A 50334-nucleotide genomic window follows, 5' to 3' on the forward strand; every position below is an offset into this window, starting at 1 on the left:
ATTCAATTGTTAAAGAGCGGTGGGTTGATTCTTTCGTCTCAACCGAGGCGCGCATTCTACGCTAGCCTCACATCCTGTCAAGCGTTTATTTTGAAGTTTTTCCGGGGAAACCTGAACAACTTCAACCACTTGACTCGCTTCGATCGCTCGTTAGCGGGAGGCGAATTCTACAGCGTTTCAAACCGCTGTCAACCACCTTTTTCACCGCTATCGATCCAGAAGACCGAAACACCACCTCGCTGCTTACTTCGGTTAACTCGTTGATAATCAAGGAGTTTTCCGTTTCGTCTGCGCCGGAAGTGGGGCGAATTATAGAGAGATTGGCGAGGGCGTCAACTGCTAATTTCAACAAACTGTCACATTGGTCAAAACAAAGGGGCAAGCCTGACGGCTTGCCCCTTTCCTGATGCTCAAAGGCTGGGGAATGCGAACTGCGATGCTTCGTGACTGGCACGTTGAGGCCAGCGCTGGGTGATCGCCTTGCGCCGGGTATAGAAACGGACCCCATCCGGACCATACGCATGCAGGTCACCGAACAACGAGCGTTTCCAGCCACCGAAGCTGTGGTAGGCAACAGGTACCGGCAAGGGCACGTTCACGCCGACCATGCCTACTTCGATCTCGTCGCAGAACAGGCGTGCCGCTTCACCATCACGAGTGAAGATGCAGGTGCCGTTGCCATACTCATGGTCGTTGATCAGCTGCATGGCTTGCTCGAGGCTGTCGACCCGCACGATGCACAGCACTGGGCCGAAGATCTCTTCTTTATAGATACGCATCTCAGGCGTCACGTGATCGAACAGGCAACCGCCGAGGAAGAAGCCATCCTCGTTGCCCGAAACACTCAGGCCACGACCATCGACCACCAGCTTGGCGCCCGCCTGCTCGCCGTCATCGACATAGCCGGAAACCTTGTCCCGTGCCTGGGCGGTGACCAGAGGGCCCATGTCCAGGCCGCACGTGGTACCTGCGCCGATCTTCAGCGCCTTGATTTGGGGAGTCAGCTTGGCCACCAGGGCGTCGGCCACCTGATCACCGACGCATACTGCTACCGAAATGGCCATGCATCGCTCGCCGCACGAACCGTACGCAGCCCCCATCAGGGCACTGACCGCGTTATCCAGATCGGCATCGGGCATGAGCACTGCGTGGTTCTTCGCGCCGCCCAGCGCCTGGACACGTTTGCCCCGGCGAGTGCCTTCGCTATAGATGTACTCGGCAATAGGGGTCGAGCCCACGAAGCTCAACGCCTTCACTTCCGGCGCCTCGATCAGGGCATCCACCGCAACCTTGTCGCCATGCACCACGCTGATAACACCCGCGGGCAAGCCGGCTTCGAGCAGCAGCTGCGCTATATAGAGTGTGGAGCTGGGATCACGCTCGGAAGGTTTGAGAATGAAGCAGTTGCCGCAGACGATCGCCAGCGGATACATCCACAGCGGCACCATCGCCGGGAAGTTGAACGGTGTGATACCGGCAACGATACCCAACGGCTGGAAATCGGACCATGCATCGATATTGGGCCCGACGTTGCGGCTGTACTCGCCCTTTAGGACTTCAGGCGCAGCGCAGGCGAACTCGACGTTCTCGATGCCGCGCTTCAATTCGCCAGCGGCGTCTTCTAGGGTCTTGCCGTGTTCTTCGCTGATCATCTGGGCGATCTTGGCTTCGTTCTGCTCCAGCAATTGCTTGAAGCGGAACATGACCTGAGCACGCTTGGCAGCGGGGGTCTTGCGCCAGGCAGGAAAGGCGGCCTTGGCAGCATCGATGGCTTGCTGCACGGTTTCGCGAGTGGCCAGTTGCAGCTTGTGGATCGCTTGACCTGTCGACGGGTTGAAGACGTCCGCCGTGCGATCGCCGCCGGAAACCAGATCGCCGTTGATCAAGTGTTGGATAGTGCTCATGCAGGGGGCTCCTTGAAAAAGGGTCAGTCGATCTGATTGAGGGCGTCGCCAACGGCGTCGAACAGGCGGTCCAGGTCTTGCGGCTGGGCATTGAAGGTAGGCCCGAACTGCAGGGTGTCGCCGCCGAAACGCACATAGAAGCCGGCCTTCCACAACTTCATGGAGACTTCGTACGGACGCACGATGGCGTCTCCGTCGCGAGGTGCCAGTTGAATCGCGCCAGCCAGACCGTAGTTGCGGATGTCGACGATATTCTTCGCGCCTTTCACGCCATGCAGCACGTTCTCGAAATGCGGCGCCAGCTCGGCCACGTTCTGCACCAGGTTCTCGCGCTGCAACAGGTCCAACGCTGCCAGGCCGGCGGCGCAGGCTACGGGGTGAGCCGAGTAGGTGTAGCCGTGGGGGAATTCGACCGCGTACTCAGGCGTCGCCTGGTTCATGAAGGTCTGGTAGATCTCGCTGCTGGCCACCACCGCGCCCATCGGGATGGCTCCGTTGGTCACCTGCTTGGCGATGCACATCAGGTCCGGGGTGACGCCGAAAGTGTCGGCACCGAACATGGCGCCGGTACGGCCGAAACCGGTGATCACCTCATCGAAGATCAACAGGATGTTGTGCTGGTCGCAGATTTCGCGCAGGCGCTTGAGATAACCCACGGGCGGCGGCAATACGCCGGCCGAACCGGCCATAGGCTCGACGATCAGTGCAGCGATGTTGGAGGCGTCGTGCAGCTCGATGACCTTGAGCATTTCATCGGCCAGGGCGATACCGCCCTCTTGCGGCGAGCCTTTGGAATAGGCGTTGCCCGGTAACAGCGTGTGCGGGATGTGATCCACATCCATCAGTTGGCCGAACATCTTGCGATTGCCGTTGACCCCGCCCAGGCTGGTGCCCGCCACGTTGACGCCGTGGTAACCACGGGCACGGCCGATGAGTTTGGTCTTGGTCGCCTGGCCCTTGAGGCGCCAGTAGGCGCGTACCATTTTCACGGCCGTGTCGCAGCATTCGGAGCCGGAGTTGGTATAGAAGACGTGATTGAGGTTGCCGGGGGTGAGATCGGTGATTTTCTCTGCCAACTGGAACGACAAGGGGTGGGCGTACTGAAAAGCCGGTGAGTAGTCGAGTACACCGAGCTGACGGGAAACCGCTTCCTGAATTTCCTTGCGCGAATGGCCAGCCCCGCAGGTCCACAGGCCTGACAGGCTGTCGTAGATCTTGCGTCCCTTGTCATCGGTCAGCCAGCTACCTTCGGCGGCGACGATGATTCGCGGGTCGCGTTGGAAGCTACGGTTAGCCGTGTAGGGCATCCAGTGGGCATCGAGCTTGAGTTGGCTGGCGACGCCGACGGGGGCGTTTTCGGGCATGTTCATGTGCAGGAACCTCTCAGAGCGATTAGAGACGCGATGACAAGCGTGTTGCCCCTAAGTTGTCACGGCGATAAAGTCTGGAAAACACAACTTTTGCGATCTTCAGTTAGGCAGTCACTAAACTATGAGCCGACGCCCCGACCCACTTGCGCAAGTCAGCGACTTCGACATCCGCCTGCTGCGTATCTATCGCAGCGTAGTGGAATGCGGCGGTTTTTCCGCAGCCGAGAACGTATTGGGTATAGGCCGTTCGGCGATCAGTCAGCAAATGAGCGATCTTGAGCAACGCCTGGGTCTGCGTCTGTGTCAGCGTGGGCGTGCCGGGTTCTCGTTGACGGAGGAAGGTCGCGAGGTCTATCAGTCCGCCTTGCAATTGCTCGGCGCCCTGGAAAGCTTTCGCACCGAGGTCAATGGGCTGCATCAACATCTGCGCGGTGAGCTGAATATCGGTTTGACCGATAACCTGGTGACCTTGCCGCACATGCGCATCACTCACGCCTTGGCACAACTGAAGGATCGGGGCCCGGATGTACGCATCCAGATCCGCATGATCGCCCCCAGCCAAGTCGAGCAAGGGGTGCTCGATGGCAGCCTGCATGTGGGGGTGGTGCCACAATCGAGCCCGCTTTCAGGGCTCGAGTACCAACCCTTGTACAGCGAGCGGTCACTGCTGTACTGCGCTGTCGGCCATCCACTGTTCTACGCCAGCGATGCCGAACTGGACAACGGCCGCCTCAACGCCCAGGAAGCCATTGCCCCGACCTTCCGTCTGCCAGCCGATATCCAGGCGCAGTACCAGGCACTCAACTGCACCGCCAGTGCTTCGGACCGGGAAGGCATGGCCTTTCTGATCCTGACCGGCCGCTATATCGGCTACCTGCCCGACCACTACGCAACGTTCTGGGTCCAGCAGGGACGACTGCGCGCGCTGAAACCCAGCGAGCGATTCTATGACCTGAGTCTATCCTGGGTCACCCGCAAGGGCAGGCGCCCCCATTTGGTGCTGGAAAGCTTTCTGGAGAGCCTGATTGAAACCCGCTAGAAATTATTATCTTGTTGTTTCAAAAGGATTTTAATAGCTGGCAGGAAATCAATCCTGAGCAGTTGGACAGCTTTTTGCACAGTGCCTGGCAACGAATGCCCATCGACTGCGCCGAGAGCTCGACCTCATGCCTCCAGATACCTCCTCCTCGAACGAACTGATCTACGGCCTGGATGACCGGCCAGCCCCCGCAGCCTCGGTGCTGGCTGCTTTGCAGCATGTGCTGGCGGCGTTCGTCGGCATCATCACCCCGCCCTTGATCATTGGCTCGGCGTTGGGCCTGACCGCTCACCTGCCCTACCTGATCAGCATGGCGCTGATGGTATCCGGGGTCGGTACGTTCATTCAGGCGCGGCGCCCGTTCGGCATCGGCGCCGGCATGATTTGCCTGCAGGGCACCAGTTTCGCCTTTCTCGGGGCCGTGCTGTCCGCAGGCTTCATCGTCAAGCAACGGGGCGGGAGCCCCGAGGACATTCTGGCGATGATTTTCGGCGTGTGCTTCTTTGGCGCGCTGGTGCAGATCGTGTTGAGCCGATTCATCGGTCAACTGCGCCGGGTCATCACACCCCTGGTGACAGGCATCGTCATTACCCTGATCGGCGTCAGCCTGATCAAGGTCGGCATCACCGACCTGGGAGGCGGCTTCAATGCGCCGGATTTCGGCGCGCCCGGCAACCTGGCCCTGGGCGCCTTCGTGCTGGTAGTCATCATCCTGTTGAACCGCAGCAATACGCCCTGGGTGCGCCTCTCGGCGATTATCATCGGCCTGCTGGTGGGCAGTATCGCCGCGTGGTTCAGCGGCAAGCTGGTGCCACAACCATTGCCCGACCTGCCACTGCTCAGCGTGCCGATTCCGTTCCGCTTCGGTTTCAGTTTCGACTGGACGGCGTTCCTGCCGGTAGCGCTGATCTACCTGATCAGCACCATTGAGACGGTGGGCGACCTGACGGCCAACTGCATGCTGTCGCGCCAGCCGATCAGCGGCCCCAGCTACATCAAACGGCTCAAGGGCGGGGTACTGGGCGACGGGGTGAGTTGCATGCTGGCCGCGACCTTCAGCGCCTTTCCCAACACCACGTTTGCCCAGAACAATGGGGTGATCCAGCTGACGGGGGTGGCCAGCCGCTACGTCGGCCTGTATATCGGGGCCATCCTGTTTCTGCTTGGCTTGGTGCCCCTCATTGGCGCAGTCCTGCAACAGATACCCAAACCGGTGCTGGGCGGTGCGACCCTCGTGATGTTCGGCAGCGTGGCAGCTGCCGGGGTCCGGATCTTGGCCCAGTCGCCTCTGGACCGTCGCAACATGCTGATCATCGCGACCTCCTTCGGGGTTGGCCTGGGGGTGGCGGCGCAGCCGAACCTGTTGCACCTGATGCCCAAGCTGGTACAGAACCTGTTCGATTCGGCCATCACCAGCGGCGGCATTACCGCTCTGGTGATGTGCCTGCTGCTACCCGAGCCCAAGGATGTGGTCGCCGTAGAGCAAGGCCTCGAAAACGAGGCGGTGTGAACCGCTGTTCGAGAAATTTTCGCAACAGCGCTTGTCTGATCGAGGTGGGTGCGTTATCAACGCATCTGCCGCACCCACACGATCCGTTCGGAATTGCCCATGACCCTTGAAGTTCCCGCGCACAGCACCCCCGCCAACGGTAAACCCGCCAGCCGCATCCGGCAGAAGAACGAAGAAGCGATCCTCAAGGCTGCGGAAGACGAATTCGCGCGCCATGGCTTCAAAGGCACCAGCATGAACACCATTGCGGTCAATGCCGGGCTGCCCAAAGCGAACCTGCACTATTACTTCACCAACAAGCTGGGGCTGTACATTGCAGTACTGAGCAACATCATCGAACTGTGGGACAGCACCTTCAACAACCTCAACGCCGATGACGATCCCGGTGAGGCGCTGACGCACTATATTCGCGCCAAGATGGAGTTTTCCCGACGCCAACCCCAGGCCTCGCGGATTTTCGCCATGGAGATCATCAGTGGCGGTGAATGCCTGAGCGAGTATTTCAGCCAGGACTACCGCGTGTGGTTCAAAGGCCGTGCCGCTGTGTTCCAGGCCTGGATCGATGCCGGTAAGATGGATCCCATCGACCCCGTACACCTGATCTTCCTGCTATGGGGCAGCACTCAGCATTACGCTGATTTCGCCACGCAGATCTGCCGCGTCACCGGCCGGGCACGGCTGACCAAGCAGGATTTCGAGGAAGCGAGTGACAACCTGATCCGTATCATTCTCAAGGGGTGCGGGTTGAACCCGGCGGTGTGAACACCGCGACAGCCAAGAGATAACGATGCCTTCCACCCTGCTGGGCCCCTGCGAGTTTCGTGAAGAGATACGCAAGAGCCGCTTCATCACCCTGGCCGCGCCAATCACCAGCGTGGCCGATGCCCAGGCCTTCATCGAACAGTCCAGTGACCTGGCGGCAACCCATAACTGCTGGGCCTGGAAGCTGGGCGAGCAGTATCGCAGCAATGACGATGGCGAGCCGGGCGGTACCGCCGGCCGGCCGATCCTGGCGGCCATCGAGGCGCAGGATTGCGATCAGGTGGTGGTGCTGGTGATTCGCTGGTACGGCGGCATCCAGCTGGGCACCGGGGGGCTGGCTCGCGCCTATGGCGGCGGCGCGAACAAATGTCTGCAGCAGGCCGAGAAACGGCTGTTGATAAGTCGTGTCAGCGTGAGCTGCTCCTGCACCTTCAGTGAGCTGGCGCTGGTCAAGCTGCGCGTCGCGGAAGCGCAAGGGCTGGTCACGGGCGAGGATTTCACCAGCAATGGCGTTGACCTGAGACTGGCAATCGCACGCGAATCCATCGCCGGCTTGCAACAGCAACTGGCCGACCTGTCCCGCGGACGGATTCTTCTGGCAGAGGCGGACTGAGCAGTACGTCGGTTGCTCACAGCTACTGTGCACCTGCTTGTGGATAAGCTCGGGGTAGAGCGCTGAAAGCCGCGCGCCAGAAGGCTTGCAGGGCTTTGTCCGTTTTTTGACCAATAACCGATTGAAGGCTATTTTTTCAGAGTTGAATCAGACGGTTAGCACTGTTTATCGCGTTTTTTCCGTGCGCTCTCAATCGTTATAGCCGGCCCTGGGGTTGCGCACAGAAACTGTGGAGCAAGCTGTGGATAAACCGTGCATGCCTGGCATGACCCCTGACGCCTTCGGCGGTTGCTGCAATCGCTCATTTTTTGACCAGCACAGGATCGGGCAGTCCCGCGCCGATTTGGGGCGCATGACATGGGTGCGGTGATCAACGGGCCTTGCCTGGCCGGTGAGTCCGCCCGCCGAATGCGCGGCCCGCCTACCCCACGGCATAAAGCTGACCTGTTGGCCAGGAAATTGCTTTATCCACAGCCGTTCTCTCACGGTTCGAGCGCATCATGCCCAATCTCACGTCTGCCCCACGTCTGCTGATGCGCGGCATCAGCAAGCAGTACCCTGGCTGCCTGGCCAACGATCGCATCGACTTGCAGATCGAGGCGGGCGAAATCCGTGCATTGCTGGGCGAAAACGGCGCGGGCAAAAGCACCTTGATGAAGATCATCTACGGCGTCACCCAGCCCGATGCCGGCCAGATCAGCTGGCAGGGTCAACCCATGACCATGCGCAATCCGGCCCAGGCACGAGGGCTGGGTATCGGCATGGTATTCCAGCACTTCTCGCTGTTCGAAACCCTGAGCGTGGCCCAGAACATCGCCCTGGCCATGGGTGCGGGGCAGACGCCCAAGCAGCTCGAGCCCCGCATCCGCGAAGTCTCGGCCCGTTATGGCATGAGCCTGGAGCCGCAACGGCTGGTGCACAGCTTGTCCATCGGCGAGCGCCAGCGCGTGGAGATCGTGCGCTGCCTGATGCAGGACATACGCTTGCTGATCCTCGACGAGCCCACCTCTGTATTGACGCCGCAGGAGGCCGACGAGTTGTTCGTGACCCTGCGTCGCCTGGCCAGTGAGGGCTGCAGCATCCTGTTCATCAGCCACAAACTGGGTGAAGTGCGCGCCCTGTGCCACAGTGCCACCGTACTGCGCAGCGGCCGTGTGTCAGGGCACTGCGTGCCCGCGCAATGTTCGGATCTGCAGCTGGCGCGGTTGATGGTGGGTGACGCCGACACACTGGCCAGCGCCTATCCCAAGGCCGTGGGCGGGCTGCCCTTTCTAGGTGTCACCGGGCTCTCCTGGCATAACCCCGACCCCTTTGGCTGCTCTCTGCAACAGATCGACCTGCAGGTGAACAGTGGCGAAATCGTCGGTATCGCCGGTGTGGCGGGCAGCTGCCAGGATGAACTGCTGGCGTTGCTCAGCGGCGAGCAACTCTGCGAGCCTGGGCAAATTACCTTTGCCGAAGAAGCGGTCGGCCACCTTCGCCCGGATCGCCGCCGCGCTCACGGCATGGCGTTCGTACCGGCCGAACGACTGGGGCACGGTGCGGTGCCAGAGCTGAGCCTGGCCGACAATGGGCTGCTGACGGCCTTTGGCCAAGGACTGATCAGCAAGGGCCTTGTTCAACGGGGCAAAGTGCTCAAGCTCGCGGAGGAAATCATCCGTCGCTTCGGAGTCAAGGCTTCGGGACCCCACGCGGCGGCCCGCAGCTTGTCGGGCGGCAACCTGCAGAAATTCATTCTCGGCCGCGAGATTCTTCAGCAACCCAAGCTGCTGATAGCGGCCCATCCGACCTGGGGCGTGGACGTCGGCGCCGCTGCCACCATCCATCGTGCCCTGATCGCACTGCGTGATGCCGGCGCGGCGATCCTGGTGATTTCCGAAGACCTGGACGAGCTGTTTCTGATCAGCGACCGACTCGGCGCGCTGAGTGGCGGGCGCCTCAGCGGATTGAAGGCCACCCAGAGCACGGACCCGGTAGAAGTGGGCAGCTGGATGGCCGGCCGCTTCGATGTCCCTTCCCCCACATGCGCCGTTGGAGCCTGCTGATGCTGCTTTCCCTTGAACCTCGTGGCCAGCAATCCAGGCTCATGCTGTGGTGCTCCCCTTTGCTGGCCGCCGTACTGACCCTGGCCTGCGGCGCACTGCTGTTCGTTGCGCTGGGCCATGGCCCCTTGATCACCCTGCATACGCTACTGATTGCACCGATCAGCGACCTTTATGGTGTATCGGAGCTTTTGGTCAAGGCCTTGCCGATCCTGCTCTGCGCCCTGGGCCTGGCCGTGGCCTATCAAGCGCGCATCTGGAACATCGGCGCCGAAGGCCAGTTGCTGATGGGGGCGCTGGCGGGTAGCGCGCTGGCGGTGCATATCATCGATATGCAGAGCCGCTGGGCGCTGGTGGCGATACTGGCCGTGGGTACCTTGGGTGGCGCGGCCTGGGCGGGACTGACGGCGTGGCTGCGCACACGCTTCAACGCCAATGAGATCCTCACCAGCATCATGCTCAACTACATCGCCTTGAACCTGTTGCTGTACTGCGTGCACGGGCCGTTGAAGGACCCGGCCGGGTTCAACTTTCCCGAGTCGGCCATGTTCGGTGATGCCAGCCGCCTGCCGCTGTTGATGGACGATGGCCGGGTACACGCCGGGGTGTACTTCGCCCTGCTGGCGCTGGTGGCGGTATGGGTGCTGCTGCAACGCAGTTTCCTCGGTTTTCAGATCAAGGTGCTGGGGCTGGACAAACGCGCGGCCGGCTTCGTCGGGTTTCGCGAGAAGCCCCTGGTGTGGCTGGCCCTGCTGGTCAGCGGTGCGTTGGCCGGGCTGGCTGGAGTCAGTGAGGTGACCGGGCCGATTGGCCAACTGGTGCCGCAGGTGTCGCCGGGCTATGGCTATGCCGCCATTACCGTGGCCTTTCTCGGCCGGCTGAACCCGATTGGGATCGTATTTTCCAGCCTGCTGATGGCCTTGCTTTACCTGGGCGGCGAGAGCGCGCAGATGAGCCTCAATCTGCCCCAGGCGATCACGCAGTTGTTCCAGGGCATGATGCTGTTCTTCCTGCTGGCCTGCGATGTGCTGATTCTCTACCGCCCGCGCCTGCACAAGCGCTGGGCTCGTCGCGCCGCCGGCGCAACTGTCGTGGGAGCGGCGTGATGGATATGGACCTGTTGGGCAATATTCTCTACGCCATGGTGCGCTGCGGTACGCCGTTGTTGCTGGTGGCCCTGGGTGAGTTGATCTGCGAGAAGAGCGGCGTGCTGAACCTAGGGCAGGAAGGCATGATGCTGTTCGGCGCGGTGATCGGCTTTATCGTTGCCCTGAGCACGGGCAACCTGTGGCTGGGCGTGCTGCTGGCGATGCTGGCCGGCATGCTGCTGGCATCGTTGTTCGCGGTGGTGGCGTTGTTCTTCAGCGCCAATCAGGTGGCTACGGGGTTGGCCCTGACCATCTTCGGTGTTGGCTTGTCGACCTTCGTCGGTGCGGCATGGGTGGGCAAGCCGCTGAGCGGTTTCGAGCCTGTTGCAATTCCCTACCTCAGCGATATCCCGTTGATCGGACGCATGCTGTTCGCGCAGGACCTGCTGGTCTACCTGTCCTTCGGGCTGTTCGCGGCGGTGGCCTGGGTCATCGTGAAAAGCCGTGCGGGGCTGATCGTTCAGGCCGTGGGCGAGAACCCGGATGCCGCCAGTGCCATGGGCCTGCCGGTATTGCGGGTACGCACGCTCGCGGTGTTGTTTGGCGGTGCCATGGCCGGGCTTGCCGGCGCCTATCTCTCGCTGGCCTACACACCGATGTGGGCGGAAAACATGACTGCCGGTCGCGGCTGGATCGCCCTGGCGCTGGTGGTATTCGCTAGTTGGCGGGTATGGCGGCTGTTGTTGGGAGCCTACCTGTTCGGCTTGGCGAGCATTCTGCATCTGGTGGCTCAGGGTGTGGGCCTGGCGATTCCGTCGAATCTGCTGGCGATGCTGCCGTATGTGGCCACGATCGTGGTGCTGGTCCTGCTGTCTCGCGATGCACTGCGCACCCGGCTGTATGCGCCGGTTTCACTGGGTAAGCCATGGCAGCCTGGGGATTGAAACTGGCGACTGGAACGATCTGGTCATCAGATTGGACTGGCGTTGGCGCAGGGAAGGTTTAGGCTGAGCTTCTTTGCGAGGAGAACTGCGATGACAACGGCAAAAACCGCGCTGGTGATCGGTGCATCCCGTGGCCTGGGCCTTGGACTGGTGGAACGGCTGACAGAAGACGGCTGGGAGGTCACCGCCACGGTGCGCGATCCGGCCAAGGTGCCGGTGGCGCTCAAGGCGACCGGGGCCCGAGTCGAGGCGCTGGAGATGACCAACCTGGAGTCGATGGACGCGCTGAAGATCACCTTGCAGCAACAGACCTTCGACCTGCTGTTCATCAATGCCGGCATTTCCGGTCCGTTGGGCTACGACACGGACGGGGCCAGCGCTGCCGATATCGGTGAGTTGTTCATCGTCAATGCGGTGGCACCGATTCGGCTGGCCCAGCGCCTGGCCGAGAATGTCCCCGACAGCGGCGTGATCGCCTTCATGAGTTCGGTGCTGGGCAGCGTGACCATGCCAGAGGGCTCGCCCATGGCGTTGTACAAGGCCAGCAAGGCGGCGCTCAACTCCATGACCAATACCTTCGTTGTCGAACTGGCTCGGCCACAGTTGACGGTGCTGTCGATGCACCCTGGCTGGGTCAAGACCGACATGGGCGGCGACGGTGCCAGCCTGGACGTGGCGACGAGTACCCGGGGCATGGTGGATGTGGTGACCGCACAGCTGGGCAAGGGTGGCCACCGGTTCCTGGACTACAAAGGCGAAACCATTAGCTGGTAAGATGCTTCCCGCGCCGGGCCACCGGCGCCCCTGGATCAGCAGACAGGGCATCACTGAGCTGGCAAACCTGAACCCATCATTCAGAGGAGCCGGCCCATGCCTGCGACCCGTATCTGGTTGAAAAACCCCCTCGCCGTATTCACCGGCAACGACCTGGACGCCCGTGGCGGCCTGGTTATCCACAATGGCCTGATCGAACAGGTGCTGGCGATCGGGCAAACCCCTGCCCTGCCCTGCGACAGTGTCTTGGATGCCCGCGAGCATGTGCTGCTGCCCGGCCTGATCAACACCCATCACCACTTCTATCAAACCCTGACTCGTGCCTGGGGCCCGGTGGTCAACGAGCCGTTGTTTCCGTGGCTCAAGACCTTGTACCCGGTATGGGCCCGGCTGACGCCCCAGAAGCTGGCGCTGGCCAGCAAGGTGGCGCTGGCCGAATTGCTGCTGTCGGGCTGTACCACCGCGGCCGACCATCATTATCTGTTTCCCGACGGGTTGGAAAATGCCATCGATGTGCAGGTCGAGGTGGTGCGTGAGCTAGGCATGCGTGCCCTGCTGACCCGCGGCTCCATGAGCCTGGGCGAGGCGGAGGGCGGCTTGCCGCCGCAACAGACCGTGCAACAGGGCGAGGTGATCCTGGCCGACAGCGAGCGGCTGGTGCAGCGCTATCACCAGCGCGGTGACGGAGCCCAGATTCAGATTGCTCTGGCGCCCTGCTCGCCCTTTTCCGTGACGCCTGAAATTATGCGCGCCAGTGCCGAGATGGCGGAGCGTCTGGATGTCCGGCTACACACGCATCTGGCCGAAACCCTGGATGAAGAGGATTTCTGCCTGCAGCGCTTCGGCCTGCGGACCGTGGATTATCTGGACAGCGTCGGTTGGCTGGGGCCGCGTACCTGGCTTGCCCATGGCATTCACTTCAATCCCGACGAGATTGCGCGGCTGGGCGCGGCGGGCACGGGGGTGTGTCATTGCCCCAGTTCGAACATGCGCCTGGCCTCGGGTATCTGTCCAACGCTTGACCTGCTGGCGGCCGGCGCGCCCATCGGACTGGGTGTGGATGGATCGGCATCCAATGACGCTTCGAACATGATGTTGGAAGCGCGTCAGGCGCTGTATATCCAGCGGTTGCGGTATGGCGCGGCGAAGATCACACCGGAGTTGGTGTTGGGTTGGGCGACCCGCGGCTCGGCACAGTTGCTGGGGCGTAGCGACATCGGTGAATTGGCCGTGGGCAAGCAGGCGGACCTGGCGATGTTCAAGCTCGACGAGTTGAGGTTCTCCGGCAGCCACGATCCGGTCAGTGCGTTGTTGCTGTGTGGTGCGGACCGGGCCGACCGAGTGATGGTGGGTGGCCGCTGGCGGGTGGTGGATGGGCAGGTCGAGGGGTTGGATGTGCAGGGGTTGATTGCCGATCACCGGCAGGCCGCGGGGGCGCTGATCAACGGCGGTTGAGAACGCCCCCGCGGGCGGTGATATCGGCGGCGTGCAGGCGATCGCTTTCGCGGCTGCACGCCGCTCCTACGGGGTTTGTGGTCGCTGGACGCGGCTACAACCCCAGCACCGACAGCATGATGAAGGTGGCGAACAGGACGAAATGGGTCATGCCCTCGATGGCATTGGTTTCGCCGTCGTTGAGGTTGATCGCGCACACCAGCAGGGTGATGAAGATCATCACGGTCTGCACCGGGGTCATTGCCATCTGGAACGGCTGGCCGCTGTAGAGCGCCAGCCCTTCCATCACCGGTACGGTGAGGATCACCGTGGACAACGACGCCCCCAGGGCGATGTTGACCACCGACTGCATCCGGTTGGCCAAAGCCGCGCGCAGTGCTGTGAGAATCTCGGGTGCCGCGGAAATGGCCGCTACCAGAATCGCGGTCATCACCGGGGGAGCACCCGTGCCTTCCAGACCCAGGTCGATGGTCTTGGACATCACTTCGGCCAGGGCGCCGATCACCACCACACCGAAGATCAGCGTGGCGATGGACAGGGTCAGGTTCACCGGTTTCTCCGGCTCGCTGGACGGCACCTTGCGCTTTTTCTTCTCCGGATAGCTGTAGCTGAAGAAATAGCTGTGAGGCCCGACCTGCATGCGCAGAAACAACGCGTAGAGCACGATCATCGCGCCAATGGTGAAGCCGGAATAGACTTTCCAGTCACCTTCGGGAATGAACTCGGGCACCACCATCGACACGCCCATGGCGGTGAGGATCATCACGCTATAGGTGCGCGCCGAGTCGTCGTTGTAGGACTGCTCGCCGTGCTTGAGGCCACCCATCAGCGCCGCCAGACCCAGGATACCGTTGATGTCGAGCATCACCGCCGAATAGATGGTGTCACGCACCAGGGTCGGCGACGGTTCGTTGTTCATCATGATGCCCAATACCACCACTTCCACCAGCACGGCGGACAAGGTGAGGATCATGGTGCCGTAGGGGTCGCCGAACTTTTCCGCCAGAAGCTCCGCATGCCCGGCGACCCGGATCGAAGCGAAGATGATGGCGATCACCAGTGCAATACCTGCTGCCAGTGCGACGCCGTTGCCGTGGCTGAGCAGATAGTGTTCTGCGGGGAATGCCACGCATGCGGCGAGTACCGCCAAGAGTAGAAATTTTTCCTGCCTGAGTAGCGCGCCCATGGTCTGCCTTTTGATTGCTGCGACCGCTAGCCGCTGGAAGTAACGAGATGTGTCGCGTTTGAGAGTGTGGTGGGGCGTAAAGGTTTCACCGGGCGAGGTGCGGGGATCGGCGGGGGGGCCGGACGCGGCTTACGCCGCTGCTACAGGAATACCGCGTTGTAGCAGCGGCGTAAGCCGCGTCAGCGAACGACACGGATCAACCGCAGCAGCGGCGTAAGCCGCGTCAGCCAACGACACGGATCAACCGTAGCAGCGGCGTGAGCCGCGTCAGCCGGCGACACGGATCAACCGTAGCAGCGGCGTGAGCCGCGTCAGCCGGCGACGCGGTCTGCCGCCTGGCTCACCAACCAATCGTGCACGGCACGGCGCGCCGGGGTGTTGAGGGCGCCTTCGCGATAGGCCAGCACATACTTCTTGCGCGCCTTGATCGGCCAGCCAAACGGCACGATCAGCGAGCCCTGCTCCAGTTCGTCGGTGATCAGCGCCCGGCGGGCGATGGCCACGCCCATGCCCATGCGCGCCGCTTCGATGGTGAGGTGATTGCGGTTGAAGGTATGGCCGCGCCGGACATCGATACCGTCCGCGCCGATGGCGGACAGATAGAATTCCCACTCGGCGTATTCATAACTGCCGCGCCAGGCGGTGATGTCGTGCAACAGCGGGAAGTGCACCAACTGGCCCGGGCTGTCGAGCGCCGGACGTCCCTGAAGTAGCGCGGGGGAACATACGGGAAAGAGTTCTTCTTCCAATAATGGCGTGGTCACCAGCCCCGGATAACTGCCGTCGTTCAAGTCGATGGCCAGGTCGAAATCATCATCACGCAGCGAGCCGCTGCTGTCTTCGGCGATCACCCGCAGTTGCAGCTCCGGGAACGCTCTTTCCAATGCAGGTAAACGCGGCATCAGCCACTTGCTGAGAAACGAAGGAATACTGCGCAACTTGAAAACACCGCCAATGGCGCCGGAATGCAACAGGCGCAATTCTTCATCGATGCGGCTGTGCACCTCATTGGCAACCACGGCCAGGCGTTGCCCCTGGGCGGTAAGTTCCAATCCACGACCGACGCGATGAAACAGCGCAAAACCCAGTCGATCTTCCAGCTGTTTCATTTGCTGGCTGATGGCCCCGGGGGTGACATGAAGTTCATCGGCGCAGCGCGTAAACGACAAATGCCGCGCCGCGCAGGCAAAGACCTGCAGCCAGGCATGCATTTGTGCGTTGAGGATCTTACTCATCAATGAGCCCCGCTAAACGATGACTTAGAAAGTATCGTTTGTCTGAAAAGTCCGCCAGTCCAAAGATAAGCCCATGTAAAGGGGCCTCGGCGTCAAGTCGTGGACTGGAAAGTGACGAGTTTATAGAGAATTGGGCAACGGCCATGGCTATCAGCGTATTCGACATGTTCAAGATCGGCATCGGCCCTTCCAGTTCCCATACCGTGGGGCCGATGCGGGCAGCGGCGTTGTTCGTCGACCAGTTGCATGCGCAAGGGCTGAGCGCGCTGGTCGAGCGTGTCGAAGCGCGCCTGTACGGCTCGCTGTCGGCCACCGGCATCGGCCACGGCAGTGACCGCGCCACGCTGATGGGCCTGATGGGCGAGTGGCCGGACAAGGTCGACCCTGCGGCTGTGGCCCCGCGGGTGGACGCTGTGATCGAGGCCGGGCGGTTGCGTCTGGGGGAACACGAGATCAATTTCGACTGGCAGCGTGACATGCGCCTGATCGATGAAAGCCTGCCCTACCACCCCAATGGCATGACCCTGCTGGCCTACCTGAAGAACGGCCAGGTGCACGAGCAGACCTACTATTCAGTGGGTGGCGGGTTCGTGGTGGATGCCGAGCAGGCCGCGAGTGGCGTGCTCGACAGCGACACCACGGTACTGCCTTACGATTTCTTTTCCGCGGCGCAGTTGCTGCAGCTGTGCAAGCAGACGGGCATGAGCGTGTCCGAGCTGATGATGGAGAACGAGAAAGTCTGGCGCAGCGAAGCCGAGATTCGCGAGCGCGTGGCGGTCATCTGGCAGGCCATGCAGCGTTGCGTGGACAAGGGCATGAGCGAACAGGGCATCCTGCCGGGCGGGCTGAAGGTGCGCCGCCGCGCCTATCGCCTGCATCAGAACCTGATGGAGGTGGGCAAGCCGAATGTCATCGGTTCTACCCTGAGCGCCATGGAGTGGGTGAATCTGTTCGCGTTGGCGGTGAACGAAGAAAACGCTGCGGGCGGGCGCATGGTCACGGCGCCCACCAACGGCGCAGCGGGGATCATCCCTGCGGTGCTGCATTACTACATGAAATTCAATCCGGATGCTTCGGCGGACGATGTGGTGAAGTTCTTTCTCGCCGCAGCTGCGGTCGGAATTCTGTGCAAGAAGAATGCATCGATTTCAGGCGCTGAAGTGGGTTGTCAGGGAGAGGTCGGTTCGGCGTGCGCCATGGCCGCGGCAGGTCTGGCCGAAGTGTTGGGGGCCAGCCCGGAGCAGGTAGAGAATGCTGCGGAGATCGGCCTGGAGCATAACCTGGGATTGACCTGCGACCCGGTCGGCGGGCTGGTGCAGGTGCCGTGCATCGAGCGCAATGCGATTGCCGCGGTGAAGGCCATCAACGCCGCGCAGATGGCGTTGCGGGGGGATGGGGAGCATTTCATTTCCTTGGACCACGCGATTCGGACCATGCGCGATACCGGGGCGGATATGCATGATAAGTACAAGGAGACCTCCCGTGGGGGGTTGGCCGTGAATCTGGTGGAGTGTTGAAGGTTTCGCGGTGCACCGGTTGGAGGCTTGGGTGAGGTGGGCTGCACTTTTGTGGGGTGGGTGAAGGGTTGGGGATTTGTGGTGGATGGTCCCCTCACCCCAGCCCTCTCCCTGAGGGAGAGGGGGCTAGAAGCAGATCGTGGGTAGCCGCGGCGCATCGTGCGGCCCTCTCTCCCTGAGGGAGAGGGGGCTAGAAGCAGATCGTGGGTAGCCGCCGCCGCATCGTGCGCGGCCACGCGGTGCTTATTTGTCTTGTTGGTCAGCTTTTTGCATTGATCTGCCAGCCGATCATCACGGCCCACACGATCACAAGGAGCTTACCTGCATGCTATCGAACACCCTCAAGCGTCGTCCGCTCAAAGCTGTTTTGTGTGCCGTGGCGGCGGCCATTGCGCTGGGTTCCAGCCTGGCTGCCAGCGCGGCCGACCCGCTGAAGGTCGGCTTCGTCTACATCGGCCCGATCGGCGACCACGGCTGGACGTATCAGCATGAGCAGGGCCGCCAGGCGCTGATCAAGGAAATGGGCGACAAGATCACCACCAACTACGTGGAGAACGTGGCCGAGGGTGCCGATGCCGAGCGGGTGATCCGTAACATGGCCAAGGACAAGTACGACCTAATCTTCACCACCTCCTTCGGTTACATGAACCCGACCCTCAAGGTGGCCAAGCAATTCCCCAAAGTGACGTTCGAGCACGCCACCGGCTACAAGCAGGACAAGAACATGGGCACCTACCTGGCGCGCACCTATGAAGGGCGCTACGTAGGGGGCTACCTGGCCGCGAAGATGACCAAGACCAAGAAGGTCGGTTACGTGGCCTCGTTCCCGATTCCCGAAGTGATCCGGGATATCAACGCCATCCAGTTGGCTTTGAACAAGTACAACCCAGGCACCGAGATGAAAGTGGTGTGGGTGAACTCCTGGTTCGATCCGGGCAAGGAAGCGGACGCAGCCAATGCACTGATCGACCAGGGTGTGGACGTGGTCTTCCAGCACACCGACAGCCCCGCTCCGATCCAGGCGGCCGAACGCCGGGGTGTCTACGCAGTGGGTTATGCCTCGGACATGGCGCACTTCGGACCCAAGGCCGTGTTGACGTCGATCGTCAACAACTGGGGACCGCATTACATTCAAGCCACCCAAAGCGTGATCGACGGCACCTGGAAATCCCAGGATTACTGGGGTGGGCTGAAGGAAGGCACCGTGCAGCTGCCGATCAGCGACCTGGTGCCGGCTGATGTGAAGGCCGAGGCGCAGAAGCTCATCGCCGATATCGAAAGTGGGGCGCTGCATCCGTTCACCGGGCCGATCAAGGATCAGAACGGCGTGGAAAAACTCGCCTCCGGGGTGACCGCCAGCAACGCCGAGTTGGCCTCGATGAACTATTACATCGAAGGCATGACAGCCAAGCTCCCCCAATAACGTAGCAGCGGCGCACGCCGCGTCAACGCGCGCCGCGGTACTCCCGGGAAGGCAGACCGCGTGCTCCATACAGAGGTGTTCGTTGGACACATTACCCATCATCGATATCACCGCGCTGTACCGCGATGACCCTGTGGCGCGGCAGGACGTTGCCGATGCCATCGACCAGGCGTGTCGGCAGTGGGGTTTCTTCTATATCAAGGGCCACCCCATCAGCCCCGAACGGATCGCCCAGGTGCAGGCCATGGCCAAGGCATTCTTCGCGCTCGAGCCGGATGAAAAACTCAAGATCGACATCACCCAGACTCGCCATCATCGCGGCTATGGGGCCATTGCCACCGAGCAGTTGGACCCGGCGCTGCCCAGCGACCTGAAAGAAACCTTCGACATGGGCCTGCACTTGCCGGCCGATCATCCCGACGTACTGGCAGGCAAGCCGCTGCGCGGGCCCAATCGGCATCCCGACCTGCCCGGTTGGGAAGCGCTGATGCAGCAGCACTATCTGGACATGCAGAGCCTGGCCCAGACCTTGCTGCGGGCCATGACCGTTCACCTGGGCATTGCAACGGACTTTTTCGACCTTCGGTTCCAGGACCCGGTCAGCGTGCTGCGCATGATCCACTACCCGCCGCGGCAGACCGCCAGCTGCGCCGAGCAGCAAGGCGCTGGCGCCCACACCGACTATGGCTGCGTGACGCTGTTGTACCAGGACAGTGCCGGCGGCCTGCAAGTGCGCAATGTGCAGGGCCAATGGATCGATGCGCCGCCCATCGATGGCACTTTCGTGGTCAATCTGGGCGACATGATGGCGCGCTGGAGCAATGATCGCTACCTCTCCACGCCACACCGGGTGGTCAGCCCGCTGGGCGTGGATCGCTATTCGATGCCGTTCTTCGCCGAGCCCCATCCCGACACGGTGATCGAATGCCTGCCAGGCTGTCACAGTGACGAGCACCTGGCCAAATACCCGAGCACGACCTGCGCTCAATTCCTGCTGTCGCGGTTTGCCGATACCTATGCCTATCGACGGGAACCCGAAGCAGTGAACTGAACCAGCTGGTCAGGTTTCACCGCCTGGCCCACCGAACATCTGTAGAATGTCGCGCTTGATTGCACCTGATGAGAGAACACCATGTACGACTGGCTCAATGCCTTGCCCAAGGCTGAACTGCACATGCACCTGGAGGGTTCGCTGGAGCCCGAGTTGCTGTTCGCCCTGGCCGAGCGCAACAAGATCGCGCTGCCCTGGAACGATGTAGAGGCGCTGCGCGGGGCCTATGCGTTCAACAACCTGCAGGAGTTTCTGGACCTGTACTACCGGGGCGCCGACGTGCTGCGCACCGAGCAGGACTTCTACGACCTGACCTGGGCCTACCTGCTGCGCTGCCAAGCCCAGAACGTGGTTCATACCGAGCCGTTCTTCGACCCGCAGACCCACACCGACCGAGGCGTTGCCTTCGAAGTGGTGCTCAACGGTATTACCGCAGCGTTGAAAGATGGCCGCTCGCAACTGGGCGTGGACAGCGGGCTGATCCTCAGCTTCCTGCGCCACCTGAGCGAGGATGAGGCGCAAAAGACCCTGGACCAGGCACTGCCATTTCGCGATGCCTTCGTCGCCGTGGGCCTGGACAGCTCCGAAGTCGGCCATCCGCCGAGCAAGTTCAAGCGCGTTTTCGACCGTGCCCGCGACGAAGGCTTCCTGACCGTGGCCCACGCCGGTGAAGAAGGCCCGCCCGAGTACATCTGGGAAGCCCTGGACCTGCTCAAGATCCAGCGTATCGACCATGGCGTGCGCGCCATCGAAGACGAGCGGCTGATGCAGCGCATCATCGATGAGCAGATTCCGCTGACCGTGTGCCCGCTCTCCAACACCAAGCTGTGCGTGTTCGACGACATGAGCCAGCACAACATCCTGGACATGCTCGAACGCGGCGTGAAGGTCACGGTGAACTCGGACGACCCGGCCTATTTCGGCGGTTACGTCACCGAGAACTTCCATGCCCTGTACACCCATCTGGGCATGACCGAGGACCAGGCCAAGCGTTTGGCACAAAACAGCCTGGACGCTCGCCTGAGCAAACCTTGAACGGCTGAGCAACTTTGCCTCATGGGGTTTGCAGCCCCATGCGGGCGATCTCCCTGGCGCCCAGCCGGGTCACCTGCAGTTGCCGATTGTCTTCATTGAGCTTGACCCAACCGGACTGCAGGAACAGCTTCATCAGGCTGGCGCCCAGCGCGCCACCCAGATGGGGGCGTTCGGTGCTCCAGTCGCAGCACGTTTGCATCGCCAGACGCTCGCGATTGACCAACGCCTGGGTATAGATCCCCCAATTGGCCAACTGGCTGCTTCCTTCGGTAGTGATTTCGAGGCGCTGCTCGTAATGCTCAAGCCAGCGACTTTCGACCATGCGCTGAAACAGATCGGCGGCCAGCACGCCGCCCAGATGATCCTGGCATAAGCGCGCCTGATGCAGGGCCGTCACCGGACTCAAGGTGTGCACGCCGTCGTCGAGCGCCAGCCGGGACGGTGCCTTGACGTATGACACGCAGGCCAGCGCCTCGACCGCGGCACCGACCTCGGGTTTGGCCAGCCTGAAGAAGCGTTTGCGCCCGCGCGCTTCCAGGGTCAGCAAGCCCCCGGCAGACAGGCGCGCCAGGTGTGCGCCCGCCGAAGACATCGATACGCCCGCCAGCGAAGCCAGTTCGTCGGCGCCCCGCGCCGTACCGTCGATAAGCGCCCAGAGCATTGCGCTGCGTTTGGGGTCGGCCAGCAAAGTGGCAATCTGGCTGATGCAAGGTACCGGTTCCATGTATTCACTCCCTGTGGTAACGATCGTCGTTCTGGCAATAGATGCCGGCAGAATATATGCACCTAGGGGTTGTACGGAATTGGACGAATCGCGCCGCCACTCGGCAAAGTGCACGGGATGCATCGATACTTGTGTGAGCCGGGACCTACAATTTCGGCAACACACCTTGCAGCAATTGCTCCAAGGCCCGAATTTCATCGGGCGCTGTGCGCAAACCGCCTCGAAATGAGTTGAAGCCCTGTAGTTAAGCCCACATGGACTAGAGAGATTTCATGCAGAACCAGTCCCTTGCTGCCTACAGGAATATTGCACGCCCCTGCCCAAACCGTTAGTCAGGCACTCGCTCGCCGGCCTCTGCTCGCAGGAATAAGCGCTACACTGGAGCCTCCAATCGAGCCACAGGACATCAGTCATGAAAGTTCTGGTCACTGAGTTGGCGTTACCCAAGGGCGTCCGCTGGCAGGTCCGCATGGACCAGCACGTGGTGTCATTTCGTAGTGAGGCCGAGGCGCAGGCCTTCGTTGCCACATTGCAGGCACGCTTGAGCGCGCCTCATCGGTTGCCCACCCCCGGCCAGGCGGCCGGTTGAGGGTGTGCGCTCAGATGCCGCGGGCCTGCTGCCAGCGGCGGGTGAGCAGCGAGGCGACCACTGCCAGCACCCCGCAACCGCCGATCACCCAGGCCATCGGCAGGGCGCTGCCATCGTGAAGCACGCCGACCAGCGAAGCGGCGCCCGCTGCCAGGCTGAATTGCAGGCAGCCCAGCAGCGCCGAGGCACTCCCGGCACGGGCGCCCTGACCGTTCATGGCGCAGGCCGAGGCATTGGGGATGATGCAGCCCAGGCTGGCGATGCAGACGAATAAAGGGATGAGCAGCGGCCACAAGGTCGCGGTGTGCATGGCGGCCAGTGCCAGCAGTACCACCCCGGCGCCCAGGTACACCCAGACCATTCGCGACAACAGCAACGCCGGCCCTGTGCGCGCCAGCAGTCGCGCGTTGACCTGAGCCATCAGGATGAAGCCTGCGGCATTGCTGCCAAACAGCCACCCATAGTGCTCGGCGGGAACGCCGTAGAGCTTGATGAACACGAACGGCGAACCGGCGATGTAGGCAAACATGCCGGCCATGGCGATGCCGCCGGTAATTGCATGGCCAATGAACACGCGATCGAGCAACAGGCGTGCATAGGCGCCCAGTGCGCCGCTCAGCGGTTGCCGTGGTCGATCGGCCGGCATGCTTTCCGGCAGACCCAGGGCGACTGCCGCCAGGCAGGCTGCACTGAAGAAGGTCAGCAGGATGAAGATCCACTGCCAGCCCCAGGTGTTGACCAGCAAACCGCCGAGCATGGGCGCCAGAATCGGCGCCAGGCCCATGACCAGCATCAGTTGGGAAAAGACTTTCGCCGAGCCGACCGCATCGCACTTGTCGCTGACGATGGCCCGTGCCAGCACCATGCCGGCACAGCCGCCCAGCGCCTGTACGAAGCGCGCGACGATCAGCCAGTCCAGGGTCGGTGCGAACGCACACAGCAGTGATGACAGCGTGAACAGGGTGACGCCTACCAGCAACGGCACGCGCCGACCGAATCGGTCGGCCACCGGGCCGTACACCAGTTGGCCGATGGACAAGCCCAGGAAATAGGCAGCCAGGGTGGCCTGGATGTGCTTCTCGTCGGTGCCGAAAGCCAGCGCCATGGCCGGAAAGCCTGGCAGGTAAAAGTCGATCGCCAGCGGGCCGAAAGCGCTGAGGGCTCCCAGAATGAGAATGGTCTTGAGATTCATCGGGTATCCAGTACGACTGCAGACAGACAAGCCGCCTAGTCTAACCTCGATACCCGGCGGCCTGCATGAACCTTGCCGCTACTCGCCGACCTCGTAGCCCTCTTCGGTGATCAGCTGCGCCACCTGTGGGCGCGGCAACTGGCTCTGCACTTTCACCTCGCCAGCGGCCAGGTCCACCTCTACGGTGGCGGCCGGGTCCTCGGCGACTACCGCCTGGGTCACGGCGCGCACGCAATGACCGCAAGTCATGCCTTTGACGTTGAACACTTGCATGGGAATTCCTCGCTGAGTGGGATTGAGGCCAGTTTCAACCTTCCCGTCGGGTCAAGGTCAAGTTTGTCGATGGGCTGCCGGGCTGGTATTCCCGCACGGGGTCGGCCAAGCTGCGCATAGATCGATATTGGCAGGAGTGTTTGCATGCGCCGTGGTATCTCGAGGTTGTTCGGCATTTTCGGCCTGTCGGCATTGGCATGCCTGGCCCAGGCCGACACTGGCCAGCCCTATGGCATTCTGATTGTTTCCCGCGAGCGCCTGGAAGTGGCCACCTCGTGCGAAATCGGGGTGTATCTGCAAGATCAACTGACTGCCAGGCTGTTCCAGGAGCAGGCGACGTCGTTCAACCTGCCCCCAGGGCCTGTCAGTGTAGGACTGCGTCAATTGCCAGGGCAGATGCCGGGCTGCGCACCGGGCATGACCGAGTACCGACCGGTGATCGTGACCATGCGCGCCGGCCAGATTCAGAAGTTTCGCATTGCGGCGGGCAATGCAGGCTTGTACCTCAAAGCGGAACCGTTGGACTATTGACCTTGCCCAGGGGGTAAGGTTGATGCTCAGGCATCGGCGCAGCTATTGAGTATGGGGAGGCAGTACGATGAATATCGGCCAGGCTGCTCGTGAAAGCGGCCTCAGCGCAAAGATGATCCGCTATTACGAGTCGATCGGCCTGCTCAGACCGGCCCATCGCAGTGACAGCGGCTACAGGCTCTATCGAGAAGACGACCTGCACACGCTCGGCTTCATCAAGCGCTCGCGTGACCTGGGGTTTTCACTGGAAGAAGTGGCGAAACTGCTGACACTGTGGCAAGACCGCCAGCGCGCCAGCGCTGACGTCAAGCAGCTGGCTCGGGCCCACATCGATGACCTCAACCAGCGCATCGCGCAGCTCAGCGGGCTGCGCGACACCCTGCAGCACCTGGTGGCGCACTGCCAAGGCGATGACCGCCCGGATTGCCCGATCCTCAAGGAGCTGGCATCCGGGGGCTGCTGCCACTAGGCACCCAGGCTTTACTGCATCCAGGGCGGTGGCGGCTCTTCGGCCTTGTCGGCAGGCTTCTCGTCCGCTTCGCGGATTGCCCGGCGACGGGCGTCATCCAGACGCGCCGCTTCAATCTCGCGCATCACGCCACCCACATCGGCTTCCACATCTTCCTCGGCAAATTCGCCGGTCAGCACACTGGCTGGATGCAACCGGCCCTCTTCGTACAGCGCCCACATTTCCTTGGCGTAGCGAGTGGCCTTGAGCTCCGGGGCAAAGCGCCCGAAGTAGCTGGCCATGTTGCCAACGTCGCGCTCCAGCATGCTGAAGGCGTGGTTGTTACCCGCAGCATCGACCGCCTGGGGCAAATCGATGATCACCGGACCGTCCGGGGTCAGCAGCACGTTGAACTCGGACAGGTCACCGTGCACCAAGCCTGTGCAGAGCATCAGCACGATCTGCTGGATCAGGAACGCGTGGTACTCGCGTGCCTGCTCGGGCTCCAGCACCACGTCATTGAGACGCGGCGCTGCATCGCCGTATTCATCGCAGATCATTTCCATCAGCAGCACGCCCTCGAGAAAATCGAAGGGCTTGGGCACCCGCACGCCGGCACCGGCCAGGCGGAAGAGCGCTGCCACCTCGGCGTTCTGCCAGGCATCCTCGGTTTCCTTGCGGCCGAACTTGGACCCTTTGGCCATGGCTCGGGCCTGACGGCTGTTACGGACCTTGCGGCCTTCCTGATACTCAGCGGCCTGACGAAAACTTCGTTTGTTCGCCTCCTTGTAGACCTTGGCGCAGCGCAATTGATTGCCACAGCGCACCACATAGACAGCTGCTTCTTTACCGCTCATGAGCGGTCGCAGCACCTCGTCCACCAGACCGTCCTCGATCAGCGGTTCAATGCGTTTTGGAGTCTTCATCAGCTTTTATTCTGGGTCCTTCGTTGCCAAACACGCGAGTTCTGTCGGCATCCTCTCACAGGATGGGAAGATTGCCGACCCGAGGGTGCAAAAGGATGCAAACAATCCGCCAATCTGCACAGCTACAGGCACTGTGCATCTACAGTTCACCCGGCGTGAAGCCAAACAGGCCCTTGAATGCGGCAATGAACGCCGAGGTGGATTCGTAGCCGTTGGCCAGGGCCGTCTGGGTGACGCTTTCGCCGTTTTCCAGGGCATTGAGCGATGACAGCAGGCGCATTCTTTGACGCCAGCCGCGGAAACTCAAGCCGGTTTCGCGCTGGAACAATCGCATCAGGGTTTTTTCCGAGGTGCCCAACCGGTGCGCCCAGGCGGCCAGGGTAGCGGACTGATCGGGCGCGGCGATCAGTTCGTTGCACAGCGACAACAACCGGCGGTCGCGGGGCAGCGGCAGGGAAAAGCCGACCTCGGGCAGGATCGCCAGCTGATCCAGCAGCACTTGCACCAGGCGCGCTTCGGGGCTGTTCCCGGCCGGGTAGTCATGGGGCAGCTCGCAGAAACCCTTGATCAACTCGCGGGCCAGGGGCGTGACTTCCAGCACTCGACACCGCGGCGGCGCCCACAGGCAGTCCTCTGCCCGCACATACAGGCTGCGCATTTCCGCGCGCATCGAGGTCACCACTTCATGCTCCATGCCGGCAGCAATCCACACGCCCCACTGGGGCGGTGCGAAAAAGCTGCCGTCGTCGGTGTGCACGCCCAGGACACCGCTGATGGCATAGGAAAACTGCACCCAGTCGTGGCGATGACGCGGCGTCCAGGAACCGGCGCTCAGGCTTTCGGCGCGGGCATACAGCGGCCTGGGCAGGCTCTGCAGCACAGGAATGGGACGGGGAAGACGAAGTTGTCCGTTAGTCGGCATTGCTTGGCCTTATATCGCAAGACGGCTCAAGAGTGCTTCAGGTAGCCTGTGCACATCAATCTCCTTCGATCCGTACACAGGTGCCTGCATGCACGTTTTCAAACATCTCAAACGCGTCGTCACCGACTGGTTCCTCTGCGGCATGCTGTTGGCCGTGGTGCTGGCGTGGCTGTTTCCCCACTTCGGCGCCACCGGCGGTGCCATGCACGCGGGCCTGGTGACCAACATCGGCGTGTTCGTGGTGTTCTTTCTGCACGGCATCAACCTGTCCAGCGAGCAAATCCGCCATGGCTTGAAAAACTGGCGCCTGCACATCATGGTCCAGGCCTTCACGTTCGTGGTCTTCCCATTGCTGTGGCTGGCCAGCGACAAAGCCTTCGGCGCCTTCATTCCGGCGACCTTGATGCTCGGCTTCCTGTACCTGGCCGCCCTGCCCTCGACCATTTCTTCATCGGTGGCCCTGACCGGCAGCGCTGGCGGCAACGTCCCGGCAGCGATCCTCAACGCCAGCCTGTCCAGTGTCCTGGGCATTTTCATCACCCCGTTCCTGTGCGCGCTGGTGGTGGGTGAAGGCTCTGGCGGCATCGACCTGGGCGAGACGCTGCTGGACCTGTGCGGCATGCTGCTTTTGCCGCTGGTACTGGGGCAGTTGCTGCGGCCGTTGTTCGGCAAGTTCTTTGGCCGGCACAAGCGCTATACCAACCTCATCGACAAGGCGGTGATCCTGCTGCTGGTCTACGCGGCGTTCTGCAACTCGATGGTTTCCGGGCTGTGGCAGCAGCAGGGCCTGTCGGTGCTGGCGATTGCCTTTGGTGGCAGCGCGGTATTGCTGGCGCTGATCCTGTTGCTGACCACGCGCACCGCCAAGGCGCTGGACTTCAACCATGCCGACAAGGTCGCTGCGGTGTTCTGCGCAAGCAAGAAATCGCTGGCTGCCGGTGCGCCGATGGCCGCGCTGATCTTCGGCAGCAACCCGGGCCTGGGCCTGATTCTGCTGCCGATCATGATCTACCATCCGCTGCAGCTGATCGTCTGCTCGATCATGGCCGAGAGCTATGCCAATCGACTCAAGGTCCAGGCCGCCGCCGCGCCATCGGCAGTGCCGCTCAGCGCTCGATGATCGCGGTCACGCCCTGGCCGCCGGCGGCGCAGATGGAAATCAAGCCGCGGCCGCTGCCGGCGGTCGCCAGTAGCTTGGCGAGGTTGCCCAGGACACGCCCGCCGGTGGCCGCGAAGGGATGGCCTGCGGCCAGGGAACTGCCCTTGACGTTCAGCCGTGCACGATCGATCGACCCCAGTGGCGCTTCCAAGCCGAGCCGGGTGCGGCAGTACTCGGGGTCTTCCCAGGCCTTGAGGGTGCACAGCACCTGAGCGGCAAAGGCTTCGTGGATTTCGTAATAGTCGAAATCCTGCAGGGTCAGGCCATTGCGTGCCAGCAGCCGTGGCACGGCATAGACCGGTGCCATCAACAGACCTTCCTGGCCACTGACGAAGTCCACTGCAGCGGTCTCGCCGTCGCGCAGGTACGCTAACACCGGCAGGCCCCGCTCTTGCGCCCAGGCTTCGCTGGCCAGCAGCACCACGCTGGCGCCATCGGTCAACGGCGTGGAGTTGCCCGCCGTGAGCGTGCCCCTGGCACTTTTTTCAAAAGCCGGTTTGAGCGCCGCCAACTGATCGCGAGTCAGCTCAGGGCGCAGGTTGTGATCCCGATTCAAGCCCAGGAATGGGGTAAGCAAATCGTCCTGCCAGCCCTCGGCATAGGCAGCGGCCAAGTGCTGGTGGCTGAGCAATGCCAATTGGTCCTGCTGTTCGCGGGGTATGTCCCAGGTCTGCGCCATCAGTTCGCAATGCTGGCCCATGGAAAGGCCCGTGCGCGGCTCGCCATTGCGGGGCAGCTCCGGCTTGAAGTGCTGTGGGCGTAGTTGCAGGAGGGCTTTGAGCTTGTCGGGCAGAGACTTGGCCCGGTTGGCGCGGAGCAGCACCTGACGCAGCCCTTCGTCCACCGCAATGGGCGCATCGGAGGCGGTATCGACACCACCGGCAATGGCGCATTCGATCTGACCCAGGGCAATCTTGTTGGCCACCAGCAAAGCCGCCTCCAGCCCCGTACCACAGGCCTGCTGCACGTCGTAGGCGGGTGTTTGCGGCGACAGTCGCGAACCCAGCACGCATTCACGGGTGAGGTTGAAATCCCGCGAGTGCTTGAGCACCGCCCCCGCAGCCACTTCGCCAAGGCGCAGGCCGTGCAGGCCGTAACGTTCGATCAAGCCCTCCAGCGCGGCGGTAAGCATCGTCTGGTTGCTGGCCGTGGCATAGGGACCGTTGGCACGGGCGAAGGGAATTCGATTGCTGCCAATGATGGCAACCCGGCGCACAGCATTCATAGCAGGGTTCATAACGGGCATCCTTGGGGGATTGTGTGACAGCGGCTTTACAAAACCGTGGTGCAGACCGGGCGAACGACAGTTGCCCCGTCGTGGTCCACACTTTGAACCCTTTGACCCGGAGCACGTTCCATGTCCGATCGATATATCGACTTTGCCAACTCCGACTTCGGTCGCCGCCTGGTGGGTGCCGTCGGGCTGCCTTCCCCGGCTCACCTGGAGCGCTGGCAGGGCGGCCGTCTGCGCCCCGTCGATGGCCCTTTGCTGCTGGGCGGCGGACCGCTGGCAGCCAAGGTCGCGGTGTTCGCCGGCAAGCTCACGGCCGAGGCCTACGGCGCCGCGCCGTTGCCGAGCTGGACGGCCGGGCTGGGGCCGAAAGTCAAAGCCGTGGTGTTCGATGCCAGCCATATCAAAGACAGCGAAGAACTCAAGCAACTGCGCGAATTCTTCCAGCCGCTGATCAAGAGCCTGGACAACAGCGCCCACTTGCTCATTCTGGGCCGTGATCCCCACAGCCTCAACGACCCTCTGGCACACATTGCCCAACGCGCGCTGGAAGGCTTCAGCCGTTCGTTGGCCAAGGAACTGCGCGATGGCGCGACCCTCCAGCTGCTGTACGTGGCGCCCGAGGCGGACGATCAACTGGAAGGCGCCCTGCGCTTCTTCCTGTCGCCAAAAAGCGCGTTCGTTTCTGGGCAGGTGCTGTTCCTGGAGCCGTGTGCAGTGCAGGTCAGCGACTGGACGCGCCCGCTGGCCGGACGCAAGGCTCTGGTGACCGGTGCCGCCCGAGGCATAGGCGCGGCCATCGCGCAGACGCTGGCGCGCGACGGCGCCGAAGTGATCTTGCTGGATGTCCCGCAGGCCCGTCACGACCTGGAGGCCTTGGCGGCGCGCCTGGGCGGACGCACCATCGACCTGGATATCTGCGCTGCGGACGCGGCCGAGCGCCTGATCGAAGCATTACCGGACGGCCTGGATATCGTGGTGCACAACGCTGGCATCACCCGTGACAAGACCCTGGTCAACATGACACCCGAGTACTGGGACTCGGTGTTGGCGGTCAATTTGCTGGCACCGCAGCGCCTGACCCAGGCCTTGTTCGACAGCGGCACCCTGCGCGATGACGGCCGTGTGGTGCTGCTCTCTTCCACTACCGGTATTGCCGGCAATCGCGGCCAGAGCAATTATGCCGCCAGCAAGGCGGGCCTGATCGGCATGGCCGAGGCGTTCGCGCCGCTGCTGGCGCAACGCGGCGCCACGATCAATGCGGTGGCGCCGGGCTTCATCGAAACGCACATGACCGCGCAGATGCCGTTCGGCCTGCGTGAGGCCGGGCGCCGGCTGAGTTCGCTGGGCCAGGGCGGCCAGCCGCAGGATGTCGCCGAGGCTGTGGCCTGGCTGGCACAACCAGGGAGCGGTGCGGTCAGCGGGCAAGTGTTGCGCGTATGCGGCCAAAGCGTGCTGGGGGCCTGAGCATGTCGACCCAATGGCACACCCTGACCCGTAACCCCGACCTGGCCGGGGCCTACCTGCACGCGCTGTTCAATCGCAAGATCAAGGGTACGCAACTGCCGGATTTCGGCGTGCGCTGCAACGTCACGGCCGACCCTCGACACCTGGCGAACTATCGTGAACTGTGCGGTTTCGGTGAGGGCGGCATGATGCCCGCCACTTACCCTCATGTATTGGCGTTCCCTTTGCAGATGCGCTTGCTGACTGACAAGGCGTTCCCTTTTCCATTGATGGGACTGGTGCACGTGCGCAATCGCATTCAGGTGTTGCGCCCGTTGGGTGGCGTGGCCGACGTGCGCGTCAGCGTGCATACGCAGAACCTGCAGCCCCACGACAAAGGCGCCACTTTCGAGGTGGTGACCCAGGTCGATGATCCTCTCGGGCCGCTGTGGCTGGAGCACAGCACCATGCTGTGCAGAGGGGCCAAAGCCGAGGGCCTGGCAACTCCGGCGCCGGTGGTCGAGCCGCTGCCCCTGGCGCAGGTGCACCGCTGGTATGCAGCGCACGATACGGGGCGACGCTATGCCCGGGTGTCCGGAGATTACAACCCGATTCACCTGAGCGCACCCACGGCCAAGCTGTTCGGTTTCCCCAGCGCGATCGCCCACGGCATGTGGAGCCTGGCGCAAAGCGTGGCAGCCCTGCGTGAGCATTTGCCCATGGCCAACTATGAGCTGGAGGTGGAGTTTCACAAGCCGGTACGGTTGCCGAGCGAGTTGATCCTGAGCGCCAGCGCCGCGGGCGGTAACGGGCAGTTGCGGCTGGAGGGGCGTGGGGAGCTGGTGCATATGACCGGGCGGTGGGGGGCAGTGGCAGGGTGACGTTGGGGTGGCAAAAGGCGGGCGGCTACGCGGCTGTGCGCGACCCCTACAGATGCATGGGTGGGGATGTTTGCACGAACCTTCTAGACTCGAGGCTCTCGGCGCGGGATAAATGACCGCTCTACCCCGCAGGTGGCCCATGCCCGACACCCATTGGATCGATCTTGCCCAAGACCGCGACAGCGGTATCGAAACGTTACGCGCTCACTTTCGCGGACATGCCTATGATCCGCACTGGCACGACAGTTATCTGGTGGGCATCACGGAGCAAGGCGTGCAACAGTTCCACTGTCGTCGGCAGCGTCATGCCAGCACCCCAGGCCAGGTGTTCACCCTGGAGCCCGGGGAGATTCATGACGGCGATGCGCCCCATGCCGAAGGCTTTACCTACCATATGCTGTACCTGGACCCGCAGTGGCTGAGCCGTGAACTCGCTGGCCTGTTCGAGCACGCGCCGGACAACTGCATACTGGGGTTCGGCAACGCCTTGAGAACCGACCCGCGCCTGGGTCGAGCCATCAGCTTCGCCTTTTGCGCGCTGCATCATCAGGAATCCCGGATCGTTCGCCAGAGCGCGCTCGACGGCTTGCTCCAAGGCCTGACGGCAGACCTGCACTGGCGGCGCCTGGACAGCCTCGATCCACGCTTGCCGCAAGTGGCGCTGCGGGCCCGTGACTACCTGCATGCGCACTTGCATCGTGATCTGGGCATGGACGAGCTGGCCCATGCCTGCGGCGTTGACCGCTTTCGCCTGAGCCGCGCATTCAAGGCGGCGTTCGGCCTGCCGCCGCATGCCTATCTGGTGCAACTGCGCCTGACCCGGGCGCGGCGGTTGCTGGCCGGCGGGGCGTGGCCCGCTCAGGTGGCCAGTGATCTGGGCTTCGCCGACCAGAGCCACCTGGGACGCTGGTTTCTGCGCGCCTATGGCCTGAGCCCCGGCGCCTATCGTTCACGCTGCTCAAATCTTCCAGACTGAGCTGAGCCAGTACGCCACGCTGCAGCCTCCATCATTCTGGAGCCTGCTGCCATGCTGCCCTTCATGCTGTTCGCCTTCGTCGCCTCCATCACGCCTGGCCCGACCAATATCCTGGTGCTGAGCAACAGCGCTCGCTTTGGCTGGTGGGCCACGGTGCCAAGCATTCTGGGGGCCTGCCTGGGGGCGGCGGTGATGGTGTTGCTAGTAGGCACGGGCGTCGGTCAGTCAGTGCTGGCGATTCCCGGCGCGCAACCGGTGATGGCCTGGGTTGGCACGCTGTGGCTGAGCTGGCTGGCCTGGAAGATCTTCAGCAGCCCGGCGCGGGCCATCGAGCAGCGAGACACGGCGCGCCTCGGCTTTATCGGGGCGGCGGCGTTGCAGGTGGTCAACCCCAAGACCTGGGTGATGGCGCTGGCAGTGGTCAGTGTGTTCAGCCAGGGCAATGGAATCATGATGCTGGCGTTGGTGTTCTTTGCCGTGGCGTTGCCGTGCATGGCATGTTGGGCGTTGCTGGGAATGGGTTCGGCGCGCTGGCTGACGTCGCCGCGCCGGGTGCAGTGGATGAACAGGGGGTTGGCGATACTGCTGTTGCTCGCGGCGTGGGTCGGGGTCTTGCTTTAACCCCCATTCCCCCCGAAGCTATGCGCCTTCAGGAGTCCCGCAATGAACCTCGAAACCCTTACCCAACGCCTGCATCAGATCCGTGACAACAACGACTGGCGGCGCTTTCACAGCCCCAAGAACCTGGCCATGGCAGCCAGCGTGGAAATGTCCGAACTGCTGGAAATCTTCCAGTGGCTGACCGAGGACCAATCGCGCCAGCTGTCCCCGGAACAACTCGAGCATGCCGGACAGGAAGTCGGCGATGTCGTGCTCTATCTGTTGCTGTTGTGCAGCGAACTGGGCCTGGACATGGAACAGGTGGTGCGCGCCAAGCTGGCGGACAGCGAACGGCGCTTCGCTCGATGAGCGACCGTCATTTCGACGAATTGGCCACGCGCTTCGCCGAGAAAATCTATGGCGGCGCCAAAGGCGCGATTCGCCTGGCCGTGTTGCAGACAGACCTGCTCGAGGCGTTGCCCGCACGCTCTCTGCGTGTACTGGACATCGGTGGTGGCCTGGGGCACATGGCGTTGTGGCTGGCCGAGCAAGGCCATCAAGTGACCCTGACCGAACCGGCCGCGCCCATGCTCGAAGGTGCCCGGGAACGCTTCGCCGCCGCCGGCCAGAGCGCCACCTTCATTCAAGCGCCCTGGCAGGATCTGCCGGCGCAACTGAGCGAGCCTTTCGATCTGGTGATCTGCCATGCGGTGCTCGAATGGCTGGCCGAACCCTACGCCATTCTGCCCGCCCTGCATCGACTGACCCGTCCAGGCGGATGGTTGTCGCTGGCCTTCTACAACCGAGACGCGCTGGTGTACCGCAACCTGCTCAAAGGCCATTTCCGCAAGCTGCGCAGCAATGAGCTGGCGGGCGAAAAACAAAGCCTGACCCCACAAACGCCCCTGGACCCGCGCGAACTCGCGGCGCAACTTGACGGCGCCTGGAGTGTCGAAAGCCAAAGCGGCGTCAGAGTGTTTCACGACTACATGCCAGTGGATTTCCAGAAACGCGCCGATGTCGCGGCGCTGGTGGAAATGGAGCTGGCCCATCGACGTCATCCGGCGTTCGCCGGCCTGGGCCGTTACCTGCACTGGGTGTGTCGGCCGGTATGACCGGTCACTTTGGGAGACTGTCATGCGTTGCCTAGCGTTGTGCCTTGCCTGCCTGGGACTGGTCGCCTGCCAGAGCCCCAATCCGTATGTCGCCAGCTCCAAGCCCTTGCCGCCCGCCCCGGCACAGGCGGCCAGCACGTTCGATGCCAGTGCCTACCCCGCGCCGCCGCGCGATTACGGGCGCTACCGCAACTGGGGCTGGGTCAACGGGCAACTGCCCGCCGGCACCAGTTGGGCGGATTCGGCGCAGATTGCCGAAGCGGTGAGCAATGGCCTGGACCAACGGGGTCTGCGGCCACTTCGCGGCGCCGGTGCGGCGGATTTGCGTGTGGCTGCGGACCTGCGCCTGGAGACCCGCCTGCGCCAGGAGCGCGATGACTACGGATACGGCGGCGGCTATGGTGGCTACAACCGCGGTTACGGACCTTACGACCGCTACGGTGGGGTGTACGGCAGCTATCCGGTGGTGCGGACCTATCAGGTTCAGGTGATGGTAGTGCGCATCAGTTTGTTCGACGGCAGTAGCGGCCAACCGGTGTGGAGCGCGAGTGCCGAAACCAGCAGCCAGGGCAGTCTGAGCGATCGTAACGATGCGTTACGCAGCGCTGTGGAAAAGGCTCTGACGGCCTATCCTCCGTCTTGACTCCAAGGAGAAGACATCATGTTGCGTCGCCTTGCCTTACTGCCTGTGTTCGTACTGCTCAGCGCTTGCCAGAACCCGCAGATCAACCACGACTTCGATGCCAGCCGCGACTTCGGGGCCTACCGCAGTTGGGCATGGAAAGAGCCTGGCGTGCAGTACCGTCCTGATGACCCGCGGATCAAGAGCGATCTGACTGACCAGCGTATTCGCCAGGCCGTCAGCGGCCAACTCGACCAGCGCGGGTTGCGCCCCACAGCTGCGGGGGGCCGGGCTGACGTGCAGCTGCAGGCCTATCTGATCATCGATAACCGTCAGCAGCAGGTCACCACCAATTACGGCGGTGGTTGGGGCGGCGGCTACTGGGGGCCTTACTGGGCCAGCCCGATGATGAATGAAACGCGCAGCGTGGATTATCAGGTCGCCACTCTGCAGCTGGACATGGTCGACGGCCGTGACGGCAAGCTGGTATGGCGCGGCAGCACCGAACAGGTGGTGAACGACAACGCGGTGTCGCCCACTGATCGCAACGCGGCGATCCAGAAAGCCGTGGCCAAGATCCTTTCGACGTATCCGCCTCGCTGAGGCCCACTGCCCATCGGAAAAAAAAGTTTTGCACGCGGCTCATGAACGCGCGCGGTGCGTCTAATCTGAAGCCAGAAGGTCTGTTTCAGAAGTGAGTCACCGCCGTACGCAAGTGAGTGCCGCCATGCCTAGCCTAGTATTGCTTCTCTGGTTCACCCTCTGCGCCGAGCAGGATATTCGTCAGCGCAGGATTGCCGACACACTCACCCTTGGCGCGGGCTCCCTGGCGCTGGTTTGCCTGTTCACCACGGGGCATACGTGGATCGGCTCGAGCATGGTGCAGGCGGCAGCAGCGCTGGCCCTGAGCATGGCACTCACCCTCCCCGGCTATCTGAGTGGCCGCCTGGGCCGGGGTGAAGTGCAACTGCTGTGGGCATTGGCGCTGGCGTCGGACAGTAATCATCTGGTCGGCACGTTGATCGGCGGGGTGCTGGCCATTGTGGTGTGGGTATTCGTGGGGCCAATGCTGTGGTACCGGCTGACCATTCGCTACCGGCGCAAGGTGGCCTATCTGGACCCTGAGTCGCCGACGCCGCTGCCGTTGACGCCGTTCTTGCTGGTGGGGTTTGTGTTGACGTTGTTCTGGTTGAGTTGAGATGGGTTTCATGGGTGGGATTTGTGGTGAAGGGTCCCCTCGCCCCGACCCTCTCCCTGGGGGAGAGGGGCCAGAAGCACAGCCTAGTCCACCACCGAGAATTCAACCCTCGCCGTCTGTCCTGCCTCATCCAGTACGCTCACCTCATACCTGCCGGCCCGTTCGAACGCTGCGTTCAAGCCTGCCTCGCCCTCCGCGGCCCCGAACGGCTCGCCGTTGACGAACCACCAACGCTTTCCCTGTCCGCCCAACGCCGACAAGCTGATGCGCAGCCCTCCGGCACTGGCCGCAGGACGGCGCAAGCGATCGCCTGTACGCACGCCCACGATCGACAGCGGTGCCATGGCTGGCAGGGGCGGTGGCGGGCAATCCGGATCGGCGCCTGGTAGGCGTGCCTCGCGGCGCTCGGCCTTGGGTAGCCAAGGCTCCAGGGCCGCCGGCCACAAGGCGATCGCCTGCGCGCGGGCGCCCGGGCAGGCCGCATTCACGCGCAGGCCTTGCGGGGACACCCACAGACTTTCCTGCAGCCCGGTGCCCAAGGGCTGATCCAGCGCCAACAAGGTGGGCGGGGTGGTGTTATCCAAGGTCCATGCAAACCGCTGCCGACGGCAGTTGGGATCGGCACGGTCCAGCGGTTGGCCCATGGGCCAGCAGATGGCGGCCACGCCGACACTGGCGGGTACCGCTTGCACCGGCGCCGTGATGCCGCGCTGGGCATCACGATTGCCGAGCACGTCGTGCACCTGAAACATCAGCGGTGCTGCCGATGCCAGGCCGAATTGGCCGGGTACCGGCGTACCGTCCGGGCGGCCTATCCAGACACCTATCAAATAGCGCGGGCCGACGCCGATCGACCAGGCATCGCGAAAGCCATAACTGGTGCCGGTTTTCCACGCCAGCGCCGGGCGCAGTACCAGCTCGGCATGGGGGTCCTGATCTGGCCGCGCCTGGCCACTGAGGATGCGCCTGACAATCCAGGCAGCCCCGGAGGACATCATCGGCCGCTCGCGCAGCACATCCTGAGGCTGCCAGCGCAAGGTGGCGCTGCTGCCCTGGCGAGCGAAGGCGCTGTACCCTCCCACCAGATCCTCCAGCCGACTGCCGACGCCGCCCAGGATCATCGCCAGATTGGGCTCGGCCGCCACCGGCCAGCTCAGGTTCAGCCCGCCATTGCGCAACTGTGCCGCGAAGCGTTTGGGCCCCAGGGCCTCGAGCAACTGCACCGCCGGCAGGTTGAGCGACAACGACAAGGCCGAGCTGGCTGCCACGGGCCCGCTGAAGCCTGCGGAGAAATTACCCGGCCGATAATCGCCATAACGGCGTGGGACATCCTGCAGCAGGGACTCGGAATGAATGAGCCCGGCGTCCATGGCCATGCCGTACAGGAACGGTTTGAGCGTGGAGCCCGGCGATCTCACTGCACTGACCATGTCTACATGCCCGAAGCGACGTTCATCGGCGATATCCACCGAGCCCAGGTAGGCCCGCACCGCCATGGTGTGCGCATCCACCACCAGGATCGCGGCAGAGGTACGTTCCGGCAAGCGGCTGCGCCAACCCAGCAGAAGGTCTTCGAGACGACGTTGCAGGCCGGCATCGATCAGGGTGTAGATAACGGCTGGGCCATGGCTATGGTTCAGTCGGCGAGCCAGCAGTGGTGCCAGCGATGGTTCTTGCCGTGGCGCCAACAGCAATGGCTCCTGCTGCGCCTCGCGAACCTGCTGCGCGGGCCATGCGGTGTCATCGGCCAGACGCTGCAGGACCTTGTCCCGAGCCGCCTGAGCCTGCAGCGGATGCCGGTCGGGCCGCAGCCGGCTGGGCGCCTGGGGCAACACGGCGAGCAATGCGGCTTCGCTGCGAGTGAGCTGGGCGGGGGATTTCCCCAGATACGCCCAGCTGGCGGCGGCCACGCCCTGCAAGGTGCCGCCGAAGGGTGCACGGTTCAAGTACAGCTCCAGAATTTCCTGCTTGCTCAGGTGCCACTCAAGTTGGGCCGTGCGCCCCAACTGGTGCAATTTGCCGAGCAGCGTCCGTGAGTGCGGATCGAGCAGGCGCGCCACCTGCATGGACAGGGTGCTGCCACCCGACACCACCCGCCCGCCACTGAGGTTGAGCCAGGCTGCCCGCGCCAACGCCAGGGGGTTCACCCCTGGATGCTGATAGAACCAGCGGTCTTCGTAGGTAAGCAAGGCTTCAAGGTAATAGGGCGAAACCTGATCCCGCCGTATGGGGTAGCGCCACACGCCGTCGGCATCGGCAAAACGCCACAACGGCGTGCCGTCTTCGGCGAGGACCACGCGGGCCAGGTCGTCCTGCGGCAGCGGCAACGGCCAGAGACGGTCAGCCAGCCACAGCAAGGCGAGCAGCACGGTAATCGAGAGCAACAGCCGGCGGCCGACAGTGGCCAGTCGGCGGGCGCGATCACCCGCGCGGAGTACGCGTGAAATCATGCGCACTCACCTTTATGGTCTAGCCGGGAACTTGGCCCCACGGAGCATGGCCAAAGGCTGCAACATGGCACGAATGCCACTAACCGAATCGGGATGCGACTATGCATGTAGAAGGCTTTTTCGAGTGGCTGGGCCAGGCGCTTGGGGCAATCATCCGTTGGGTGGTCGATAGCCTGAGCTGGTTGTTCAGTCTGCTCGGCAACGCGGGCGGCAACTTCGTCGAGGGCATGTCACGCACCCTGGGCATGGACACCAACGTCGTCACCATCGGCGCATTGATCGTCGGTTTGCTGTTTCTGTTTTCGGCGGTGCGGGCGTTCATGCGCGCGTCGATCATCATGGGCGTCATCTGGGCCCTGCTGGGCTTGTGGTTGTTGAGCTGGATCATCCACTGATAGGGCTGTGTGCGCCGCGGCCTTGGGATGCCTCGGTATTGCGAGGCATTTCAAGGACGCGGCTTACGCCGCTGCTACGGGGTGATGGTGAGGTTGGGGGGGGTTGTGCCGACGGCCTGCCAGCCAGGTCGGTACATTGACTCCACCTGCGGCGGTGGCACCTTGTAGGTGCCCGGCGTCACGGCGCGGGCCAGGTACAGCAGGTGCGTGCTGCCATAACCCTCGAGCTTGAGCGCCGCCACGTAGCGATCATCGCGAAACTCCTGATGCTGCACGCTGGCATTCTGCATCGACTCGCGCCACTGCTTGACGCTGCTGCTGGCGTTGTCCAGGCTCGCCGCGCTTTGTGCCAGGTTCTGGTTTTCGATTTCCAGCCCCGCCGGCAGCAGATCGACCACCAACGCGTCCGGCACCCTTTGCTTGGCACCCACCACCAGATGCACCAGCACCAGTTCGCCGCTTTTCAGGCTGTCCAGCTTCAGGGGTTCACCCTTGAGGCTCAGGTAATCGCGCCGGATCGACAGATTGTCGCCGCCTGCCGCAGGCGGCTGGGCGGGATAACCGGACAGGGTCAACTGCTGGTACAGCGGTTGCGCAGCGCTGCTGGTCACCGTGAGTGACTCCGCCAGCGCGGCGTCCGCCAGCTTCAGTGCCGGTTGGGTATCGCTGAGCTCGTGGCTCAGGCCGGCGCTTTGCAGGTGAGCGGTCCAGGGTTGCTGAGGCTGCGCCAGCGCCGTGCGGCCTGCCATATACAGGGCGTTTCGCTCCTGCGTCGACAACCAGCCAGTGCCTGCGAGCAAATCGGACAAGGTGAACAGGCGCGCTTGCAGGGTGCCTTTGCCCAAGTCATTTTCCTCCAGCAAGGCCAGTATCAGTGCCTGATCACGCAGCGGGCTGCCGTAGTCGCCGAGCCATTGCTGGTCGGTGCGGCCGGCAGCCAGGCCAGCCTGCAAGGCCTGATCGGCACGAGGCTGGTCACCCATTTTCTGCAGCGCGATGGCCAGCTGTACCAGCGGCAATCCGGAGCGAGCATCACTGCGCCGTTCGAAGACACTGCGCAACGCGCCCAGAGGTGCCTGCTGACTGCGCGCCAGCACCAGACCCGCATAGGCCTGCACGGCGAAGCGGGTGTGGTCGAGGTTGTCGCTGTAGTCGGCTTCGATCAGATTACGTTCCTGCAGGTACCGCAGCAGCCGCTCGCTGGCTTTCTTCAGGGCTTCGGGCGGCACGGCGTAGCCCTGGTCGCGGGCGCGCATCAGGAAGTCAGTCACGTAGGCAGTCAGCCAGTACTCTTCCTCGCCATCTGCGCCCCACAAGCCGAAGCTGCCGTTGTAGCGCTGCATGCCCAGCAGCCGCTCGATGCCAATCTCGACCTTGCGCGTGCGCTCGGCATCGGTGTCGCTTTCCACACCCAGCTTCTTCAGGGTGGCGGCATCGGAATACAGCGAGGGGTACAGGCCGCTGACGGTCTGCTCCAGGCAACCATAGGGGTAAGCCCTGAGTGCGCGAATCTGTTCACCGATGTTCAGCGGTGGCCGACTCGACAGGCTCAGCAGCGCTTCGCGGCCGGCGGGTTCGAAAGGTGATAGAGAACCGGCGGGAAGGGTCCAGGGTTGGTCCGTGAGCACGGTTCGCAGATGCTTGACCAGCGCCGGGTAGGCCGGTCGTACGCCGAGAGTCCAGTCACGGGCCATCGGCGGCAGGCTTTCACCGGGCAGGTCGAGGCCGTCGATGTGCGCCTTGAGGTGGCCCTGCCCCAAACCACCCGTGGCACGCACGGGAATGTACAAGGTCTGGCGCTGCCCCTTGGCCAACTGCAGCTGCTGCTGGGGGGTTCCCGGCAGCATCAGCGGGCCTTCTGCGCTCATATGCACGGTGAGATGCTGGGTGTGATCGGTCAGGTTGGTGACATCCAGCGCCACTCGGGTTTCATCGCCACCGGCCAGAAACCGTGGCGCCGACAATTCGGCCACAAGCGGTGCCGCCACCACGGTACTGGCCTCGGCCATGCCGTAGCGCTCATCGGTCCAGGCCTGGGCCATCAGCCGCAGTTCGCCATTGAAGTCCGGGATGTCGAGGCTCAACTCGCCTTCGCCCTGTTCGTTCAACGTTACCGGCGCACTTTGCAGTGCGACGATGGTGACATTGGTCTGCGGACGCTTGCCGCCCTTGGCCAGGTCCGCCGCATCGCCACCAAACGCCAGGCTGGCCAGCCGGCCCTGCCCCGCTTCGATCAACTGACCATAGACATCCAACTGGTCGGCACCGTATGCCTTGCGACCGAACAGTGCGGCGAAGGGATCGGGCGTGGCGTACTGGGTGATATTGAGGATGCCGACGTCCACCGCCGCTACCAACACGCGAGCCTGGGTCGGCACGCTACCGTCGCTGTTGCGGGCCTGCACCTTGACCTTCAGGGGTTGGCGCGGACGCACTTTCTGCGGCGCATCGAGGGTCAGCGCCAACTGGCGCGGCGCGCGATCCAACGGCAGGTGCAGCAGCCCCACCGCGCGCTTGGGCGTGACATTGGCTTTGCGCTCGCCGGGACGCACCACCTGTGCGCTGATATAGAGATCGTGACGGGCCCATTTCGGATCGATCCTGATGTCGAAGGCCTTGCCCTCGGCGGGCACATCGATCTCCTGCCACCACAGCGGACCCTCGGCCGACTCGACCAATAGATAGCCATTGCCGGCAGCTGGCGGAGTCACCGTCACCCTGGCGGTGTCGCCGTCGGCATAGGCAGGCTTGTCCAGCGCCAGCTTGACCTGGTCTGGCCGCACTGCGCCGCCCTCGGTATTGTCCTGCCAGCTGTACCCGGCCCAGAAGCGCAGACTGCTGACCAGGCCAGTCGCCGGATCTTCGAGTTCTACACGGTAGGGACCCCACTCAACAGGAAAACTGACCTTGGCAGTGCCGCCCGCCTCGACCTTCAACGTCTCTTCGCTGAGGTTCAGGTACTTCTCGTTGTAGTTGTAGCTCCAGCCGTCGCTTTCCGAGTAGTTCCAGTAGTAGTCGCGGCGCTCGCGGACCAGCCGTACCTTGAGGTTGTCAGCGGCCAGCTTGTTGCCCTGGGCGTCAGCCACCAGCAATTCGAACTCGGCGGGACCGTCGCCGTCGACGTTTTCGCCCTGGAACACACCGCGCAGGCCGGGCAGACGATCGGCGGGCCAGACCGGCTGTATCAGGCGACGGGTGATGGGACGGCCACCGGACTCCTGCAGGCTGGCCTGCAACACCACCTGCAGAGGGGACTTGGCTTCGCTCCAGCGGCTGTCGATGTTCAGGGACGCCCTGCCCTGCGGGTCCAGCGTGGTTTCGTCCAGTTCCAGGTCCTGGGAGAGTTCGCCTTCGGTCAGCGAACCGAACTGGAAGCCGGGCAGCGCGGGCACGGCTTCGCGCAGCGGTCGCACATAGATCTGACCACTCAGACGATTGCCCGCGGCGGGCGCACCGTACAGGTAGCGGCCAGTGACATCGACGGCCAGGGCCTCGGCGGGCGCCAGCGGTTGCTCGCGGGCCTTGAGGTCTAGCGCCATGCGCTCGGGCAGGAAATCCTCGACCTGGAATTCATAGACCTGGGGTTTGCCGTCGCCCAGGTCCAGCAGCAATTGCCAACGCCCGGTCGGGGCTTCAGCGGCCAGTGGTAATTGATACTGGTAGAGGCCCGACGCATCGGGCTGCCAGACGAACTTGCGGCTGACCTGATCGTCCGGCCGGCGCACTTCGACACTCACGGGCTGCGGCTTCACGGGATGGCCGTCGTTGTCGCGCAGCAGCGCGTTGAGCAACACCGTTTCGCCGGGGCGGTACAGGTCGCGGGGGCCGAAGACGAAGAACTGCAACGGGTGAGCCTTGGGGCCGGTGATATCGAATTCGGCCAGGTCCAGTGCCGAGCTGTTCAAGCGCAACAGGCTGGTCTGGTCGCCTTGATGCGCCAGCAGCACTTCGGCCTTCACCGGTGAGACCAGTTCGGCGTGCCCAGCCGCGTCGGTTTTGCCTTCGCCAAGCACGCGGCCCTGGGCGTCGAGCAATTGCAGGGCGACGTCGGGCTGGGCCTTGCCGCCTTCCAGGGCCTGGGTGAACACGTCCATGCGGTTGGCATAGCGGTGCACCGACAGGCCGATGTCACTGAGGGTGAACAGCGTGGCCGGCTGGGCGTAGTTGTAGCTGCCCGAGGCGCGCATCACCGCCAGGTAGACACCAGGCTGCTGCAAAGGCTTGATGCCGCTGATGGGCAACAGCAGGGTTTCACGGGTATTGCGCGCCGGGTCGAGATCGAAACGAGCGCCGTATACCAGCTCTGCCATGGGCAACAGCTCACGGGACTCGTAGCTTTGCAGACTGCTGTTGCGGCCCCAGCGACTGAGGAACGCGGGCAGCTGCTCGGGTCGTATGCGGAAGAATTCGACGTCGACCTTGGCGACGTTCAACGCGATCACCGGCAGCCCTTCAGCCAAGCGGGTCGGCAACAGTGAACCGCGGCTGGCGAAACCGACGGTGGGTTCCAGGTCACGGGTTTCCAGGCGGCTGATGTACTCGGCAGCCAGCGTTTGCCTGTTCACCGCCAGCAGGCCGGCATCGACGGTCAGCACCAGCTTGCGCTTGGGCTCCAGATGCCTGAGACGCAACTCCATCAGGTTGTCGGAGAGTTCCCAGGTGCCGTCCAGCTTGCCGCTGACGGTGTCGACCAGGTGCACCTTGTCGGCGAAGTTCTGCGTGGGGTCCAGCGGCACCGTGAAGGTCACCGAAAGGGTGCTGGCGCCGTCCAGTTGCACTTCGGAGACGTCGGCGACGGTGAGTTCGCGTCCAGCATAGCGCTGGGCCAGGGCGGCGACATCGACAGTGGCGGCGGCTTTGGGCGCGGCTGCGACCGGCACGGGTTCGGCAGTCGGCGCGGGCTTGTCCGACGTAGAGGAATCGCACGCGCCGAGCAGAGCCAGGGCGCAAGCCAGAAACAGTCCTTTGTTCAACATAGGGTACTCGGGGCAGTGAAAAGCAAGACCTGGAATATATCCGAATAGGCGGCGTATTGCGGTGGCCGAGAGATTAGTGGGCTGTCAGCGATTGGATATCGGTCACTCGCCGAATCGCTGTGGCGGCTGCCAGCGACAGCACCGCCACTGACCACCCGTGCTAGGAAACCCAACGGTCCTGCCGCTGCAAGCGCCACCCCAGATAGCCCAAGGTCGCCGCGCGCAGTGCCATGAACAGGAGAAAGCTCAGCCACAGGCCATGGTTGCCCCACGCGGTACTCAGCCACCCCAGCGGCAGCATCACGGCCACACTCACCAGCATCGCATTACGCATCTCCCGCGCCCGGGTGGCACCGATGAACAGCCCGTCCAACAGATAACTGCCTACTGCCACCAACGGCAGCACGGCCAGGTAGGGCAAAAACGGATAGGCTGCTTCACGCACACTGGGGATATCGGTCTGCAGATTGACGAACACGTGCCCACCCAGCAGGAACAGCAGCGCAAACGCCGTGCTGGCAATCAGGGACCAGCCAAAGGACACCACCATCGAGCGGCGCAGTGTCTGCCGATCCCGCGCCCCGATGGCATGGCCACACAGGGCTTCGACGGCATGCGCCAGGCCGTCCAGGGCATAGGAGGTGATCAACAGGCCATTGAGCAGCAGCGCGTTGGCGGCGACGGTGGCGTCGCCGAATCGTGCACCCTGGATGGTGATCAGCAGGAATACGCCGGACAGTGCCAAGCTGCGCAGGAAAATGTCGCGGTTCACCCCCAGCAGCGGCCGCCAGTTGGCCCACGTCCGAAGTGCTGACCACGCCATCTTCCCGGGATAGGCGCGCAATGCCGGTCGGGTCAGGGCCAGGCCCAGCAGTGCGCCTATCCATTCGGCGATGACCGAGGCACGGGCCGAGCCCAGCACGCCCCAGTCCAGACCCAGTACGAACCAGAGGTTGAGGGCGATGTTGATCAGGTTGGTGGTGAACAGGATCAGCAAGGGCGCGCGGGCGTTTTGCGTGCCCAGGAACCAGCCTATCAGGGCATAGGTGCAGAGCGCGGCTGGCAGGCCCAGCAGGCGAGTCTGGAAGAAATCGTGGGTGGCGTTTTCCAACGCGGCCGACGGCGCCATGAAGCTCAGGGCGAGATGGCTGAAGGGCAGGGCGAGCACGGCCAGCAGCAGGGAAAACAGCAGCCCGAGGCCCAGCCCCTGGACCAGGATCCGCCGCAACATGCTGCCATCGCGGCGCCCGGCTGCCTGGGCGGCAAAACCGGTGGTGCCCATGCGCAGAAAGCTCATCAGCGACACCATGAACGTGAACAGGCTACCGCCGACCGCCACGGCGCCCAGTTGGTGGGCATGCGGCAAATGGCCGATGACGGCGCTGTCTACCAGGGTCACCATGGGCACCGACAGGTTGGACAGAATCATCGGTGCGGCCAGCGCCCAGACTTTTTGATGGGTGGGGCGATGACGCCAGTCGGTGAGTAGTGTGGACATGGGGGCTCCGGAACGAGGGAGCGATTGTAGCCGTTTGTGTCGCCAACGAGGGCCCCTCGCGGGTAGAACCCGCTCCCACAGGGACCGGGGTGTGGCGCAGATCACTGTGGGAGCGGGCTCTGCCCGCGATGGGGGCTGGATGATCAGCTACACATTCGAGTGATGCGCCGCCAGTGCTGGCGCCATCGCGGGTAGAACCCGCTCCCACAGGGACCGGGTGTAGCGCGGATCAGTGTGGGAGCGGGCTCTGCCCGCGATGGGGGCTGGATGATCACCTGCACATTTGAGTGATGCGCCGCTCGTGCCGGCGCCATCGCGGGTAGAACCCGCTCCCACAGGGGCCGGGGTGTAGCGCAGATCAGTGTGGGAGCGGGCTCTGCCCGCGATGGGGGCTGGATGATCACCTGCCTCCCACAGGACCCAGCGGCAGCGCAGATCAGTGTGGCAGCGGGCTCTGCCCGCGAGGGGGGGCTGGATGATCACCTGCCTCCCACAGTACCCAGCTGCAGCGCAGATCACTGTGGGAGGGGCTGGAGGGCAGCGTGGTATTACGAGGACAGGTACGAAGAACGGGTCAGGCCCAAACGTAGCGCATCCAGGTACTGGGTACGCTCGCGTGGGGTGATCTTCGCGCTGGCGACCTTGTCGCGGTAGTGCGTCATCAGCTCTTCAGGAGACAAGTGCACATAGCGCAGCATGTCTTCGATGGTGTCGTGGGTTTCGATGCCGGCGCTGTAGGCGCTGCCATCCTGACGCTGATAGATGTTGACCGAGTCGGTGTCGCCGAACAGGTTGTGCATGTCGCCCAGAATCTCCTGGTACGCACCTACCAGGAAGATACCCAGCAGATAGTCTTCACCCGGGTTGACCCCGTGCACTGGCAGGCTGGTTTCGATGCTCTGCTCGTCGACGTACTGCTTGATCTTGCCGTCGGAGTCGCAGGTCAGATCTTGCAGCACCGCACGACGCAGGGGTTCCTCATCGAGGCGGTGCAGGGGCAGGATCGGCAACACCTGGCCAATGGCCCAGGTGTCGGGCAGGCTCTGGAACACCGAGAAGTTGCAGATGTACTTGTCGGCCAACTTGTCGTTGAGTTCGTCGAGTACCTGGCGATGTGAGCGCTGGCGAGCCTTGAGCGAGTTGTGCAGGCGACGGCATACGGCAAAGTAGCACTGCTCGGCCAACGCCTTCTGCGCCAGGGTCACCTTGCCATCGGCGTACTGAGCGGCGATGTCGCTGATGTAGTGGGTCGCGCGCCAGTAGTTCTCGGTGACCATTTCGATGTCGGTCGGGCCCAGCAGGTCCACCAGCCATTGCAGGGTTTCCGGCAGGTTTTCCCGATCGGTGATTTCCGGCACTTCGTCGTTGTGACGCTCGACGTCCGTGACCTGCACCACAAGCATGGCGTGGTGAGCGGTCAGCGAGCGACCGCTCTCCGAGAAAATGTGCGGATGGGGCATGCCCTGCGCATCGCAGAACTCCTTGAGCATGCCCACCACGACACCGGCGTAGTCGTCCATGTCGTAGTTGATCGAACTGGCGTTGCGCGAATGGGTGCCGTCGTAGTCGACCCCCAGGCCGCCACCGACATCGATGTGATCGACGGGCAAGCCCAGGGCGCGCAGTTCGCCGTAATAGCGGATCGCTTCCTTGAAGCCATGCTGGTAGTCGGCCAGGTTGGCGATCTGCGAGCCCATGTGGAAGTGCAGCAAGCGGATGCCCTGGTCCAGGCCAGCGTCGCGGAACCGTTCGACGACCGACAGCAATTGCGCTGCGGACAGGCCGAACTTGGACTTCTCACCACCGGTGTCGGCCCACTTGCTCGACGCCAGCGAGGACAGGCGCACGCGCAGGCCTACCTGTGGCTTGACCTTGAGCTCGGCGGCTTCCTCGATCACCAGGGCGACCTCGGATTCCTTCTCGATGACGATGAATACGTTGTGACCCAACTTCTGGCCCATCAAGGCCAGGCGGATGAACTCGCGGTCCTTGTAGCCGTTGCAGACGATGGTGCCGCCCTTGGGCGCCAGGGCCAGCACGGCCAGCAGCTCGGGCTTGGAGCCGGCTTCCAGGCCAATGGAGACGCCTTCGGTAGCGATGATGTTTTCCACCACCGCTTCCTGCTGGTTGACCTTGATCGGGTAGAGGGCGGTGTACTGGCTCTGGTATTCGAGACGCGCGATGTTGGCGTCGAAGGCACCGGTAAGCTGACGCACGCGGTCTTGGAGGATGTCCGGAAAGCGCACCAGCAGCGGCAGCGACAGGCCGCTCTTGCGCAGTTCGTCGACTTGCTCGTAAAGGTCGATGGGCGAGCTGTCCGGGCCATTGGGGCGAACTTCGACGCGACCGGCTTCGTTAATGGCGAAGTAACCCGCGCCCCAGTGGCGAATGCCATAAACACTGCGGCTGTCGGCCACGGTCCATTGGCTGCCGTCGTCTTTGCGTGTGCGTCGTACGGACATCGAGGTCCCCTATCAATAAAGTCGAATGTCGCGGGCCCGATCCGGGCCCAGCGCAGTGTAGGAAGTAAAGATGACGTTTGCTGCGCTTGCAGGCATAGACCCCGCATGGCACGTCAAGTTTAGAAACCGACGGCTTCAGCCACCGGATTTCTTGGCCTTGAAGCCTTGCTTGATCAGCTCGCCGAGCAGCAGTTCGACGTGGTCGCCCTGGATTTCGATGACACCGTCTTTCAAGGCGCCGCCGGTACCGCAGCGGCGTTTGAGGGTGGTGGCGAGTTCCTTCAGGGCATCGGCTGCCAGGGGCACGCCGGTGATGGTAGTGACAGTCTTGCCGCCGCGGCCCTTGCTTTCGCGGCGCACGCGGGCGATGCCATCGCCTTCGGGGATGAGCGTTTGCTTGCAAGTGCAGGCGTCGACGGGCTGGCGACAGTCGGGGCAGTGCCGACCGCTGTCGGTCGAGAACACCAGGCCGCCGAGTGCGGCGAAGGATGCGGCTTTCTTGGCCACCGGCATGCCTCTTGTGAAGTGGGTCAGGCCGCGCAGTTTAACGGCAAAAGGGGTGCGTGCTAAGTGCCTGGATGCGGCAATTTGGTGAGGATTGGCGACTGCGAACGATGCAAGGTTCGGATGATGGGGTGAATGGACGGACGCCTTCGCGGCTGCACGCCGCTCCTACAGGATTGCGGGCCCTGTAGGAGCGGCGTACAGCCGCGAAAGCGTCGGCAAGACCGGCGTACAGCCGCGAAGGCGTCAGCAGAACCAGCATGCAGCCACCAAGACACCTGTAGGAGCGGCGTACAGCCGCGAAGGCGTCGGCAGAACCAGCATGCAGCCACCAAGACACCTGTAGGAGCGGCGTACAGCCGCGAAGGCGTCAGCAGAACTGGCACGCAGCCGCGAAGACACCTGTAGGAGCGGCGTACAGCCGCGAAGGCGTCGGCAAAAACGATGAAAGATACAGGTCAGTCGCGGGTCGCGAGGTACCGTTCCAGCGCTGCCAGGGAATCAGGACAGTAGGATTCGCTGGCACTTTCGTCGAGCGCCTGTTGCACCGGGATGAACCGCGCTTCCAGAACTTCTTCAGGTTGCAGCTCCAGAGGCCCGTCCCACACAGCCGAGAACACAGCGCACCAGACACGGTTGCGCGGTTGATCGAAGAAGAAATGCTCGTGAGCCGTCAACGGCACACCCCTCACACCCAATTCCTCCTCCAGCTCCCGGGCTGCCGATTCGGCATAAGTCTCGTCGCTCTGCACCATACCGCCCGCCGCGACGTCCCAATAGCCGGGATAGATCGCCTTGCTCAAGGTGCGGCGATGCACACACAACTCACCTGCCGAGTTGAACAGCAGAATGTAGGTGCCACGACCGATCAGTCCACCCTCACGCAATTGCTCCCTGGGCATGGCGCCCAGAGGCCGGTCGCGCTCGTCGACCCAGGCAATGAGTTCGGCATCGGAGGCGGCGCGGTGCGCCACCTCGTCACTGGAGATAGGCACCGATCAGCCCTGCGACAGCAGTTGGCGCAGGTCGATCACCGCGGCGTTGGCCCGCGAGATGTAGTTGGCCATGACCAGCGAGTGGTTGGCCCACATGCCGAAGCCGCTGCCATTGAGAATCATCGGGCTCCATACCGGGGCCTGGGAAGCTTCCAGCTCGCGGATGATCTGACGCACGCTGACCGTCGCGTTCTTCTTGGCCAGGACGTCGGCGAAGTCTACTTCGATCGCGCGCAGCAGGTGCGACAGCGCCCAGGCCTGACCACGGGCTTCGTAGAAAACGTTATCGATCTGCATCCACGGGGTTTCGACGATTTCTTCGTCAACCTGAGGGGCCTGGCCCGGGATCACGCTTTCGGTCTTCAGCGTGGTGTTGAGCTTGACTCGACCGACGCTGGCGGACAAACGCTGGGACAACGAGCCCAGGCGCGTACCCACGTCGCCCAGCCAGTTGTTCAGGTTATCGGCGCGGGTGTAGAACAACGCGGTGGTCTGGGCCGGATCGGACAGCCGATTCTGGTAACGGGTCAGCAGGTTGATGCCTTCCTGGAACTCGGACTCGCTGGACGGCAGAACCCAGCTCTTGTTGTCGAAGTTGAAGCGCGGTTCGGCGCGTGCCAGATCGCCGTCTTCGGCGGATTGCGACTGCGAACGCGCGAAGTCCTTGCGCAAGGCGCGGCTCAGGTCGCGGACCTGGACCAGCACGCCATACTCCCAGCTGGGCATGTTGTCCATCCACAGGCCGGGCGGGAAGCGGTCGTTGGAAATGTAGCCGCCTGGCTTGTTGAGCAGTGTCGAGGCCACGGACTTGAGCGTTTCCACGGTGGTATAGCCGACCACCATCTGCCGGCCATCGCGCTGGGCAGCGCTTTGAGCATTCTGCTGGACAGGGAACAGCTCGGGTTCCTCGCTCCAGTACCAACCCAGCAGCAGAGTGACGATCAGATACAGCGCCAGTATTGCCAGCACCGCCTTGCTCAGCAGCAGGCTGCCAACGTAGCCCCGGGTTTTGGTACCCGTGGCATTGACCCGCTCGCGTGCCTCGCCTTTGCCCGCACGATTCTTCCAGTCCAGCATGGCTTATGTCCTTTCAATCGCAGAATTCATGGGTTCGACCTCGCCACCTGGCTAACGTGCGGCGCAGCAGCACTATAAAGGAAGGCGGCAGACGCCGCAGCCGCGGGAACGGCGTCCGGATATGTCATCGCGGCAGGGTTCGAGGGCCTCTTCGCGGCTGGACGCCGCTCCTACAGGGGTGCGCGGGGTTTGTAGG

44 protein-coding genes are annotated in these 50334 nt (G+C 63.1%); 27 read left to right on the plus strand and 17 right to left on the minus strand.

Going from position 1 to position 50334, the window contains the following annotated elements:
- Window positions 1–410: 410 nt before the first annotated feature.
- Window positions 411–1904: a CoA-acylating methylmalonate-semialdehyde dehydrogenase gene (locus tag B3397_RS09250; RefSeq protein ID WP_296249276.1), complete on the minus strand. Its 1494-nt coding sequence runs from the start codon at window positions 1902–1904 to the stop codon at window positions 411–413.
- Between the two features lie 23 nt (window positions 1905–1927).
- Window positions 1928–3274: an aspartate aminotransferase family protein gene (locus B3397_RS09255; RefSeq protein ID WP_296249278.1), complete on the minus strand. Its 1347-nt coding sequence runs from the start codon at window positions 3272–3274 to the stop codon at window positions 1928–1930.
- Window positions 3275–3395: 121 nt separating this feature from the next.
- Here B3397_RS09255 and B3397_RS09260 point away from each other — a divergent pair, with 121 nt between their 5' ends.
- The 9 genes from B3397_RS09260 (at window position 3396) to B3397_RS09300 (ending at window position 13501) form a co-directional block, all read left to right on the plus strand.
- Window positions 3396–4313: a LysR family transcriptional regulator gene (locus tag B3397_RS09260; RefSeq protein WP_296249280.1), complete on the plus strand. Its 918-nt coding sequence runs from the start codon at window positions 3396–3398 to the stop codon at window positions 4311–4313.
- Window positions 4314–4440: 127 nt separating this feature from the next.
- Entirely contained in the window at window positions 4441–5823 is a 1383-nt protein-coding gene (locus B3397_RS09265) for a uracil-xanthine permease family protein (protein ID WP_296249283.1), read from the plus strand.
- 99 nt (window positions 5824–5922) lie between these two features.
- Window positions 5923–6585, plus strand: coding sequence for a TetR/AcrR family transcriptional regulator (locus B3397_RS09270; protein WP_296249284.1), 663 nt, complete (start codon window positions 5923–5925; stop codon window positions 6583–6585).
- Between the two features lie 25 nt (window positions 6586–6610).
- Window positions 6611–7198, plus strand: coding sequence for an IMPACT family protein (locus B3397_RS09275; RefSeq protein ID WP_296249285.1), 588 nt, complete (start codon window positions 6611–6613; stop codon window positions 7196–7198).
- Window positions 7199–7698: 500 nt separating this feature from the next.
- Window positions 7699–9243: an ABC transporter ATP-binding protein gene (locus tag B3397_RS09280; RefSeq protein WP_296249286.1), complete on the plus strand. Its 1545-nt coding sequence runs from the start codon at window positions 7699–7701 to the stop codon at window positions 9241–9243.
- Window positions 9243–10346, plus strand: coding sequence for an ABC transporter permease (locus B3397_RS09285; protein ID WP_296249289.1), 1104 nt, complete (start codon window positions 9243–9245; stop codon window positions 10344–10346). Before B3397_RS09280 ends, B3397_RS09285 begins: the two co-directional genes overlap by 1 nt.
- Window positions 10346–11272 (plus strand): ABC transporter permease, encoded by a 927-nt coding sequence (locus tag B3397_RS09290; RefSeq protein ID WP_296249291.1) that lies wholly within the window; start codon window positions 10346–10348, stop codon window positions 11270–11272. The genes B3397_RS09285 and B3397_RS09290 overlap by 1 nt, the downstream gene beginning before the upstream one ends.
- Before the next feature lie 90 nt (window positions 11273–11362).
- Window positions 11363–12046 carry an SDR family oxidoreductase gene (locus B3397_RS09295; protein ID WP_296249293.1) on the plus strand — a complete coding sequence of 228 codons (684 nt, stop codon included), beginning with the start codon at window positions 11363–11365 and terminating at the stop codon, window positions 12044–12046.
- Between the two features lie 96 nt (window positions 12047–12142).
- Window positions 12143–13501, plus strand: coding sequence for an 8-oxoguanine deaminase (locus B3397_RS09300; RefSeq protein ID WP_296249295.1), 1359 nt, complete (start codon window positions 12143–12145; stop codon window positions 13499–13501).
- Window positions 13502–13595: 94 nt separating this feature from the next.
- Here the strand turns inward: B3397_RS09300 and B3397_RS09305 are convergent, their stop codons facing one another.
- Complete coding sequence (locus B3397_RS09305) at window positions 13596–14687, minus strand: calcium:proton antiporter (protein ID WP_296249296.1); 1092 nt, start codon at window positions 14685–14687, stop codon at window positions 13596–13598.
- Window positions 14688–14998: 311 nt separating this feature from the next.
- On the minus strand, window positions 14999–15922 hold the full coding sequence (locus B3397_RS09310) for a LysR substrate-binding domain-containing protein (protein ID WP_296249298.1): 924 nt from the start codon (window positions 15920–15922) through the stop codon (window positions 14999–15001).
- A 143-nt stretch (window positions 15923–16065) separates the two neighbouring features.
- Here B3397_RS09310 and B3397_RS09315 point away from each other — a divergent pair, with 143 nt between their 5' ends.
- The 4 genes from B3397_RS09315 to B3397_RS09330 all read left to right on the plus strand — a co-directional run bounded on the left by B3397_RS09315 (window position 16066) and on the right by B3397_RS09330 (window position 20948).
- Window positions 16066–17439 (plus strand): L-serine ammonia-lyase, encoded by a 1374-nt coding sequence (locus B3397_RS09315; protein ID WP_296249299.1) that lies wholly within the window; start codon window positions 16066–16068, stop codon window positions 17437–17439.
- A gap of 325 nt (window positions 17440–17764) precedes the next feature.
- On the plus strand, window positions 17765–18862 hold the full coding sequence (locus B3397_RS09320; protein ID WP_296249301.1) for a BMP family ABC transporter substrate-binding protein: 1098 nt from the start codon (window positions 17765–17767) through the stop codon (window positions 18860–18862).
- A gap of 82 nt (window positions 18863–18944) precedes the next feature.
- Window positions 18945–19913, plus strand: coding sequence for a 2-oxoglutarate and iron-dependent oxygenase domain-containing protein (locus B3397_RS09325; RefSeq protein ID WP_296249303.1), 969 nt, complete (start codon window positions 18945–18947; stop codon window positions 19911–19913).
- An 81-nt stretch (window positions 19914–19994) separates the two neighbouring features.
- Window positions 19995–20948, plus strand: a complete 954-nt coding sequence (locus B3397_RS09330) for an adenosine deaminase (protein WP_296249304.1) — start codon at window positions 19995–19997, stop codon at window positions 20946–20948.
- 19 nt (window positions 20949–20967) lie between these two features.
- Here B3397_RS09330 and B3397_RS09335 read toward each other — a convergent pair whose 3' ends face one another.
- Window positions 20968–21672, minus strand: a complete 705-nt coding sequence (locus B3397_RS09335; RefSeq protein ID WP_296249307.1) for an ArsR/SmtB family transcription factor — start codon at window positions 21670–21672, stop codon at window positions 20968–20970.
- Between the two features lie 412 nt (window positions 21673–22084).
- Here B3397_RS09335 and B3397_RS09340 point away from each other — a divergent pair, with 412 nt between their 5' ends.
- On the plus strand, window positions 22085–22261 hold the full coding sequence (locus B3397_RS09340; protein WP_296249308.1) for a hypothetical protein: 177 nt from the start codon (window positions 22085–22087) through the stop codon (window positions 22259–22261).
- A gap of 10 nt (window positions 22262–22271) precedes the next feature.
- Here the strand turns inward: B3397_RS09340 and B3397_RS09345 are convergent, their stop codons facing one another.
- Complete coding sequence (locus B3397_RS09345) at window positions 22272–23453, minus strand: multidrug effflux MFS transporter (protein WP_296249310.1); 1182 nt, start codon at window positions 23451–23453, stop codon at window positions 22272–22274.
- 78 nt (window positions 23454–23531) lie between these two features.
- Window positions 23532–23726 (minus strand): heavy-metal-associated domain-containing protein, encoded by a 195-nt coding sequence (locus B3397_RS09350; RefSeq protein ID WP_296249311.1) that lies wholly within the window; start codon window positions 23724–23726, stop codon window positions 23532–23534.
- A 144-nt stretch (window positions 23727–23870) separates the two neighbouring features.
- Here B3397_RS09350 and B3397_RS09355 point away from each other — a divergent pair, with 144 nt between their 5' ends.
- Complete coding sequence (locus B3397_RS09355) at window positions 23871–24257, plus strand: hypothetical protein (protein WP_296249313.1); 387 nt, start codon at window positions 23871–23873, stop codon at window positions 24255–24257.
- A 67-nt stretch (window positions 24258–24324) separates the two neighbouring features.
- On the plus strand, window positions 24325–24726 hold the full coding sequence (gene cueR, locus B3397_RS09360) for a Cu(I)-responsive transcriptional regulator (RefSeq protein WP_296249315.1): 402 nt from the start codon (window positions 24325–24327) through the stop codon (window positions 24724–24726).
- A gap of 11 nt (window positions 24727–24737) precedes the next feature.
- On the opposite strand, the gene B3397_RS09365 is transcribed toward cueR, so the two are convergent.
- Complete coding sequence (locus B3397_RS09365) at window positions 24738–25631, minus strand: PA4780 family RIO1-like protein kinase (RefSeq protein ID WP_296249317.1); 894 nt, start codon at window positions 25629–25631, stop codon at window positions 24738–24740.
- Between the two features lie 139 nt (window positions 25632–25770).
- Window positions 25771–26553, minus strand: a complete 783-nt coding sequence (locus tag B3397_RS09370) for an AraC family transcriptional regulator (RefSeq protein WP_296249318.1) — start codon at window positions 26551–26553, stop codon at window positions 25771–25773.
- 88 nt (window positions 26554–26641) lie between these two features.
- Between B3397_RS09370 and B3397_RS09375 the strand changes: the two genes are divergently transcribed.
- Complete coding sequence (locus B3397_RS09375; RefSeq protein WP_296249320.1) at window positions 26642–27673, plus strand: bile acid:sodium symporter family protein; 1032 nt, start codon at window positions 26642–26644, stop codon at window positions 27671–27673.
- On the opposite strand, the gene B3397_RS09380 is transcribed toward B3397_RS09375, so the two are convergent.
- Window positions 27660–28937 (minus strand): acetyl-CoA C-acetyltransferase, encoded by a 1278-nt coding sequence (locus B3397_RS09380; RefSeq protein ID WP_296249397.1) that lies wholly within the window; start codon window positions 28935–28937, stop codon window positions 27660–27662. The genes B3397_RS09375 and B3397_RS09380 overlap by 14 nt on opposite strands.
- A 132-nt stretch (window positions 28938–29069) precedes the next feature.
- Here B3397_RS09380 and B3397_RS09385 point away from each other — a divergent pair, with 132 nt between their 5' ends.
- The 9 genes from B3397_RS09385 (at window position 29070) to B3397_RS09425 (ending at window position 35781) form a co-directional block, all read left to right on the plus strand.
- Window positions 29070–30410 carry a 3-oxoacyl-ACP reductase gene (locus B3397_RS09385; RefSeq protein ID WP_296249322.1) on the plus strand — a complete coding sequence of 447 codons (1341 nt, stop codon included), beginning with the start codon at window positions 29070–29072 and terminating at the stop codon, window positions 30408–30410.
- A gap of 2 nt (window positions 30411–30412) precedes the next feature.
- On the plus strand, window positions 30413–31270 hold the full coding sequence (locus B3397_RS09390; RefSeq protein WP_296249324.1) for a MaoC family dehydratase: 858 nt from the start codon (window positions 30413–30415) through the stop codon (window positions 31268–31270).
- Window positions 31271–31409: 139 nt separating this feature from the next.
- Window positions 31410–32246, plus strand: a complete 837-nt coding sequence (locus tag B3397_RS09395; RefSeq protein WP_296249326.1) for an AraC family transcriptional regulator — start codon at window positions 31410–31412, stop codon at window positions 32244–32246.
- A 51-nt stretch (window positions 32247–32297) separates the two neighbouring features.
- Window positions 32298–32867 (plus strand): LysE family translocator, encoded by a 570-nt coding sequence (locus B3397_RS09400; protein ID WP_296249329.1) that lies wholly within the window; start codon window positions 32298–32300, stop codon window positions 32865–32867.
- 42 nt (window positions 32868–32909) lie between these two features.
- Complete coding sequence (locus B3397_RS09405) at window positions 32910–33215, plus strand: nucleotide pyrophosphohydrolase (RefSeq protein WP_296249333.1); 306 nt, start codon at window positions 32910–32912, stop codon at window positions 33213–33215.
- Window positions 33212–33961, plus strand: coding sequence for a methyltransferase domain-containing protein (locus B3397_RS09410; RefSeq protein ID WP_296249335.1), 750 nt, complete (start codon window positions 33212–33214; stop codon window positions 33959–33961). Before B3397_RS09405 ends, B3397_RS09410 begins: the two co-directional genes overlap by 4 nt.
- 22 nt (window positions 33962–33983) lie before the next feature.
- Entirely contained in the window at window positions 33984–34604 is a 621-nt protein-coding gene (locus tag B3397_RS09415) for a DUF4136 domain-containing protein (protein WP_296249338.1), read from the plus strand.
- Window positions 34605–34622: 18 nt separating this feature from the next.
- Window positions 34623–35186 (plus strand): DUF4136 domain-containing protein, encoded by a 564-nt coding sequence (locus B3397_RS09420; protein WP_296249340.1) that lies wholly within the window; start codon window positions 34623–34625, stop codon window positions 35184–35186.
- A 124-nt stretch (window positions 35187–35310) separates the two neighbouring features.
- Window positions 35311–35781: a prepilin peptidase gene (locus tag B3397_RS09425; protein ID WP_296249343.1), complete on the plus strand. Its 471-nt coding sequence runs from the start codon at window positions 35311–35313 to the stop codon at window positions 35779–35781.
- A gap of 83 nt (window positions 35782–35864) precedes the next feature.
- Here the strand turns inward: B3397_RS09425 and pbpC are convergent, their stop codons facing one another.
- The gene (pbpC, locus tag B3397_RS09430; RefSeq protein ID WP_296249345.1) at window positions 35865–38231 is read right to left on the minus strand and encodes a peptidoglycan glycosyltransferase PbpC; all 2367 of its coding nucleotides are present in this window, start codon (window positions 38229–38231) and stop codon (window positions 35865–35867) included.
- Between the two features lie 101 nt (window positions 38232–38332).
- Here pbpC and B3397_RS09435 point away from each other — a divergent pair, with 101 nt between their 5' ends.
- Window positions 38333–38626, plus strand: a complete 294-nt coding sequence (locus B3397_RS09435) for a hypothetical protein (protein WP_296249347.1) — start codon at window positions 38333–38335, stop codon at window positions 38624–38626.
- A gap of 74 nt (window positions 38627–38700) precedes the next feature.
- Here B3397_RS09435 and B3397_RS09440 read toward each other — a convergent pair whose 3' ends face one another.
- From B3397_RS09440 to B3397_RS09465, 6 genes are all read right to left on the minus strand, one after another.
- Window positions 38701–43602 (minus strand): alpha-2-macroglobulin family protein, encoded by a 4902-nt coding sequence (locus B3397_RS09440; protein WP_296249349.1) that lies wholly within the window; start codon window positions 43600–43602, stop codon window positions 38701–38703.
- Between the two features lie 160 nt (window positions 43603–43762).
- Window positions 43763–45100 (minus strand): MATE family efflux transporter, encoded by a 1338-nt coding sequence (locus B3397_RS09445; protein ID WP_296249350.1) that lies wholly within the window; start codon window positions 45098–45100, stop codon window positions 43763–43765.
- Window positions 45101–45648: 548 nt separating this feature from the next.
- Window positions 45649–47562, minus strand: a complete 1914-nt coding sequence (gene speA, locus B3397_RS09450) for an arginine decarboxylase (protein ID WP_296249351.1) — start codon at window positions 47560–47562, stop codon at window positions 45649–45651.
- 135 nt (window positions 47563–47697) lie between these two features.
- Entirely contained in the window at window positions 47698–48069 is a 372-nt protein-coding gene (locus tag B3397_RS09455) for a translation initiation factor Sui1 (RefSeq protein WP_296249353.1), read from the minus strand.
- A 455-nt stretch (window positions 48070–48524) separates the two neighbouring features.
- Complete coding sequence (locus tag B3397_RS09460; RefSeq protein WP_296249355.1) at window positions 48525–49061, minus strand: NUDIX hydrolase; 537 nt, start codon at window positions 49059–49061, stop codon at window positions 48525–48527.
- A 3-nt stretch (window positions 49062–49064) separates the two neighbouring features.
- The gene (locus B3397_RS09465; protein WP_296249357.1) at window positions 49065–50138 is read right to left on the minus strand and encodes a DUF2333 family protein; all 1074 of its coding nucleotides are present in this window, start codon (window positions 50136–50138) and stop codon (window positions 49065–49067) included.
- Window positions 50139–50334 lie beyond the last annotated feature (196 nt).

Origin of the sequence: Pseudomonas sp. UBA4194 (assembly GCF_002379585.1) — a bacterium.
In the GTDB taxonomy this organism is placed as follows: domain Bacteria; phylum Pseudomonadota; class Gammaproteobacteria; order Pseudomonadales; family Pseudomonadaceae; genus Aquipseudomonas.

Excerpts from the sequence above, each read along its gene's own strand:
- B3397_RS09250 (WP_296249276.1), bottom strand. The coding sequence starts at position 1,904 with ATGAGCACTATCCAACACTTGATCAACGGCGATCTGGTTTCCGGCGGC.
- B3397_RS09255 (WP_296249278.1), bottom strand. The coding sequence starts at position 3,274 with ATGAACATGCCCGAAAACGCCCCCGTCGGCGTCGCCAGCCAACTCAAG.
- B3397_RS09260 (WP_296249280.1), top strand. The coding sequence starts at position 3,396 with ATGAGCCGACGCCCCGACCCACTTGCGCAAGTCAGCGACTTCGACATC.
- B3397_RS09265 (WP_296249283.1), top strand. The coding sequence starts at position 4,441 with ATGCCTCCAGATACCTCCTCCTCGAACGAACTGATCTACGGCCTGGAT.
- B3397_RS09270 (WP_296249284.1), top strand. The coding sequence starts at position 5,923 with ATGACCCTTGAAGTTCCCGCGCACAGCACCCCCGCCAACGGTAAACCC.
- B3397_RS09275 (WP_296249285.1), top strand. The coding sequence starts at position 6,611 with ATGCCTTCCACCCTGCTGGGCCCCTGCGAGTTTCGTGAAGAGATACGC.
- B3397_RS09280 (WP_296249286.1), top strand. The coding sequence starts at position 7,699 with ATGCCCAATCTCACGTCTGCCCCACGTCTGCTGATGCGCGGCATCAGC.
- B3397_RS09285 (WP_296249289.1), top strand. The coding sequence starts at position 9,243 with ATGCTGCTTTCCCTTGAACCTCGTGGCCAGCAATCCAGGCTCATGCTG.
- B3397_RS09290 (WP_296249291.1), top strand. The coding sequence starts at position 10,346 with ATGGATATGGACCTGTTGGGCAATATTCTCTACGCCATGGTGCGCTGC.
- B3397_RS09295 (WP_296249293.1), top strand. The coding sequence starts at position 11,363 with ATGACAACGGCAAAAACCGCGCTGGTGATCGGTGCATCCCGTGGCCTG.
- B3397_RS09300 (WP_296249295.1), top strand. The coding sequence starts at position 12,143 with ATGCCTGCGACCCGTATCTGGTTGAAAAACCCCCTCGCCGTATTCACC.
- B3397_RS09305 (WP_296249296.1), bottom strand. The coding sequence starts at position 14,687 with ATGGGCGCGCTACTCAGGCAGGAAAAATTTCTACTCTTGGCGGTACTC.
- B3397_RS09310 (WP_296249298.1), bottom strand. The coding sequence starts at position 15,922 with ATGAGTAAGATCCTCAACGCACAAATGCATGCCTGGCTGCAGGTCTTT.
- B3397_RS09315 (WP_296249299.1), top strand. The coding sequence starts at position 16,066 with ATGGCTATCAGCGTATTCGACATGTTCAAGATCGGCATCGGCCCTTCC.
- B3397_RS09320 (WP_296249301.1), top strand. The coding sequence starts at position 17,765 with ATGCTATCGAACACCCTCAAGCGTCGTCCGCTCAAAGCTGTTTTGTGT.
- B3397_RS09330 (WP_296249304.1), top strand. The coding sequence starts at position 19,995 with ATGTACGACTGGCTCAATGCCTTGCCCAAGGCTGAACTGCACATGCAC.
- B3397_RS09335 (WP_296249307.1), bottom strand. The coding sequence starts at position 21,672 with ATGGAACCGGTACCTTGCATCAGCCAGATTGCCACTTTGCTGGCCGAC.
- B3397_RS09340 (WP_296249308.1), top strand. The coding sequence starts at position 22,085 with ATGAAAGTTCTGGTCACTGAGTTGGCGTTACCCAAGGGCGTCCGCTGG.
- B3397_RS09345 (WP_296249310.1), bottom strand. The coding sequence starts at position 23,453 with ATGAATCTCAAGACCATTCTCATTCTGGGAGCCCTCAGCGCTTTCGGC.
- B3397_RS09350 (WP_296249311.1), bottom strand. The coding sequence starts at position 23,726 with ATGCAAGTGTTCAACGTCAAAGGCATGACTTGCGGTCATTGCGTGCGC.
- B3397_RS09355 (WP_296249313.1), top strand. The coding sequence starts at position 23,871 with ATGCGCCGTGGTATCTCGAGGTTGTTCGGCATTTTCGGCCTGTCGGCA.
- cueR (WP_296249315.1), top strand. The coding sequence starts at position 24,325 with ATGAATATCGGCCAGGCTGCTCGTGAAAGCGGCCTCAGCGCAAAGATG.
- B3397_RS09365 (WP_296249317.1), bottom strand. The coding sequence starts at position 25,631 with ATGAAGACTCCAAAACGCATTGAACCGCTGATCGAGGACGGTCTGGTG.
- B3397_RS09370 (WP_296249318.1), bottom strand. The coding sequence starts at position 26,553 with ATGCCGACTAACGGACAACTTCGTCTTCCCCGTCCCATTCCTGTGCTG.
- B3397_RS09375 (WP_296249320.1), top strand. The coding sequence starts at position 26,642 with ATGCACGTTTTCAAACATCTCAAACGCGTCGTCACCGACTGGTTCCTC.
- B3397_RS09380 (WP_296249397.1), bottom strand. The coding sequence starts at position 28,937 with ATGAATGCTGTGCGCCGGGTTGCCATCATTGGCAGCAATCGAATTCCC.
- B3397_RS09385 (WP_296249322.1), top strand. The coding sequence starts at position 29,070 with ATGTCCGATCGATATATCGACTTTGCCAACTCCGACTTCGGTCGCCGC.
- B3397_RS09390 (WP_296249324.1), top strand. The coding sequence starts at position 30,413 with ATGTCGACCCAATGGCACACCCTGACCCGTAACCCCGACCTGGCCGGG.
- B3397_RS09395 (WP_296249326.1), top strand. The coding sequence starts at position 31,410 with ATGCCCGACACCCATTGGATCGATCTTGCCCAAGACCGCGACAGCGGT.
- B3397_RS09400 (WP_296249329.1), top strand. The coding sequence starts at position 32,298 with ATGCTGCCCTTCATGCTGTTCGCCTTCGTCGCCTCCATCACGCCTGGC.
- B3397_RS09405 (WP_296249333.1), top strand. The coding sequence starts at position 32,910 with ATGAACCTCGAAACCCTTACCCAACGCCTGCATCAGATCCGTGACAAC.
- B3397_RS09410 (WP_296249335.1), top strand. The coding sequence starts at position 33,212 with ATGAGCGACCGTCATTTCGACGAATTGGCCACGCGCTTCGCCGAGAAA.
- B3397_RS09415 (WP_296249338.1), top strand. The coding sequence starts at position 33,984 with ATGCGTTGCCTAGCGTTGTGCCTTGCCTGCCTGGGACTGGTCGCCTGC.
- B3397_RS09420 (WP_296249340.1), top strand. The coding sequence starts at position 34,623 with ATGTTGCGTCGCCTTGCCTTACTGCCTGTGTTCGTACTGCTCAGCGCT.
- B3397_RS09425 (WP_296249343.1), top strand. The coding sequence starts at position 35,311 with ATGCCTAGCCTAGTATTGCTTCTCTGGTTCACCCTCTGCGCCGAGCAG.
- pbpC (WP_296249345.1), bottom strand. The coding sequence starts at position 38,231 with ATGATTTCACGCGTACTCCGCGCGGGTGATCGCGCCCGCCGACTGGCC.
- B3397_RS09435 (WP_296249347.1), top strand. The coding sequence starts at position 38,333 with ATGCATGTAGAAGGCTTTTTCGAGTGGCTGGGCCAGGCGCTTGGGGCA.
- B3397_RS09440 (WP_296249349.1), bottom strand. The coding sequence starts at position 43,602 with ATGTTGAACAAAGGACTGTTTCTGGCTTGCGCCCTGGCTCTGCTCGGC.
- B3397_RS09445 (WP_296249350.1), bottom strand. The coding sequence starts at position 45,100 with ATGTCCACACTACTCACCGACTGGCGTCATCGCCCCACCCATCAAAAA.
- speA (WP_296249351.1), bottom strand. The coding sequence starts at position 47,562 with ATGTCCGTACGACGCACACGCAAAGACGACGGCAGCCAATGGACCGTG.
- B3397_RS09465 (WP_296249357.1), bottom strand. The coding sequence starts at position 50,138 with ATGCTGGACTGGAAGAATCGTGCGGGCAAAGGCGAGGCACGCGAGCGG.